This window comes from Roseovarius lutimaris (assembly GCF_900115165.1).
Lineage (GTDB): Bacteria > Pseudomonadota > Alphaproteobacteria > Rhodobacterales > Rhodobacteraceae > Roseovarius > Roseovarius lutimaris.
Genome location: NZ_FOVP01000005.1, coordinates 1 through 54,674, shown reverse-complemented (window position 1 = coordinate 54,674; position 54,674 = coordinate 1). Strand labels below are relative to the sequence as shown.

Sequence of the window (54,674 nt, the reverse complement as noted above, 5' to 3'; positions counted from 1 at the left end):
AAGGAGAGATCATGCGCAGCGCAGCGATGGTATTGGGGCTTATCGGCGGTATTCTGGCGATTCTCGTGGGGTTTTTCAGCTATGGCTATACCGAAGCCATCTACCGCTTTGGCGAGATCGAGGGGCTGGCCCATCAGGTCAGCAACCCCGAGTTGATTCGCACCGCAAGCTTTCTGGCTCCGATCCTCGCCATCGCAGGCGGTGCGATGGCCAAAATGCGCGCGCTGTGGGGGGGGATCCTGCTGCTGATCTCGGCGGGGTTGATGTATTACGCCTTCGGGTTTGGCGTGTTTACCATGTTCCCGCTCGGCTTTACCAGTCTCGCGGGTGTGCTTGCGATCGCGGCGGGCAAACCCGACGAACCCAAGTCGCATTTTTGACGCATCTCCCGCGCGCCCGGTTAAGGGCGCGCGGGGCAGGGATCATGCAAGATCGGGGGGTGTGGCCTCTTTCGCAAGCGCCACGGCGACCTCTTCCAGCGTTTGAACGCTGGATTGCTTTTCGCCCAAGCGCCTGACAGACAGGGTTTTCTCTTCGACTTCGCGCATGCCACAGGCAAGAATGACAGGCACCTTGCCAAGCGAATGTTCGCGGACCTTATAGTTGATCTTTTCGTTGCGCACATCGGCCTCGGCGCGCACGCCAAGCGCGACCAACTTGGCGGTCACCTCTTGCACATAGTCATCCGCATCCGACACGATCGAGGCGACAACCACCTGTCGCGGCGCTAGCCAGAACGGCAGTTTCCCGGCATGTTCCTCGATCAGGATGCCGATAAAGCGCTCGAAAGAGCCCAGAACCGCCCGGTGAAGCATGACCGGGCGATGCTTGGCCCCGTCAGTGCCGATATAGCTCGCATCCAACCGCTCGGGCAGGTTCGGGTCAACCTGAAGCGTGCCACATTGCCAGTCGCGGCCAATCGCATCTGTCAGCACAAACTCAAGCTTGGGCCCGTAAAACGCGCCTTCGCCGTCCTGAATTTCATACTCATAGCCGGCCGCCTTGCAGGCATCGCCAAGCGCGGCCTCGACCCGGTCCCAGCTTTCCTCTGATCCGATCCGCTTTTCCGGGCGGGTCGAAAGCTTGATCGTCCAGTCATGGAACCCGAGGTCGGCATAGATACCGGCGAGAAATTCGATGAATTTCTTGGTTTCCACCTCGATCTGATCATCGGTGCAGAAAATATGCGCGTCATCCTGGGTAAAGCCGCGCACCCGCATGATCCCGTGCAGCGCGCCCGAGGGTTCATAGCGGTTGCAACTACCGAATTCGGCCATCCGAAGCGGCAGGTCGCGATAGGATTTAAGCCCCTGATTGAACACCTGCACATGGCAGGGACAGTTCATCGGCTTGAGCGCGTTCACCGTCTTTTCTCGGGCATGCTCTTCATCGACTTCGACGATGAACATATGCTCCTGATAGTTGTCCCAATGGCCGGATTCTTCCCAGAGCTTGCGGTTGACCACCTGCGGAGTGTTGACCTCGACATAGCCATCGCGATTTTGCTTGCGGCGCATGTAATCCTGAAGCGTGGTGTAGATTTTCCAACCGTTGGGATGCCAGAAAATCTGACCGGGCGCCTCTTCCTGCATGTGGTAGAGATCCATCTCGCGGCCAAGCTTGCGGTGGTCACGTTTTTCGGCCTCTTCAAGGAAGGTCATGTATTCCTTGAGTTTTTCCTTGCCGGTGAAGGCCACGCCATAGATGCGCTGCAACATCTTGCGGTCGCTGTCGCCGCGCCAATAGGCCCCGGCCACCGACATCAGTTTGAACGCATCCGCCGGAAGTTGACCGGTGTTCTGCAAGTGCGGCCCGCGACACAGATCCTGCCAGTGCCCGTGCCAATACATGCGCAGCGGCTCGTCGCCGGGGATCGCTTCGATCAACTCGACCTTGAAGGGTTCGTCATTGTCCTGATAATGCTTGACGGCGCGCGCACGATCCCAGATTTCGGTTTTGACGGGGTCGCGCAGATTGATGATTTCCTTCATCTTTTTCTCGATCAGGCCCAGATCCTCGGGCGTGAACGGTTCGGCGCGATCAAAGTCGTAATACCAGCCATTGGCGATCACCGGCCCGATGGTCACCTTGACGTCGGGCCAAAGCTCCTGCACCGCGCGTGCCATGACATGCGCAAGATCGTGGCGGATCAGCTCAAGCGCCGGGGTCTCATCCTTGAGGGTGTTGATGCTGATGCGGGCATTCTGGTTGATCGGCCATTGCAAATCCCAGTGCTGATCGTCGACATGGGCCGAAATCGCCTTTTTGCCAAGCGAGGTCGATATGTCGGCGGCCACCTCGGCAGGGGTAATGCCGGGGGCATAGTCGCGCGCCGAGCCATCGGGAAAAGTAAGGGAAATCTGGGCCATATCGCGGCTCCTCGTCGGTTTGGCGCCCACGGAGCGCCCGGTTGCGGGTCAATCCCGCCCATATGCCCCCCGGTGGCGCGCGCGTCAAGGCCCGGTCCGTGCCTGTAGTGTGGCCGTTTCTCTGTGGTCTTTGGTATACAAGCGGAAAAGGTAACACATTGACGCAGTTTGGGAAAATCAGTGGACTTGTCGTAAATGATGCCTAATTTGCCGCATATGGGAATCATGGCGATTCCACCCATCCTCAAACAGAAGGGCCGCAGTGAATGCCAACCTATAACTCGAACTTCGAACTGACCGTAGAAGATATGGACCTTATCGAGAACGCGTTGCGCCAGACGAAAGCAGAGTTGGCCGCGCCGAATGACGAGGTTGGCGAGAGTTCGGCTGAATCAAATGACACCCTGCGCCGGATTCAGGATCTTCTGGGGCGACTGCATAACCAGAAAGTGTTTTACCGTCCCCGCCAGGGATCGTATGTCGGGGGCTAAAGGGCCTCGGATAAACATTGAAACGCGTTGTAAAAAGCCTGACGGCTCACCTTGTTTCGTCAGAGATGTCGGAGCCAGAGGCGCGCAATGCGCGCCGTCACCTAGTCGCGCTTACGCTGACGAAAATCGCCGATGGGCTGATTGACCCCAAGCTGGTGCTGAGCTGGCTTTTGGGGATCCTGGGCGCGCCGACCGTTTTCGTGGGCCTGCTGGTCCCGATCCGCGAGGCGGGCGCGCTCCTGCCCCAGCTTGTGTTCGGCGCCATCTTGCAACGCCTGCGACAGCGACGCTGGGTCTGGGTCATCGGCAGTGCGGTTCAGGGATTGGCGGCAGCAATGATCGCGGTGGCCGCGTTTTTCCTTACCGGCTGGGCCGCAGGGCTTGCGATATGCGCGTTTCTGGCGCTTCTGGCCTTGGCGCGCGCGGCCTGTTCGGTGTCTTACAAGGATATTCTCGGCAAGACCGTCGGCCAATCGCGGCGCGGCGCCGTGACCGGGCTTGCCGGGTCGGTTTCGGCGGCGGCGGTGCTGGTCTTTGCCGGGCTGCTGTTGACCGGTGTGTTGCAGACGCGCGGCGCGGTCATCGGCGTTATTGCGATTGCGGCGCTGGCCTGGGGGATCGCGGCGATGGTTCTGGCACAGCTTAATGAGGACGACAGCACACCCGAGACCACTGATGCGACGGGCGGATATCTTGCGATCCTGCGCGGTGACGCCAATTTGCGCCGCTTCATTCTGGTGCGCGGGTTGCTGGTTTCGACCGCTCTGGCACCGCCCTACATGGTGGTTTTGTCGGCACAGGGGGGCGCGGGGCTCAACACGCTCGGCGCGCTTGTTCTGGCCTCTTCGGGGGCGTCGTTTCTAAGCTCTTATATCTGGGGGCGGATGGCCGATGAGCATAGCCCGAAGGTGCTTTTGCTGACCGGTGTCGCCGGCGGCTGCGCCATGCTGGCGGCGATTTTTGCCGAGGGCCTTGGGCGTGCCAACAGCCCCGGCGTGATCCCGGCGATCCTGTTTCTGTTGATGCTTGCCTATCACGGGGTGCGTCAGGCGCGCTCGGTCTACCTTGTTGATATTTCGGATGAAAACAAGCGCTCGCAGAATGCCGCACTGGCAAATACGGCGATCGGGATCATCCTGTTGTTGGCCGGGGCCTTTGGTGGCGCGCTTTCGTTCATCGGCCCGACCGGTGCGCTTGCTGGCTTTGCGGTGATGGCGTTTCTTGGCGGCGCTCTGGCCCTGACGCTGCGGTCGGTCGAGGGCTAGCACGCAGGTGCGAAAACCGGTTTGCCCGTGACGGCGTCGCGGGGCATTATTGCGCGATGACACGACGGAGGATGCCATGCCCGATCCCGCTTACCTGACCACCGACACCGGCCGCAAACTGGCCTATCACCAGACGCCGGGCACGGCGCCGGGCGTGGTGTTTCTGGGCGGATTCAAATCCGACATGGAGGGCACCAAGGCGATCCATCTTGAAGACTGGGCGGCTAAGACCGGGCACGCTTTTCTGCGGTTTGACTATTCCGGCCATGGCCAATCATCGGGCGCTTTCAGCGACGGGTGTATTGGCGATTGGGCCGCAGATGCCGGGGCGGCGATTGCTGCGCTCACCGATGGGCCGCAGGTTCTGGTTGGCTCATCCATGGGCGGCTGGATCTCCTTGCTGATCGCGCGCGCCATGCCCGAGCGCGTGGCGGGGCTTGTCACCATCGCTGCCGCACCGGATTTCACCGAAGACTCGATGTGGGCGGGATTTGACGAGGCGCAGCGCGCCGAACTCGTCGAAACCGGACAGATCGCCCTGCCAAGCGAATATGGCGAGCCCTATATCATCACCCGCCGCCTGATTGAGGAAGGCCGCACTCAGCTGGTTTTGCGTGAGCCGCTGAATCTGCCCTTCAATGTTCGATTTTTGCAAGGTACAGCCGATAAAGATGTGGATATCTCGGTCGCCATGCGGCTTTTGGACCATGCAACAGGAAAAGATATACGTCTGACACTGGTGAAAGGGGCCGATCACCGCTTTTCCGATCCCGATTGCCTCGACCTGATCGTGCGTTCTGTCGAAGAGGTGATCGCGCGGGGCGGCGGCCAGAGGGCGCGCTGAATTTGCGCCGGGCAACACCCAAGGCGCGATCACACTTATGCTAAGCCGGATCACCGGCATATTATAGCCCGCGCGGGCGCATTGGCTTGACCGCAGGGCTACATCTGGTGTCAATCTGGGGGCGAGGCAGTTTCGGTCCAATATCGAGCAAAGGATATTTCATGACCCAGGATCCGGTGGTCTTTTTACCCGGCATGATGTGCGACGCGCGGCTTTTCACCCAGCAATTGACAGATCTAAGCAGGGATACGGCCGTCACCGTGGCCCCGATTACCGGCGGTGACAGGGTTGAGGAAATTGCATCGGGCCTGCTTGATGTGCTGCCACGGCGCTTTGCCCTTGCGGGGCTGTCGATGGGCGGCATCGTCGCGATGGAGATCCTGCGCCGCGCCCCTGACAGGGTGTCGCGGATCGCGCTGATGGACACCAATCCGCTTGCCGAGACACCGCAATCGGCCACCGCTTATGAGCCGTTCATCATCAAGCTGCGCTCGGGCGGTCTTGGCGATGCGGTACAGAGCTTCTTGTTGCCCGATTATCTTGCGCCGGGCACGGGCCGCGCGGCGATCATGGCGCAACTTGCGGAGATGGCGGAAAATATTGGCGCGGATGCGATCGTTCGCCAAGTTCGCGCTTTACAGCGCAGGCGCGATTATCAATCGGTTTTGCGACGTTGCAAGGTGCCGACCCTGGTGCTTTGCGGGCGTCATGACGGGCTGACGCCGGTCAAGCGGCACAGCTTTATGGCTGACCTTATTCCCTATGCAAGCCTGTCGGTGATCGAAGGGGCCGGGCATCTGCCCCCGATGGAGGCGCCCGAGGCGACGACGGTGGCGCTGCGCGCCTGGCTGGATCAGCCGTTCGTGTTGCAAAAGCGGGTAGATGCGTAAACGTTGCAGAGGCGAGAGACACCAAAAGGGCCGCCGAGATCTCCGGCGGCCCTTTTGGTTGTCAGGATTGATCTAACCGTTTGCGGCCAGGTTCTTGTTGGCCGCCTTGGGGGTCGGTTTTGCCGCTTTCGGGGCGGAAGGGGCCGAGTTGGCATCAATGAAATCAAGCACCAGCGGGCGAATGTTGTTGCGCCAGCTACGCCCGGCGAAGATGCCGTAATGACCCGCCTCCGGTTCAAGATAGCTGGCCTTTTTCTCATCCGGCAGGCCGGTGCAAAGCGCCAGGGCGGCGACGCATTGGCCGGGCGCCGAGATGTCATCTTTGCCGCCTTCGACGGTTTTCACTGCGACATTGGTGATCTTGCCAATATCGACCTTATGGCCCTTGATGGTAAACTCGTTCCGGGCAATCTCTAGACCTTTGAATATGCGCTCGACCGTGGATAGATAGAATTCGGCGGGCATGTCCATCACGGCCAGATATTCATCGTAGAATCGGTTGTGCGGGTCGTGATCGCTGGCTTCCCCGCGCGCGACGCGCATGATCTGATCTTTAAAGGCGGTCATGTGGCGCTCGCTGTTCATCGACACGAACGACGCAAGCTGCAACAGGCCCGGATAAACCGATCGACCAACGCCCTTGTGCTGAAAGCCGACACGCTGAATCATGGTTTCTTCGAGTTGACCCATGGTGACGCGGCGGCCAAAATCGGTGACGTCGGTCGGGCTGGCATCGGGGTCAATCGGCCCGCCGATCAGGGTCAATGTACGCGGCTGTGCCTCTGGATCCAGCTCGGCCAGATAGGCGGTGGCGGCCAGGGTCAGCGGCGCGGGCTGACACACGGCGATGACGTGGGTGTCAGGGCCCATTTCGCGCATGAAATCAACCAGATAAAGCGTGTAATCCTCGACGTCGAATTTGCCTGCGCTGACCGGGATGTCGCGGGCATTGTGCCAGTCGGTGACATAGACTTCGCAATGCACCAGCAGGCTTTTGACGGTGGAGCGCAGGAGGGTGGCATAGTGGCCCGACATCGGTGCGACCAGCATCACGCGCCGTTTCATCGGCTTGCGGCCCGGCACGGCGAAGTGGATCAGATCGCCAAACGGGCGTTCGACCACCTTTTCGATGCTGACCAGATGATCCTTGCCATCCTCGCAAGTGAAGGTGCGGATGCCCCAGTCAGGCTTGGTAACCATGCGCTGGAATGTGCGCTCGGTTACCTGTCCCCATGCGGCCATCCAGTTCAAAGCAGGGTTTGGCACCATGCTGAAAACAGGGTAAGATGCCATTGAAAGAGCTGACGCACCGAGCCATTGATTGGTATTACGGAGGGTTTCCATCAGGTCGTAAGTCGCCATGTAACGCATAGTTCGTCTCCTACGTAAGGCAGGTATGCCTATATAAGGCAGGTAAGCCCGGTTCCATCCGTCGCACTGCCCCTCCGGCGGACAACGGTATGCTGCATAGCAGAAAGAGTTAAAGGGAAATGGTATAAATGGCAATGCAAGACGATGTCGCAGGCGAAAATATAGAAAAGCTGAATGAAAATCTCGCGAAGGTCGAGCAATTGTCGCAGCGCCTGATTCAGGCTCTGGCGTCGCGCACTCCGGCCAATCCGACCTTGAACACGCCCTCGCAGGATTTGTTTGCCAAGGCGGCCAGTTCATATTGGACCGAGATGATTGAAAATCCCGGCAAGATTTATGAGCAACAGCTGGAATACTGGGGCAAGTCGGTGCGCCACTTCATGGATGCCCAACAGCTGATGTTGCGCGGCGATGGCGCAGAGCTTGACGAGATGCCGGATATTCTGGCGGGTGATAAACGGTTTGCCAACCCGCTCTGGCAGAGCCACCCTTATTTCAAGTACATCAAACAGCAATATGCCCTAAACGCGCAAGCAATCGAGGATGCGGTCGGAGATGTCGATGACCTTGATCCCAAGGAAAAGCGGCGGTTGGATTACTTCGCGCATCAGATCATCGACATGATGTCGCCGACCAACTTTCTTGGCACCAACCCCGATGCGCTTGAACGTGCGGTGGAAACCGAAGGCGCGTCGCTTGTGAAGGGGTTGGAAAACCTGATCGCGGATCTTGAGGCCAACAAGGGCGAGCTTGTGGTGCGTCTGGCCGATGAGACATCGTTTATCCTTGGCGAGAATATCGCCACAACCCCCGGCGAGGTGGTCTATCGCAATCGCATGATGGAACTGATCCAATATGCGCCGACAACCGAAGAGGTGCACGCGACCCCTCTGATCATCTTTCCGCCCTGGATCAACAAATTCTATATTCTCGATCTCAAGGCCCAGAACAGCATGATCAAATGGCTCACCGATCAGGGCTATACCCTGTTCGTGGTGTCCTGGATCAACCCCGATACGACCTATGCCGAGGTCGGTCTTGATGAATATGTCGAAGAAGGCTTCCTGACCGCCATTTCCGAGGTCAAGGCGATCACCGGCCAGAAAAAGGTCAACACCGTGGGCTATTGCATCGCGGGAACGACGCTTCACCTGACGCTGGCGTTGCTGGAAAAACGCGGTGACAAATCTGTCAAATCCGCCACCTTCTTTACCGCGCTCACCGATTTCTCGGAGCAGGGCGAGTTCACCCCCTTCCTACAGGACGATTTCATTGACGGGATCGAACAGGAAGTCGCCCAACAAGGCTTGCTGCGCTCGTTCATCATGTCGCGCACGATGTCGTTCCTGCGCTCCAAGGATCTGGTGTATCAGCCGGCAGTCAAAAGCTATATGATGGGGGAAACCCCGCCCGCGTTTGATCTGCTGTATTGGAATGGCGATGGCGCCAACCTTCCGGGCCGAATGACGACGCAATATCTGCGCGGGTTGTGCCAACGCAATGAATTCATCGACGGCGGTTTCAAGCTTCTGGGGGAGACGCTGCATATCAGTGACGTCAAAGTGCCGCTGATGGCGATCACCTGTCAGACCGATCACATCGCGGCCTGGAAAGATTGCTATCGCGGCTTTCAACAGACCGGCGCCAAGGATCGCAGCTTTATCGTATCTGAGTCGGGCCATATCGCGGGCATCGTCAATCCGCCCTCTAAAAAGAAATACGGCCATTATACCAATGACGACCTGAGTCTGGCGGCCGATGACTGGCTTGAGGGGGCAACCTTTACCGAGGGGTCATGGTGGCCACGGTGGGAAGAGTGGCTCAAGGCGCGGTCCGGCAAGATGATTCCGGCCCGCGAACCGGGTGATTCGAAGCATCCCGCATTGGCTCCGGCCCCCGGAACCTATGTGCGTGCCAAGGCAAGCGACGGATTTTAAACGGTTTTCCCTTCGGTTGAGAAAAAATTGCTGCGATGCAGAAAAAACTTGAATTGCTGCGGTGCAGCATGTATATCTGTTTCCAGAATACAGAACACGGCAAACACGCCGCTCAACCGAAAGGACTTACCAAATGGCTAAGACACAAGACTTCAACAGCGCAATGAAAGACATCATGGGCGCGTTCCCCGTTGACACCAAAGCAATGGAAGATGCCTTCAAAAACCAGGCAACCCTGAACGAAAAACTGTCGGGCGTTGCTCTGTCGGCTGCCGAGAAATCGGCCGAGATCTCCAGCAAATGGACCAAGGACACCCTTGCCAAGCTGAACGAAATCTCGAAAGCCAAAGCAGAGCCCGCAGATTACGCCAAAGCCGCAACCGATTTCGCATCGGCCAACGCTGAAGTTGCTGCTGAAAACATGGCCGCTTTCGCTGAAATCGCGAAAAAAGTGCAAATGGAAACTGTTGAGCTGATGATGTCGGCTGGCAAATCCATGCAGGACGACGCAACCAAAGCCGTCAAAAAAGCAGCGGAAGACGTGACCGCAGCGACCCAAAAAGCCACTGCGGCGGCCAAGTAATAGCAGGTTACATACCCAGACCCCTCCCTGACGGGTATGGACTGCGAAGAGCGAGCTGAAAGGCTCGCTCTTTCTTTTTGCCGCACTTGCGTCTAAGCTACGCTGCAGCGCTGCATTTTCCGGGAGGATACCCTTTGGCCGACACCAAAAAACCGCTGCTGATCAAACGCTATGCCAGCCGCCGGTTGTATAATACCGAGACGTCCGATTACGTCACGCTGGAAGATATTTCGGAGTTCATCCGCGATGGCCGCGAAGTTCAGATTATCGACCTGAAATCCGGCGATGATCTGACCCGTCAGTATCTTTTGCAAATCATCGCCGAGCACGAGAGCCGCGGGGAAAGCGTTCTGCCGCTCAATGTGCTCAACGATCTGGTGCGCAGCTATACCACCCAGGCCACAAGCGTTGTGCCCGAGTTTCTCGCGGCAAGTTTCGAGATGCTGCGCGATGGTCAATCCAAGGTTCTGGAGAATATGACCAAGGCCAATCCAATGGCCACAATGCCCGGCATGGAAGCGATGCGCGCCCAGCAAGAGGCCTTCATGAAGGCGATGACCGGAAATTTGCCGGGAATGGGAACCACGCCCGATAAATCCGACGCCAAGCCCGAGGCCGAAGACGACAACCTTGACGACATCAAGAAACAGCTGGCCGACCTACAGGAAAAGCTTTCAAAGCTTGGCAAATAGCCGCGGATGGTTGAAAGCCCCGGTCGGATAACCCTTTGGGGGATCGAGGTGTTTATGGCCGCGGCCGATGAACGCTCGATTTCCGCTGCGGCGCGCCGTCTCGGGGCGAGCCCGTCGGCGGTCAGCCAGCAGCTTACCAATCTTGAAGGCGCGGTCGGGGCCACATTGCTGCAACGCAATGCCCGCCCGATTCGCCTTACCCCTGCGGGCGAGATCATGCACCGCCGGGCGCAGGCGATCCTGAACGAGGCCGCACAGGCGCGCGCCGAATTGGCGATGTCGCAACTTTCGACACTCACCCGGTTTCGTCTTGGCATGATCGAAGACCTCGAGGCCGATGTAACACCCCAGCTTTTGACCCATATGGCCGCCGAGTTGACCCGCTGCCAGTTCCTGCTCGAAACCGGCGCCAGCCATCACCTCTATGATCAGCTTGACGCCCGTGCCCTCGATGTGATCGTCGCCGCCGAATTTGGCGCCGAGACCGATTGGGTCGAGGTCCACCCGATCCTGCGCGAAGGCTTTGCGGTGGCGGCCCCCAAGGGGGTAATCGACAAGGATGGCGATGTGCTGCGACAGCTCAAGCGCCTGCCGCTGATCCAGTATACCCAACGCCATTACATGGGGCGGCTGATCTCGTCGCATCTGGCGCGCCAGAACCTCACGCTGCCGCATCGGTTTGAACTCGATAGCTATCACGCCATTCTGGCGCTGGTCGGGCAGGGCACCGGCTGGAGCATCTTGACCCCGCTGGCCCTGATGCGCGCGCGCCGCTTTGCCGATCAGATCGACGTGCTGGAACTGCCGATGGCGCCGCTGACGCGCACCATAAGCGTGACCGCCCGCAAGGGGATTTTACAGGATATGCCCGCAACCCTGGCCGAGACGCTGAAGCCGATCCTGCGTCAGGCGGTGGTCGATCCCGCCATCGCGCGGCATCCCTTTCTGGTGGATGCGCTGACGATCCTCTAGGGTCTGTTGCTCAAAAGTGGGAACCGGTATTGAGCTTCTAGAACATGCGAAATGAGCAGGTTAAAGATCCGTGTCGCGCCGCCGGTCTTGAAAAAACGCTTTCAGCAGGGTCTCCCCCTCACGGGCGGCAATCCCGTCATAAACGTCGGGCACATGGTGACATTGCGGATGGGTGAACACCCGCGCGCCCTGCGCCACGCCGCCGGACTTTGGATCGCTTGCCGCGTAATAAAGCCGTGCGATCCTTGCGGCGGCGATTGCACTGGCGCACATTGCGCAGGGCTCCAGCGTGACGTAAAGATCATGGCCCACCAGCCGCTCGCTGCCCTTGGCGGCACAGGCGGCGCGCAGCGCAAGGATTTCCGCATGTGCGGTCGGGTCACTCAATTCCCGCGTGCGATTGCCCGCCCGCGCGACGATCTGGCCTTCGGCATCAACCACCACGGCGCCCACCGGCACCTCGCCGCGCCCGGCGGCGGCGCGCGCCTCGTCCAGCGCGGCCCTCATATGGCTTTTGAAGGTCATAGGGCGTCTTTGCCCCGCCATCGCCACTTTCGCAAGCCCCGCGAATAGGCTAAGCGAGGCCCCATGAGCACCAAACCCCCAGAAGGCGACCGGATCGCCAAGGTCATCGCACGCGCAGGTATCGCCAGCCGCCGCGAGGCCGAGCGTCTGATCGAGGCCGGCCGCGTGACCGTCAATGGCGTCAAGATCACCCGCGCCGCGCTAAACGTGACACCCGCCGACAAGGTGGTGGTGGATGGCCGCGCATTGGATGCGCCCGAACCGGCACGGCTCTGGCTTTATCACAAACCCACCGGCCTTGTGACCACCAACCGCGACGAACAGGGCCGCGCCACGATCTATGACGACTTGCCCGAAGACCTGCCACGGGTGATGAGCGTGGGCAGGCTCGATCTCAATTCCGAAGGGCTGCTGTTGCTGACCAATGACGGCACGCTCAAGCGCAAGCTTGAACTGCCCTCAACGGGCTGGCTGCGCCGCTACCGCGTGCGCGTCAATGGCCGCCCGACCGATGCCACGTTCGAGCCGCTGCGCAAGGGCCTTACGGTTGATGGCCTACGGCTTCAGGGGATGATGGTGACGCTGGATCGCCAGCAGGGCGCCAACGCCTGGATCACCGTGTCGATCCGCGAAGGCAAGAACCGCGAAATCCGCCGCGCGATGGAGTCGGTCGGCCTCTCGGTCAATCGGCTGATCCGCGTGTCCTATGGTCCGTTTCAGCTTGGCCAACTCAAACCCGGCGCCGTCGAGGAAATCCGCCCGCGCGTGATGCGCGACCAACTTGGCCTGCCGCAAGAACCCGAAGTCGAAACGCCGACCAAACCAGCGCGACCGCAACGCCCCAAACCACAGCGCCGCCGTCGCAATACCTGACCGCTTTCATCTTTCCGGAAATACTCCGGGGGGCCCAAGAAAATTCGGCGAATTTTCTTGGGCGGGGGCCGCGCCCCCATGCCCCGATTGCCGAATTGTCAGATCGTGATCGGCTCCATCACCTGCGGTTCAATCACGGTGACGCCGGGCAGGGCCTTGACCAATGCCTCTGCAGATTGCTCCAAAATCGGGAAGGTGCGGTAATGGCAGGGGATCACAGTCTTGAAATCAAAGAATCTTTTCGCCGCATAGCCCGCGCGCCGCATATCCATTGTGAAATGTCCGCCCGCGCATAAGATGCCGATATCGGGCTGGTGCAGGTCGTGAAACACACCCATATCGGCCATCACATCGGTATCGCCCGAGACATAGATCACATGATCCTCGCCCGCGATCATATAACCGCATTCGGTGCCGGGCACCTGTGGCCCGTCATCGGTGCCAAAGCTGGTCGAATGGGTGGCATGCACCATCGTCACCTTGACCCCGCCAAGATCGACCGTGCCGCCCTTGTTGAACCCGACAACCTCAATCTTTTCCGTGGCTTCCCAATGCGCCATCAGGTCGTATTGCCCGACCACCGTCAGGCCCTGCTTGCGCGCCAGCGGCAGAACATCAGCCACATGATCAAAATGCGCATGGGTCAACAGGATATGTGTCGCCCCATCGGTGGCCGCTGCGTGGCTGTCTTCGGGCAGCATCGGATTGCCGGTTAGCCAGGGATCTAGTAGCAAAACCAGTTCGCCGATCTCGATCCGAAACGATGAATGCCCAAGCCAGGTGATTTTCATTCTGCCTATCCTTCTTTTCAGTTTTCCAAAGACTAGCAAGACTTGCGCCACAGGAAAGGGCCAAGGCCGAAATTCTGCGCGATCCTTGCGCGGGCAGGGTTTTGGCGCGCTCAGATGCTTGCGCCCAATTGCACCGGGCGCTAAACGCAGGGGCAACACGATTACCGGAGAGACCCATGTCGATCGACCGAGAGACCGCCGCCAAAGTGGCCAAGCTGGCCCGCATCCGTGTGCCTGAGGACGCGCTGCCTGCGCTGGCCGAGGAATTCAACACCATTCTTGGGTTCATTGAACAGCTCAACGAGGTGGATGTGGAGGGCATCGAGCCGATGACCAGCGTCACGCCGATGCGCCTGAAACGGCGCGAGGATGTGGTCACCGATGGCAATCAACAGGCCAAGGTGCTGGCCAATGCGCCCGATGCGCGCGAGGGTTTCTTTGCGGTTCCGAAGGTGGTGGAATAATGGCTGATCTCAACAAATTCACGATTGCCGAGGCCCGCGATGCCCTGCGCAAGGGCGATGTTACCGCGGTTGAGCTGACCGAGGCCTGCCTGAGCCAGATCGAGGGCGCCGGGGCGCTCAATGCATTCGTGCATCACACCCCCGATCTTGCCCGCGACCAGGCGCGCGCCGCTGATACCCGGATCAAGGCGGGCGACGCCCCGGCGATGTGCGGTATCCCTCTGGGCATCAAGGATCTGTTTTGCACCAAAGGCGTGCCAAGCCAGGCTGCGAGCCGCATCCTTGAAGGCTTTAAGCCCGAGTACGAATCGACCGTCACCCAGAACCTGTTCGAGGCTGGCGCGGTGATGCTGGGCAAGCTCAACATGGATGAATTCGCCATGGGTTCGTCGAATGAAACCTCGGCCTATGGCAATGCCGTCAACCCCTGGCGGCGCGGCAATGACGACACGGCGCTCACGCCCGGCGGCTCGTCCGGCGGCTCGGCCTCGGCCGTGGCGGCGGATCTGTGTCTGGCCGCGACCGGCACCGATACCGGCGGCTCGATTCGCCAGCCTGCGGCCTTTACCGGCATCACCGGCATCAAGCCGACCTATGGGCGCTGTTCCCGCTGGGGCGTTGTGGCCTTCGCCTCTTCGCTCGATCAGGCCGGGCCGATGACCAAATCGGTGCGCGACGCGGCGATCATGCTGAGCGCCATGTGCAGCCACGACCCCAAGGATTCGACCAGCGTCGATTTCCCGGTGCCCGATTTCGAGGCGGCTCTGACCGGCGATATCAAGGGCAAGGTCATCGGCATCCCGAAAGAATACCGGATGGAGGGCATGCCCGCCGAGATCGAACAGCTTTGGGCCGATGGCACCGCGATGCTGAAAGACGCGGGCGCCGACATCCGCGACATAAGCCTGCCGCACACCAAATATGCGTTGCCGGCCTATTACGTGATTGCGCCTGCGGAGGCCTCAAGCAACCTCGCGCGCTATGACGGGGTGCGTTATGGCCATCGCGCCAGGCTTGCGCAGGGCGATGGCATCACCGAGATGTACGAAAAGACACGTGCCGAGGGCTTTGGTCACGAGGTTCAGCGCCGCGTGATGGTGGGCACCTATGTGCTCTCTGCCGGGTTCTATGACGCCTATTACAACCGCGCCCGCAAGGTACGCGCACTGATCAAACGCGATTTCGAGCAGGCCTTTGAGGCCGGCGTCGATGCGATCCTGACCCCGGCGACGCCAAGTGCGGCCTTTGGCCTGGGCGAGATGAAAGACGCCGATCCGGTGCAGATGTATCTCAACGATGTCTTTACCGTCACCGTCAACCTTGCCGGTCTGCCGGGCATTTCGGTGCCGGCGGGGGTCGACAAACAGGGGCTGCCGCTTGGGCTGCAACTGATCGGGCGCCCCTGGGAAGAGGGTGATCTGCTCAACACTGCCTATGCGTTGGAAGAGGCTGCGGGATTTGTGGCCAAACCCGGCAAATGGTGGTAAACCCGCCCGCAAAACAGCTTATGGCAGGAAATAGCAGATGCGTTTGATCCTTGGCACGCTTGCCCTTACGGCCCTTACGGCCTGTGCGCCCGCAGTGCCCGATAGCGGCGCGGGCGTCGGCTTTAACGATTACAGTCAATACCAACGCGAAAAGGCCGCGCGCGAGGCCGCCCTGGCGGGCAATGCCCTGCCGGCGCCAAATGCTGTCTCCTCGGAGCCTTTGGGCGCGGTGCCCCCCGCCGCCGGAAGCAGCGCGACGACGCAACCGGGCGCAGATGTTGCCGCCGATGCGCGCGCAGCCCTTGCGGCCACCGCCGCCAATTCCGGTCAGCCGGTGCTTCAGGCCAGCCCGTCAAACCCGGCACCAGAAGGCATCATGAATTCCGTCGGCATTTCGCGCGAGAACAGTTTCGAGGCGGTCGGCGCGCAGCGCTCGATCGAGGATGACGCGTCGCGGATCGCGCAGAACCGCGCCCAATATCAGGTGATCGCCCCCGAGGCCGTTGGCAATCGCCCCGGCGATGTTGGCCCCAACATCGTGGCCTATGCGCTTGCCACCAAGCATCCGGTCGGAACCCCGGTCCATCGTCGTGTCGGGATCAACAAGGCCAGCAAATTCGAGCGCAATTGCGCCGAATATGCCTCGCCGGATCTGGCACAGCTTGAGTTTCTCAAGCGCGGCGGCCCCGAACGCGACCGCCTTGGCCTCGATCCTGATGGCGACGGCTATGCCTGCGCCTGGACCCCGGTGCCCTTCCGCAAGGCGGTTGGCCGGTAAAGGGGCGGGGCGTGGGTTTCACCCACCCTACGTGCAGATGGCGGGCCTCGCCGAATTTTGGCGCGCGGCGGAGGGGCGCCTTGCCCGATATGATCGTGCTGCATTACACCGCGATGCAGAGCGCGCGCGCGGCGCTTGAGCGGCTCTGTGATCCCGGCGCTGAGGTGTCGGCGCATTACCTGATCTCAGAGCGCGGCGAGATTTGGCAGATGGTCGGGGAAGATCAGCGCGCCTGGCATGCGGGGGCGGGCCAATGGGGCGCGGTCAGCGATGTGAATTCGCGCTCGATCGGGATCGAGTTGGCCAATACCGGCGCGCATCCTTTCCCGGAGCCGCAGATGCAGGCGCTGGAAGGGCTCATGCACGCGATCATGGCGCGCTGGAGCATTCCGCCCGAGCGGGTGATTGCCCATTCCGACATGGCGCCTCTGCGCAAGTTTGATCCCGGAGCGCGGTTTGACTGGCGCAGGTTGGCGCGGGGTGGCCTGTCGGTCTGGCCCGGGCAAGCGCTGCCCGAGGCTGAAACCGGGGCAGGGGCGTTTCTTGCCGCTGCCGAACGCTTTGGCTATGCACCGGGTGGGGCGGATAATCTTGAGCCGATCCTGAGCGCCTTTCGCCTGCGCTTTCGCCCTAACGCCATTGGCCCGCTGGCGGCGGATGATTGCGGGGCGATTGAGGCGCTTGCCGCACGCTTCCCCGTTGACCGCGCGCGCCCGACCGCCTAAGTCAGCGAGGCGCGGAGGGCCGGATGGCCGCGGGGCCGAAAGGTGTCGAGGAAAGTCCGGACTCCACAAGACAACGGTGCCGGGTAACGCCCGGCTGGGGCAACCCAAGGGAAAGCGCCACAGAAATGATACCGCCCGTCGCACCTGCGGCTCGCCAAGGGAGACTGCGCATGGGTAAGGGTGAAACGGTGGGGTAAGAGCCCACCGCGGGACGGGCAACCGAACCGGCACGGCAAGCCCCACCGGGAGCAATGCCAAATAGGGACCGCGCGCGGGGCAGGTCGGGCAACCGATACCGTCCGCAGGCACGTCTTGGCCCAGTGGTCCGGGTTGGCAGCTAGAGGGGCGTTGGCAACAGCGTCTCAAGATGAATGGTCATCCAAGGGGGGCAACCCTCTGGACAAAATCCGGCTTACAGGCCCTCCGCGCAAATTGCGGCCTCGGTGATTTTCAAGAATTGAGCGCCTTCGGCGCGCGTTTAACGTTATGAATGAGGGGCTTTGCCCCTCAAACTCCCCAGGATATTTTCAGGCCAGAAGAAACCGGGCTATGGTGTGATGCTGGCCGGGCTATGCTCGTCGGGAATGTCTGGGGGTTTGGCCGATTGCGCGCGCCCCCTTTTCAAACCGTTCTCATGGGCTAAAAACAGGACATGCCGTATGAATGGACATCATCGCAGGACACGTCAGAGACCAAGCTGGTGCTTTGGCCGCACCGATCCCTGCCGCGGCGCGGGTTTGCGGCCTTTGTGCTGGCTACCTTTACGCTGATCACCATTCCGCTTTATCCGCTGCTGGGGACGGTTGTTCTCTGGGGGTTGCTGCCGTTCCTGATGCTGACGCTGGCGGGGGTCTGGTGGGGGCTTGAGCAGTCCTATCGCAGTGCCAGGATCACCGAGGTGCTAGAGATCGGGCCGGAGACGGTGCATCTGGAGCGCACCAATCCGCGCAGCGATGTGCAGGACTGGGATTGCAACCGCTATTGGGTCAAGGCGAGCATGCACCCCTCAGGCGGGCCGGTCGCGCATTATATCACCCTCAAGGGCAAGGGCCGCGAGGTCGAGATCGGGGCGTTCCTGTCCGAGGGCGAGCGCAAGGTGCTTTACGGCGAATTGAGCGATGCCCTGCGCCCGCCACGGCCAATGACGGGTTAGGCGAGGCGGTCTTTGACCTGCGGGCCGACCGTGCCGAAATCCATCTGTCCGGCGTGACGCTCTTTGAGCTTGCCCATGATCTTGCCCATATCGCGGATCGTGGTGGCGCCGACATCGCTTATGGCCTTGTCGATCGCAGCGGCGACTTCAGCGTCGTCAAGCTGGCGTGGCAGGAATTCTTCGATCACCTCTATCTCGCTGCGCTCGCGTTCAGCCAGATCAAGGCGACCGCCCTCTTCATAGGCGCGCGCACTTTCGTTGCGCTGCTTGGTCATCTTGGCCAGAATCGCCATGATTTCGGGGGTGCCAACGCAGGTGGCGCCATCGACGCCGCGCCCGGCGATCTCTTGATCCTTGATCGCCGCGCTGATCAACCGCAGCGTCGCAAGGCGCGCCGCGTCCTTGTCTTTCATCGCCTGTTTAAGGGCCTGAGTGATGCGATCCCGCAGTTCCATTCCGTTCCATCCCATGGTTTGTCACAAGTCCCTCAGACTATCCAAAGCGGGCGGCATAGGCAACTGTTGACCGACAGGCGCGGGGGGCTGGTATTCGCCGGTAAACTGGGCCATCTAGTGCCTTGACCCGGCCCGGACCCCCCCTTAGGTTCGCGCCAATTTGCACATATCCGGAGAATCCCTGTCATGGCCCACGCGCCCCAGACCCGCCCGACCGCCTGCCTGGCCCTTGCGGATGGGACGCTGTTTTATGGCCATGGGTTCGGCGCCACTGGCGACACCACGGCAGAGCTGTGTTTCAATACCGCCATGACTGGCTATCAGGAGATCATGACAGACCCGTCCTATGCCGGGCAGATCGTGACCTTTACCTTTCCTCATATCGGCAATACCGGCGTCAATTCCGAGGATGACGAAACCGCCGATCCGGTGGCCGAAGGCATGGTCGTGAAATGGGACCCGACGCAGCCCAGCAACTGGCGCGCGCAGGAACATCTGGCCGAATGGCTGGCGCGGCGTGGTCGTATTGCCATTGGCGGCATCGACACGCGCCGCCTCACACGCGCGATCCGCCAGCAGGGTGCGCCGCATGCCACGCTTGCGCATGACCCCGAGGGAAATTTCGACACTGCCGCTCTGGTCGCCAAGGCGCGGGCCTTTGCCGGGCTTGAGGGGATGGACCTGGCCAGGATGGTCACCTGTGCGCAATCCTATCGCTGGGATGAAATGCGGTGGGCCTGGCCCGACGGCTACACCCGTCAGACCGAGGCCCGCCACAAGGTGGTTGCGATCGATTACGGCGCCAAACGCAATATCCTGCGCTGTCTGGCAAGTGCCGGTTGCGAGGTGACGGTCCTGCCCGCCACCGCCACCGCCGAAGAGGTTCTGGCGCATGGTCCTGACGGTGTGTTCCTGTCCAACGGCCCCGGCGATCCGGCGGCCACGGGGGCCTATGCCGTGCCGATGATCCGCGGGGTTCTTGACTCTGGCCTGCCGATGTTCGGGATTTGCCTTGGGCATCAGATGCTTGCCCTGGCGCTTGGGGCGCAAACCGTCAAGATGAACCACGGCCACCACGGCGCCAACCACCCGGTCAAGGATATCGAGACGGGCAAGGTCGAGATCACCTCGATGAACCACGGCTTTGCGGTCGATAGTCAGAGCCTGCCGACGGGAGTTGCCGAAACCCATGTGTCACTGTTTGACGGGTCTAACTGTGGCATCCGCATGATGGACCGCCCGGTGTTTTCGGTTCAGCATCACCCCGAGGCAAGCCCTGGTCCGCAGGACAGCTTTTACCTGTTCGAGCGGTTTGCGGCCTCAATGGCTGGTTAATTACCGTTTAAAAACAGTTTATTTTTACCCGTTGTTAACCTGTTGTTAAAGCATCGTTAACCAACAGCGCGCTAGATTCATCCTCGCAAGATGGGGAAGGAAGGCGGCATGGGTATCTCGGAGCTGAGGCACGTCAATGCGCAGGATTGGGGACACCCTGTGCAGGTAAACCCCTTGTCACGAGAATTGGTGCGTACCGGCAAGATCACCAAGTCGGACGCGGCACTTGCGGAAATGGTCAGCCGACATTGCGATACCTCGATGGATCGCATTCTTCAGGCCGAGGGGCTGGCTGGTGAAGACGATCTGTTGCGCGCGCATGCCCGGCGCTTTGCCACGCGGCGCCTGTCGGACCGCGAGCTTGGCCATGCCAAGGCGATCGAGACCGGGCTTGATCCGCGCATCTTGCTGAAACACGGCGCAATGGTTCTTGAGGGGCAAAAGGGCAAGCCTGTCATTGCCTCGGGCTCTCCCGATAGTCTTGAGGCGCTGCGTCAGATCATGCCCAACGCCCTGCACGGGGCGCGCGCGGTCGTGGCACCACGCCGCGCGCTACAGGACCGGGTGGCGAACGATCATCGTGAGCACCTGCGCCTGATGGCGCAAGCCCGCGTGCCGGAAATCGAGAGCTGCCGCACATGGGGCGGCACATTCGCACGGCGCCTGCGGTTCACACTGGCGATGATCGCTATCGTTGCGGTCCTCACTCTCGCCTTTCCGGTGGCGGTGTTCGGGGTGTTTGCGCTCTGGGCCTGTTTTACGCTTCTGGTTTCGGCCGGGATGAAAACCGCGGCTTTTGTCGCCCATATGGCCCATGACACCGACAGGCTGGATGTGCCGCAGAGCCCCAAGGCGCCGCTGCCCAAGGTGTCGATCCTTGTGCCGCTCTTTCGCGAGACCGAGATTGCCCATGCCCTGATTGCGCGGCTGAGCCGTCTGACATACCCCAAATGCCTTCTCGATGTCATTCTGGTGCTCGAGGAAGAAGACGAGCTGACGCAACAGACGCTGGCCGAGATCGACCTTCCGCCCTGGGTGCGGCCGGTGATTGTGCCCGATGGCAAACCCCGCACCAAACCCCGCGCGATGAACTATGCGCTTGATTTCTGTCAGGGCGATATCATCGGCATTTTCGACGCCGAAGATGCCCCCGACCCGGATCAGATCACCGTGGTGGCCCGCAGATTTCAGCAGGTGCCAAACGATGTGGCCTGTCTTCAGGGCGTGCTGGATTACTATAACCCGCGGCAAAACTGGCTGGCGCGGTGTTTTACCATCGAATATGCCACCTGGTTCCGGGTCATGTTGCCGGGCATGGCGCGGCTTGGTCTGGCGATTCCGCTTGGCGGAACGACGCTCTATTTCCGCCGCAATGTGCTTGAGAGTATCGGCGGCTGGGATGCCCATAACGTGACCGAGGATGCCGATCTTGGCTTCCGGCTTGCGCGTCATGGCTATCGGACCGAAATGGTCAATACGGTGACCGAAGAAGAGGCCAACTGTCGCCCCTGGCCCTGGATCAAACAGCGGTCGCGGTGGCTAAAGGGCTATATGACCACCTATCTGGTGCATATGCGCAAGCCGAGGCTGCTTTACCAACAATTGGGGCCCTGGAAATTCTGGGGGTTTCAGGCGCATTTCGTTTCGGCCCTGTCGCAATTCCTGCTGGCGCCGTTTCTGTGGTCGTTCTGGCTTGTGCTTCTGGGGCTGCCGCATCCGCTTGATCCGGTCCTGGGCCGGGCCACGCTTATCGCAATCGGTAGCCTGTTCCTGATGGTCGAGGCGCTCAATATCACGGTGCATGTGATCGCGGTTTCGGGGCGCAAACACCGACATCTCATGGCCTGGGCGCCGAGCATGCACTTTTATGCCCCACTTGGGGCGATTGCCGCCTACAAGGCGCTCTATGAACTGGTGCTGAAACCGTTTTACTGGGACAAGACGGCCCATGGCCTGTCGATCGCCGCCGGGGGCACACGCACCTCAGGCGGTGGATTTGACCTCGCCGGAGTCAAGCTTGAGCCGAGTCACGAAGGCTTTTGAAATATGCTTGCGCAGGGCCTCGCTTGCGGCCTCGCTGTTGCGCGCCTCGATTGCGCTGACAATTGCATCGTGTTCTTGCAGCGCATCCTCGTCGCGCCCCTCCGCCGCCAGTGACGTGGTGGCCAGGAGCGCCATCGAGCGATGCACAAGGTCGAGCTGTTTCACCAGAAACCGGTTATGCGAGGCAAGATGGATCTGCTTGTGAAACCGCCGGTTGGCGCGCGCCAGGTCTGCGGGTTTGCCCAAAAGCGCGCGGTCATCCTCGACCATGTCGCGCAGAACGCGGACCTCTTCGGCAGTGGCATGACGCGCCGCGAGACTGGCCGCCAGCCCCTCAAGTTCGGCGCGCACGACGTAAAGCTCTGCAAGCTGGTTATAATCCAGCGACGCCACGATAAGGCTGCGCCCGTCGCGGGTCAGCATGGATTGCGTTTCCAGCCGTTGTAGCGCCTCGCGGATCGGCGTGCGCGACACACCAAAGCGATCCGCCAGATCGCTTTCCACAAGCCGGTCGCCGGGTTTGAAAATGCCTACGTCAATCGCCTCGAGGATAAGCGAATAGGCGTCGGTCGGCTGGGGTTTCATCGGCTTGTCCGTTTGGGTCAGGTCTTTCATTGCAAGACCTTACGCGCGCTTTGCCCGAAGGATCAAGCCTTGGCAGATTGCGCCCTTTGTCGCGCCGCCCTATGGTGCGCCTATGCCAAAGCCGTATTTCAGCCATGTCACCGCTTGGGTCTTTGATCTGGACAACACGCTCTATCCGCCCGCTGCGCGGCTGTTTGACCAGATCGAGACGCGGATGACCCAATATGTGATGGATACCCTGCGCGTGCCCCGCGCCGAGGCGGATCAATTGCGCCATCAGTATTGGCGCGATCATGGCACCACCCTGGCGGGGTTAATGCGGCTGCATGATATTGATCCGGGGCCTTACCTTGATCATGTCCACGACATATCGCTTGATCATCTGGAGGCCGACGCCGAACTTGCCGCGCGCATCCGGGCGCTGCCGGGGCGCAAGATCGTTTATACCAACGGCTGTGGCCCCTACGCCGAGCGGGTGATTGAGCGGCGCGGGCTAAGCGGCGCGTTCGATGCGGTCTACGGCGTCGAGCACGCCGGGTTTCTCCCCAAACCCGAGACCGGGGCCTTTGCCGCCATTTTCGCGCGTGACGGGACCTGCCCCGAAACCGCCGCGATGTTCGAGGATGATCCGCGCAATCTGGCGGCACCTCACGCCCTGGGGATGCGCACCGTTCATGTCGCGCCCGAGCGTCTTGAGGCGGCGCATATCCATCATCACACCGATGATCTGAGCGGGTTTCTGGCGCGACTGGTCTGACGGCCTGCTGCGGCAAAATGTGGCTTTGTCTGATGGGCGTGGCATCCTATTTAAAGTGCTGAACAAAAGCGCAAAAAAGGACAGCTATGACCCGGAACTCCAAGCCCCCCGCAAACCAGCCGCCACGCGACCCGGATGCCGCCGCCGTGGTGCCGATCCTGCTTGGCGTGGTGATTTTTCTGGCGCTCTGGGGCGGCAGTATTGCGCTTTGGGGCGTTCCGGGTCTTTATATCCCGGCGCTGGTGATGGTGCCGGTGATCTGGGTGGCGTTGCTGCTGATTTCACGCGGCTAGGGCCGGGGTCGCAATGACGAAAGGGCGCGCGGATGCAAGACTTTGATATTGTCGTTTCGGGCGGGGGCGTGGCCGGGCTTACGGCGGCGGCCGTCTTCGGCAAGGCGGGCTTCTCGGTGCTTTGCGTCGATCCCAGCCCGCCGATCACGACGCGTGCCGCGCCCGGCTCTGATCTGCGCACCACCGCCTTTTTGCAACCGGCGCAGGCGCTTCTGGATCGTGCCGGCCTCTGGGCGCGGCTTGCTCCGTTTGCGTCTGAGCTTGAGGTGATGCGGATTGTCGATGCCGGCGGCGAGACACCGGAGCCGCGCATCACCAAGGAATTCAACGCCTCCGATATCTCGGAGCGCCCGTTTGGCTGGAACCTGCCGAACTGGCTTTTGCGGCGAGAAATGGTGGACCATCTCGATAGTCTCGCGAATGTCACGTTCCGCCCCGGCACCGGCACCACGACGCTTTTCACCCGCGAGGGCGAGGCGCGTGTCGGGCTAAGCGATGGCACCCGCGTGCGTGCCCGCCTTGTGGTTGCCGCCGACGGGCGCAATTCGCCGATCCGTCAGGCCGCCGGGATCGAGGTGAAAACAACGCGTTACGGGCAAAAGGCGCTTGCCTTTGCGGTGACGCACCCGATCCCGCATGCCAACGTATCGACCGAAAACCACCGCTCGGGCGGGCCGTTCACCCTGGTGCCGCTGCCCGATCACGAGGGGCGGCCGTCCTCTGCGGTGGTCTGGATGGAAGAGGGCCCCGAGGTGGCGCGTCTGGCCGCCTTGCCCGAGGCGGATTTTGAGGCAGAGATGAACAGTCGGTCGTGCCACCTGTTTGGCCCGCTGACGCTGGCCTCGCGGCGCACGGTCTGGCCGATCATAAGCCAGATCGCAGAGCGTCTTTACGGTGAGCGGGTGGCGCTTGTGGCCGAGGCCGCCCATGTGGTGCCCCCCATCGGCGCGCAGGGGCTGAATATGTCCCTGGGCGATATGCGGGTGCTGCTTGAACTGGCCGAGGCCGCGCCGGGGCGGCTTGGCGACCGGCAGATGCTGGAAACCTATCACTGCCGCCGCCACATGGAGATCAGGGCACGGGTGACGGGAATCGACCTTTTGAACCGCGCCTCAATGATGCGCGCGCGCCCCTTGCGGGATGCGCGCGCCATGGGGTTGAACGCGATTTATTCGCTGGCCCCGGTACGCAAGACGCTGATGCAACTGGGCCTTGGCGCGCGCGGTTAAAGCACCCTGTCCATGACCGTTTGCAAGCGGCCAAGGGCGGCGGGCACATCATAAAGCTTGTCCAGACCGAACAGGCCAAGCCGGAAGGTTCTGAACCCCTCGGGCTCGTTGCACTGAAGCGGCACGCCGGCTGCGATCTGCATGCCTTCGGCGGCGAATTTCTTGCCGTTCTGGATGTCGGGGTCGTCGGTATAGGCCACCACCACACCCGGCGCGCCAAAGCCCTCTGCGGCGACCGATTTGACGCCCTTTTCGGCCAGCATCGCGCGCACGCCATTGCCAAGCTCCCATTGCGCGGCGCGCAGCTTTTCAAAGCCATAATCGCGGGTCTCGACCATGGTGTCGCGAAATGCCCGAAGCGCATCCGTCGGCATGGTGGCGTGATAGGCATGGCCGCCATTCTCATAGGCCTGCATGATGGCATGCCACTTCTTGAGATCGAGCGCAAAGCTGTCCGAGGTGGTGCCTTCCATCCGCTCGACCGCGCGGGCCGACATCATCACAAGGCCCGCAGAAGGCGAGGCCGACCAGCCCTTTTGCGGCGCCGAAATCAGCACATCGACGCCTGTGGCCTTCATATCGACCCAGGCACAACCCGAGGCAATGCAATCGAGCACCAAAAGCGCGCCGACCTCATGCGCGGCACTGGCGAGCGCCGTGACATAGTCATCCGGCAGGATCACCCCGGCCGAAGTTTCCACATGCGGCGCAAAGACCACATCGGGCCTGGCCTCGCGGATTTTGGTGGTGACCTCGTCAATCGGCGCCGGGGCAAACGGGGCGACGGTGCCATTGCCGGTCTGGCGCGCCATGCAAACGGTGGTCTCTGCGGCAAAACCGCCGGCCTCGAAAATCTGGGTCCAGCGATAGGAAAACCAGCCATTGCGCACGATCAGGGCATGTGCATCGTGGCCAAACTGACGGGCCACGGATTCCATCCCGTAAGAGCCGCCGCCGGGCACAAGCGCCACCGCATCGGCGTTGTAAACCTCTTTCAGCATGGATGAGATGTCGCGCATAACATCCTGAAAAGACGCGGACATATGGTTAAGGGAGCGATCCGTGAAGACAACTGAATATTCCAGCAAGCCATCGGGGTCGATCGTGTCGAGAAGGGCGGTCATCAAGCTATCTCCTGTTCGTTTGGCCTAGGGCTAACCTGCCCCCATGGTTTGGGCAAGTCTACTCTATCCTGTCGCAGGCCGGGCCTTGTTTGCGCCACATTTTCGACGTATTCCGAAAAGGTAGATTATAAGGTTTGAATAAATTCGGGCGTAAGACCTGAAAACTTGAGGCAGATAAGGGAAGATATGGCCGATACAACGCTGTTGTTGAACGGTTTCAGCATCATTGGCGATCCACACACCAACACGAACGCCAGTAAGGGCGGTAATTTGCTGATCCATGATGGCACTGCTATTTTTGAAGTTAGCGATATCATCGTGTTTCAGGTTGAAGGGGCCAATGCTGACGGTTCGCTGAACGGAGATTCAGTCATTACCGGCGTAATTGTCTACGACAATGCCTCGGACTATTTCAACGAAGTGGCGAAATACACCTATTCCGCCTCGCCGGGCGGTGGCGCGGAAATTGACCTTGGGCGTAACAATATGGGTGACCGGTATCTTGAATTTGATGCCACATTGCTCGTATCGACCGATGCTGGCGCACCTCAATTGGGCGACATGGCCGTGGTGGCCGGGGTTGATATTCTGGGCACGCTCGCATCCACAAGCGGGCCGCTGGTGATCCCCACCAACGAAAATATCGACCTCGACGGTGATGGAATTATTTCCGGAAACGAGGTTGCGGATGGGGTGTTCTCTAGTGATGTCAATATTCTGGCGGAAAACCTTATTGTCTGTTTTGCGGCGGGCACCTTGATTGAAACCGCCACCGGGCCTCAGCCGGTCGAGGCCCTGCGCCGTGGCGACATGGTCAATACGCTGGACGCGGGACCGCAACCGATCCGCTGGATCGGGGGCACGACGGTCTCGGGCCTTGGTGCGAATGCACCTGTTCGTATCCGACGCGGGACGATCGGTAATCTGCGCGACCTCTGGGTGTCGCAGAACCACCGCATTCTGGTGACCGGTGCCAAGGCCGAGTTGTTGTTTGGCGAGGCGCAGGTTCTGGTGGCGGCAAAACATCTGGTCAACGACAGCACAATTCGTATCGCGCCTTGCGAAACGGTGTCTTACTGGCATTTCCTCTGTGACAGCCATCAGATCGTCTTTGCCGAGGCGACCCCGGTCGAAAGCCTCTATCCTGGTCAGCAATCCCTCAAGGCGGTCACCCCGGTTGAGCGCGATGAAATCATTGCGCTTTTTCCCGATCTGGGTGCGCAGGACTGTGACTATGACATGTCACGCTATACGCTCAAGCGGTTCGAGGCAGACGCGATGCGGCTTATGGCCTAGCCAATCGGTCCGGGGCGGCGTTCCTCGCTTAAAAGCACGTTGGCCTCTACATCCCCGACGCCCGGCAACATCATGATCCTGCGGCGTAAAACCCGTTCGAAATCCGAAATGTCGCGGGCCACGACCCGCAGGCGATAATCGAAAAGCCCAAGGATATGCTCGACGCTCTGCACCTCGGGAATGGCCGATACCACGCGCTCGAAATCCTCAAGGCTGACGCGGCCTTTGGTCGCAAGTTTGACGCCAAGAAAGACGGTCACGCCAAAACCCAGCTTTTCGTGATCCAGATCGAGCCGCTGGCCCTTGATTGCGCCGCTGTCGTACAGGCGGCGAATGCGCCGCCAGGTGGCGGGCTGTGACAGGCCAAGCTTGCGCCCGAGGGCGCTTGCGCTGATCGTGGCGTCTTGCGTCAGGGCGCGCAGGATAAGACGGTCGGTTGTATCAAGCTCGATCATAGCGGTAGCCCCTCATCGGATTTGATCCGGGCGACATGCATCAGCGCCTCGATATCGGCGATATGGGGCAGGGTCAGGATGGCGCTTCGATAGATCTGTTGATAGTGCGCCATGTCACGCGCAATCACCGAAAGCCGCAGATCGACGCGACCAAGAAACGTTTGAATTTCAACCACATCCGGTACGTCCCTTGCGGCCTGCATGAACTCGTCAAAGGCGCGCGGTTGGGTCTTGTCCAGCGTGATGCGCAGGGATACCTCAACCTCATAGCCAAGCGCGCGCCAATCAATCACCGCGCGGTTGGCGCGGATCACGCCCGAGGCCTGCATCTTGTCCAGACGCCGCGCGCAGGTGGCGGGGGTGACCCCTGCCAGCTCTGCCAGATCGGCCGGGCCGAGCATCGGATCGTGCTGATAGTGGCGCAGAATGCGACGATCGGTGTCGTCAAGCATGAAATTATACCTAAATCTGTTTATGACGAATGATTAACACTTGGATGCGGGAATTAGAATGGTTTTTGTCCGAAATTTCGGCGTCCAACCCCTATCCTGCGCCCAGACCACTCAAAAAGGAGAACGCCATGCGCGTCTATTATGATCGTGACTGCGATATCAACCTCATCAAAGACAAGAAAGTCGCCATTCTCGGCTATGGCAGCCAGGGCCACGCCCATGCGCTGAACCTGCGGGATTCGGGCGCGAAGAACCTTGTCGTCGCCCTGCGCGAAGGTTCGAAAAGTGCCAAAAAGGCCGAGGGTGAAGGCCTGACCGTCATGGGTATCGCCGAAGCGGCGGCCTGGTGTGATGTGATCATGTTTACCATGCCCGACGAACTTCAGGCCGAGACCTATAAGAAATACGTGCATGACAACATCAAGCCCGGCGCGGCGATTGCCTTTGCCCACGGCCTTAACGTGCATTTCGGCCTGATCGAGCCGAAAGAAGGCGTCGACGTTATCATGATGGCGCCCAAGGGCCCCGGTCACACCGTGCGCGGCGAATATGTCAAAGGCGGCGGCGTGCCCTGCCTTGTTGCCGTCGACAAAGATGCCTCCGGCAAGGCGCTTGAAATCGGCCTGAGCTATTGCTCGGCGATTGGTGGCGGGCGCTCGGGGATCATCGAGACAAACTTCCGCGAAGAATGCGAAACCGACCTCTTTGGCGAACAGGCCGTTCTCTGCGGTGGTCTGGTAGAGCTGATCCGCATGGGGTTCGAGACGCTGGTCGAGGCGGGCTATGCCCCCGAGATGGCCTATTTCGAGTGCTTGCATGAAGTGAAACTGATCGTCGACCTGATCTATGAAGGCGGCATTGCCAACATGAACTATTCGATCTCCAACACTGCGGAATATGGCGAGTATGTCAGCGGCCCGCGCATCCTGCCTTATGACGAGACCAAGGCGAAGATGAAGGCAGTTCTGACCGACATTCAAAACGGTAAATTCGTGCGTGACTTCATGCTTGAAAACGCCGTTGGCCAGCCGTTCTTCAAAGGTACACGTCGGATGAACGACGCGCATCAGATCGAAGAAGTCGGCGCGAAACTGCGTGGCATGATGCCGTGGATTTCTGCCGGTAAACTGGTCGATCAGGAAAAGAACTAAGCGGGTGTGGGTTTCACCCACCCTACGTAAGTTCGACCTGTAGAGACATGAATTGACCCCGGCCATCGCCGGGGTCATTTCGTCTTAGCCCCTGAAGAAAGCCGCGCGAATGCCTGAGATAACCGGAAAAAGCTGGGTCATGGTCGGCGTGCTCGGGCTTGTCTGGGGCGCGACATTTCTGGTGATTTCGCTGGCGCTTGGCGGCATTACGCCGTTCTGGCTTGCGGCGGCGCGGATTGGTTTTGCGACCGTGCTGATGCTTGCGATCTGGGGTTTGCGTGGCTTTCGGTTATTCGACGCCCCGCTTGCAAGCCGTACCCTCTTCAACCTCATCGTGATCGGCGCGCTCAGTAGCGCGGTGCCCTTCATGTTGCTGAGCTGGGGCTTGCAATCGGTCACCTCGGGGTTTGCCGGCGTGTCGATGGCGGCGGTGGCGCTTATGGTCTTGCCGCTGGCGCATTTCATGGTGCCGGGCGAACGCCTTACGCTGCGCAAGGGCCTGGGCTTTGTGATCGGCTTTTTCGGGGTGGTCTTGCTGATCGGCGGGCAGGCGTTCGAGACGACCGGCAACCCGATGGAGCCGCTTGGCCGTCTCGCCTGTCTTGGGGCGGCGGGGTGTTATGCGTTAAGCTCGGTTCAGATGCGCGGCCTGCCCAGGGTTGATCCGATTGGTCTCAATGCGGTGACCTTGCTGATCGGGGCGGTGATCGTGATCGTGGCGGCCTTTTGGGTTGAGGGGGCGCCGCCCGTAACCGACCGTAACACGGTTCTTATCCTGATCTTTCTTGGCCTGGTGCCAACTGCCGGCGCAAGCCTGTTGCGGGTGCTGCTGATCCGCTCGGCGGGGCCGGTGTTCATGTCATTGGTGAATTATCAGGTGCCGGTCTGGTCGGTGATCCTCGGTGCGCTGATCTTGTCAGAACCGTTGCCGCCTAGTCTTTTGCTGGCGCTGTCGCTGATCCTCTGCGGGGTCGCGCTTAGCCAATATGGCGCGCTCAGGCGGCTATTCGGGGGCGGCTGAGGCGCCATAGGTGGCCGCCTTCCAGAGGCGCAGCGCGGCGCGGGTTTCGGCCACGTCATGCACGCGCAGCATCTGCACCCCCTGCGCCACCCCCGCAAGTGCCACCGCCAGCGAGCCGGGCACACGATCTGCGGCATTTGGCGTCTGGCTCAACTCGCCGATAAAACGCTTGCGCGACGCCCCCAGAAGGATCGGACAGCCAAGCCCATGAAACAGCGACAGGTTTTGCAAAAGCGCAAGGTTATGCGCCTGGGTCTTGCCAAAGCCGATGCCCGGATCGGTGATGATCGCCTCGCGCGCAATGCCGAGCCCCACAAGCGCGTCGATCCGCGCCGCGAGCCAGTCGTAGACGTCGAGGATCACATTGTCATAGCGCGGGTCACGCTGCATGGTTTCGGGCGTGCCCTGGGCGTGCATGATACAGACCGGCAGGCCATGGCTCGCGGCATAGGGTGCGAGGTCGGGATCAAAGGTAAGCCCGGCCACGTCATTGATAAGATCGGCGCCAACGGTGTGCGCGGCTTGGGCCACGGCGGCCTTGCGGGTGTCGATCGAGATCGGCGTTGCGATCTGCGCCCGGATCGCGGCAATCACCGGGGCGGTGCGGGCGATCTCATCCTCGATCTCGACCGTGGCCGCGCCGGGACGGGTTGATTCACCACCCACGTCGATCATCGCGGCGCCGTGCTCTGCCATGGCGCGGGCATGGGCGAATGCGATGGCGGGATCGAAATGCGCGCCACCGTCGGAAAAGCTATCGGGGGTGACATTGAGGATGCCCATGATCCGCGGTGCATCAAACCCGATCCCGGCCAGTGGCGGGCGAGGCACGGTCAGGCGGGCGCGCATATCTTCGGGCAGATTGGCGGCGGGCATCAGGTACGGGCGCGCGTCGCGATGCAGCACCTCGACAGTGTCGAACCAGCACCAGCCCCCGGCAAGGCGCAACGCGTCTGCGGGGCGGGCGTGATCGGTGCGCGCAACCGGGCGAAAATAGGGGCCTGGCATGGTCACAGCCCCGATTGCGCGATGTCCTGAAGGTACACCGCTACAGAGCAGGATGTCGGCGCAGCCTCGCCGATGATCAACAGGTCAGAGGCTTCGACATGGCCCGCAAACCACGCCGCAAGGGCGACCGGATCATCGGTGCTCATGCCTGGCCCGTCGACAGCGTCGAGCACGATTTTCGAGGGCGCCCAGACGCTGATCTGGCCGTTCTTCATCGCCCAGTCAAGCTCGGTCCGTGTGGCAACCACGACACAGCGGTCATCGCGCCCGCCCAGCACCCAGGCGTTTTGTTCCATCGCCAGAAGGTCAACCCGTCGCTGGGTCATGCGGTGGCCGGTCTGCGGTGCGCTGAGGTCGGCGCGCCCGACGCAGAGGATCACCGGCTCGGCACGCGCCGCCAGCTGATCCAGCCAGGCCGCCAGATTGGGCGAGCGGATCGCCGGATTGCTCAGAAACACCACATGAGGATGCAGGGTCGTATCGGCATGCGGGCTGGCGGGTTTGGTGGCAAGGTCATCAACCGAGCGTACGATTTCAACGCCAAGCGCGCCGGGGCCCCGGTCAAGCTTTTCGATGCGTACAAAGGTGCGGACGGCTTGCGGCTCGAACAGGATGCGTTCGGCGATCCGCTCGGCCAGGGTTTCCAGAAGGTTAAGCCGCTCTGCGGCGAGTTCTGCGGCGATGGCCTCGGTCACCTTGTCATAGCTCAGTATGCGGTCGACATCGTCCTCCAGCGGATCGGTGACGGGGCGGACCTCGACCACAACGCTGAACGAGATGCGTTGGGTGGTGCCGCGCTCGGCCTGAAAGGCGCCAATCTCGACCTCGACCACGTGATCGCGCACCGATATCCGGTCAAGCGGGCCATCGGGCGCGGTGGCATGCGCACGTTCGGACGGGTGCTCAAAGGCGAGGCGGATTTCATGGCTCATGGCGCGCTCCGGGGTCTTGGGGCGGTCTGTGCCCATGGTGGCGGCATAGCATGCGCACGCCTTGGGGTGAATGGGGGAATGCGACGAATAGGCGGGCGACTACGTCAGGCATGCACGTAGGGTGGGTGAAACCCACGCGGCTCACCTCAGCCGACAGACGTGGATGCCCCCCGAACGAAAACAGGCCCCGGATTTCTCCGGGGCCTGCGTTTTTCATGTTAGCCGAGGCTTAATGCGCATGCACCTTGTCCCAGTCTTCGCGCTTGGGAAGCTGCTCGAACGTATGTTCGGGCGGCGGCGAGGGCAGGGTCCATTCCAGCGTATCGGCGTATTCGTTCCAATAGTTGTTCTCGGTGATCCGGGCGCCACGCATCAGCGTGTAGATCACGATCCCGAAGAAGAACACGAAGCTGGCGAAGGAAATGAACGCGCCGACCGACGACCAGTAGTTCCAGAAGGCAAACGCCTCGGGATAGTCGATATAGCGGCGCGGCATGCCCTGACGGCCAAGGAAGTGCTGCGGGAAGAACGTGAGGTTCGCCCCGATGAACATCGCCCAGAAGTGAAGCTTGCCAGCCCAGTCGGGGATCATCCGACCAGTCATCTTGCCGAAGTAGAAATAGATCCCGGCGAAGATCGCGAACACGGCCCCAAGGCTCATCACATAGTGGAAGTGCGCGATCACGTAATAGGTATCGTGATAGGCCCGGTCCACAGCCGCCTGGCTAAGAACGATACCGGTCACGCCGCCCACGGTGAACAGGAACAGGAAGCCGAACGCCCAGAGCATCGGCGGCTTGAACTCGATCGAGCCGCCCCACATGGTGGCAATCCAGCTGAACACTTTCACGCCGGTTGGCACCGCGATCACCATCGTGGCCAGCATGAAATAGCTCTGCTGGGTCAGTGACATGCCGACAGTGTACATGTGGTGCGCCCAGACGACAAAGCCAAGAACGCCGATCGCGATCAGCGCCCAGACCATCGGCAGATAGCCAAAGATCGGCTTGCGCGAGAAGGTGGCGATCACGTGGCTGATGATACCAAAGCCCGGAAGGATGATGATATACACCTCGGGATGGCCAAAGAACCACAGGATATGTTGATAGAGGATCGGGTCGCCGCCACCGGCAGGATCAAAGAACGTCGTGCCAAAGTTGCGGTCGGTCAGCAGCATGGTGATCGCACCCGCCAGAACCGGCAGCGACAGCAGGATCAGCCACGCGGTGACAAAGATCGACCAGGCAAACAGCGGAACCTTGAACAGGGTCATGCCCGGTGCGCGCATGTTCAGGAAGGTGGTGATCATGTTGATCGCGCCCAGAATCGAGCTTGCGCCCGAGACGTGCACGGCAAAGATCGCCAGATCCATCGACATGCCGGCCTCATTGCTCGACAGCGGCGGGTAAAGCACCCAGCCAACGCCCGACCCAAGCTGGCCATTGCCGCCCGGCGCCAGAAGCGAGGCCACACCCAAAGAGGTGCCTGCAACATAAAGCCAGAATGACAGGTTGTTCATCCGCGGGAACGCCATGTCCGGCGCACCGATTTGCAGCGGCATGAAATAGTTGCCAAAGCCGCCGAAAAGCGCAGGAATCACGACGAAGAACATCATCAAGACACCATGATAGGTGATCATGACGTTCCACAGGTGACCGTTTGGCGTACAATCCGCCGTGGCCTGAGCGATAAAACGCGCACCTTCAAGGCACATGTATTGAACGCCCGGCTCCATGAGTTCCATCCGCATGTAAACGGTGAAAAGAACCGAAATCAGGCCGACGATTGCCGAAACGACCAGGTAAAGGATGCCGATATCCTTGTGGTTCGTGGACATGAACCACCGGGTGAAAAACCCGCGCTGATCTTCGTGCTCGTGGCCGTGAATGGCTGCATCTGCCATTGTTTGCCTCCTGCTGGTGTGTTGCCAAGCGTGACGTGAGAGCCGGTCTCACACGCCTGTGATCCCTTTAGGTTTTAGAGCGGATGCCCGGGCGCGGCAATGCGCGAAATTGATCCAGATCAAAGAATTTTGTCGCACCCCTTGCGGATTGGCACCACAGACCCTTGCAACGGGGGCAGGGGCGGCCTGGCACCTGCGATTATGCACGCCACCGGGTAAATCGCCGGTTAAAATCAGGAAATCTGCCCTTGGTGTGGAACGTCGCACATCTTTGACTCGGCGTAGCGAAGCTCCAGACTCAAACCGCGTTGGTCTGTCAGGCACTATTGGCCCGAATTTCGGGCATTTCTGACCCAGACCGGACCTTCATCACGGCTTGCGCCAAGCTCGGCAATGCGGACAAAGTGGACATTTGACTTATGTAGATTAGGGACTAGGGTGCCCACGCAAGACGAGCAATCCACCAACCGACGCCAATAACAACGCCAATCAACAGCCATTTGAGAAATGCACGCCTCTTGAGCGCTTTATGGAGCCAATCAATAAGCGAGTCTAAGAGTATTTCCATGCTTGTCCGCAGTTTCTCAATCACAATACTATGTATGGAATGATTGTTGGAAATTCAACTTAGCTGTTGAAAGGGTTCATATCAGTAATGTGATGGTTTCAGCCGGACAAAAAACAGATACTTGGGTACGAGTGGAAGCTCGGCGGACGAACAAGGATATGGGTTACCAACTCGCATTCAACAATAGTATCTCCCGATAAATCATAATTTGCAAGGTAGGCAACCATATGGGCAAATCGTTAGATCGTGCCATGATCCCTGTGTTGTGCTTTTTAGCGAGCACTTTTCCAGTCTTGTCTCAGCCCACGCACAGCTCTGACGGGCAACCTTTGTTTGGCATAATGGATGTCGCAGAGTTTGGCCCCTTTGACATACCCGCAGAACTTCCGCGCCGTCCGAATAATTGGCGAAAGTTCAACTTGAAGTATTATGAATATCAGACCTACTATGTCCACCAGCAGGATAACTTCTACAAAGTGTATCCTATTTTCAGAATTGGTGTTCGTCAGAAGTATTCAAAAAGCGGCAAAGGCTTTGCCGTGCCAATCATAATGCGCATCGATTCGCGCAGGATCAAGCCCAAGCAGTGGGGAACCAACGACATAGGATTGATGCGGAGTAGAAGAATTACCTTAGGCAATGATTATCCGGTATCGGGCAGAGTTCACGCAAAGCGGAATCGTTCGTCGATCGTTAAGATGGCGAAGGAGGTGTTGGAAAAAACCGTTTGCTCTGGCGGCACAGTAACAGAGGATCACAGTGATGGTTCGTTCGCCACTTCCTACAATGGTAAAACCCGAAACTATCAAGGCATCAAAATTTCGGCAGGTTGGCTCATCAAGTACCGCTGCTCTAGATGGCGCGCTAGATGACAAGGCCACTGTCACCGCAGACGGGCACCTGTCACCCAGACAGGACAAGCATGCTCGATCACCACGCCAAATTCAATCAAGAGTCTGGCTATTTATATAGACTTTATTTGAGGCTGCGGTGAACATTACAACGTTGTATCCACAAACGGCTCTAACTAACTGGAGAAAGAAATGCGTGTGTCGTCGAAAAAATTTGGTGTAATTTCGTTGGTTTTATGCTTGACCCTGTCGGCCTGTGGCGGATCATCGTCCGGAACAGGTTTGGCATCCGATGGTTTCAGCGAAACACGTAGCAATGGTGCTAAAATCATCGTGGACGGCACCCCAATTAACTGGCTTGTCACTCGTGGATTGAAACATAGCTCCGGCGCAGATGCAGCGCTATTTCTCTTTTTTGAAAAGAACACAAACAGTCCAGCAATGAATACATCTCTTTCCATTCCACAACGCGTTGCTTTGGCCGAGAAAGCCGTTTCAGCCCATCCAAAATGTGAATGGGTTGGATATGATTCCGCATTTCATAAAAGCTTGGCTGGCAACACCGGTCGGCCTAAGAGCGAATTATGGGTGCCGGTCAAATGTTAGGTAGCGCTGGATCTTCTACAATAACTTGAGGGAGCGGAGGCTCTTTGATGTTTCTAGTGGTAAGGTCTAATTCCATTCTAGCGTGAATTCACTTTCACCCGTGGTCCGCTTCGGGCTCTTTCCACACCTTCGCTGCGATCCGCGCAAACGGCAGCTTTGCCGTTTATCGCAGTTTTGGACCAGTATCGTGACATGAAAGTCAAAGCTCTCTGACGCTCAAGCCTTGGACATCCAATTCGGCAGGCAGGGTCCAGCCGACCCAAGCGCTGTTTTACGGCCTCTTGTGGCGATCACCCGAACGCGAAAGCGCCGCGCAAATCGGGTTTGCGCGGCGCTTTGCAGTGTTGGTCGAGAGGCGGCTTATTCCGAGAAGGTCGCCAGATAGGCGGCAACATCGTCGGCGCCCTTGCGCAGCTTGAAGGTCATTTTTGAACGGCTGCCCAGGTATTCCTTGGGATCTGTAATAAAGGCGGCCAGTTCTTCCTCGTCCCAGACAAGCCCTTCCTCGCCCTTGGCGGCCAGACCGTCAGAATACTTGAAGCCGTCGAAAGACCCCGCAGTGCGGCCAATCACGCCATAAAGATTGGGGCCGGTCTTGCCGCCCTTCACGATCGTTTCGCTGTCGGAGGCGATCATGTGGCAGGCCTTGCATTTTCTGAATTCCTTTTCGCCTTTTTCGGCGTCGCCCTCGGCGAAGGCGGGAACGCTTAGTGCGATAAGCGTGGCGGAAGCTGCAAGAATGGTCTTCATAAGATACCTCATTAGCGGTTTGGTCTATCCGTGGCTCTAAGCATAGCCCGGCAACAGGGGCTTGCAACCTCGAAGTTTGAAATCGGCGGCAGGTCGCGCCGTCAAAAAATCCGACCAAAGCAGCGCTGCAAGGCGACATCCAGATCATCCATCGCCACCGGCAGGCCAAGATCCACAAGGCTCGTGACGCCATGTTCAGTGATGCCGCAGGGCACGATGCCGGTGAAATGGTCCAGATTCGGCTCGACATTGATCGAGATGCCGTGAAAACTCACCCATTTGCGCAGCCGGATGCCGATGGCGGCGATCTTGTCTTCGGGTTTTTTCCCGGTGACGGTTAGCGGCTTGTCATCGCGCACGACCCAGACACCGACGCGCCCCGCGCGGATTTCGCCGGTCACGTTGAATTCGGCAAGCGTCGCGATCACCCAGTTTTCAAGCTGCTCGACAAAACGGCGCACATCGCGCCCGCGCTTGCCCACGTCAAGCATCACGTAAATCACACGCTGGCCGGGGCCATGATAGGTATATTGCCCGCCGCGCTTGGATGGGTAGACCGGAAACCGATCAGGATCGGTCAGGTCGGCAGGCTTGGCCGAGGTGCCGGCGGTATAGAGCGGCGGATGTTCCAAAAGCCAGATCGACTCGGATGCGTCGCCCATAGCGATTCGCGCGGCGCGCTCTTCCATGGCGGCAACAGCGGCCAGATAGGGCACAAGCCCCTCTGAGCGGTGCCATTCAACGCCGTTTTCATCAGTTGCGAAGGGTATTGTGAGGGGCAAGGCTCGACTCTGTGCGGATATGGGGGGAAGAATGTGCTATAATTGAGAAAACGTGTGCTGCACCTGATTAGGGGAGATGAAAGATGTTTACAAAGCGATTTGTCATGAGCGCGGTTGCGGCCAGCATGGTTGCGATGCCCGGAACGCGCGCGGCGGCGGATTTTGCCGATGGTCTGGTCGGCGGTCTTGTCGGCGGGGCGGTGAGCGGGATCATTGTAAACGAGAGCGCCAAGGCGCGCGAGAACAAGCGGGCAACCACAAGGGCAAGGACGCCGCGCAAAACCTATCGCGCTCCGGTCAATTCCGTGGCGCGCCAGCAAGTGCGTGAAGAACAGACATCGCTCAATTATTTCGGCTTTCCGGCGGGCACCCCGGATGGCGTGCGCGGGCGCAACACGCGCAACGCGGTCTCGCAATTTCAGGCGCATATGGGCTATCCGGCCACCGGCTATCTCGCCGATTACGAGCGACAGTTCCTGATCAGCTCTTATTACCGCGCTCAAAGCAGTGGCGCCGCCACCTCACAGTTGATCGCGCAACGCGGTCTGGGCACGCGTGGGCTGTTGCATGCCTATCGTGACGAGGCGGTCGGCGTACCACAGACCTATGCGGCGGCCCCGGCGCCTGTCCCGGCGGCGCAGGCGCCTGTGATGGCTGCGATTCCGCAAGAGGCGCAGGTGCCAGAACCCGAGGTCGGGCTGGCGGCGCTGCCCAATCTGATGGCTTCGGGCGGGGATGGCCCGTCGCTGGCCTCGCATTGCAATCAAGTCAGTTTGCTGACCAATTCGAATGGCGGGTTCGTAACGGCGGCCTCACTGAGCGATGCGCGCTTTGCGTTGAACGAACAGTTTTGCCTGGCCCGGACCTATGCGATTGCCGAGGGCGAGACCATGGCGGCGAGCCTCAAAGGCGTGTCGCCCGCGCAACTTGAGGATCAATGCCGTGCCTTTGGGCCGGCGATGCGCGATCATGTGGCGGCCTTGTCGCTCAGCCCCAAGGATGAGGTCGTGCGCGAGGTGCGCGGATTCGTTCTGCAATCCGGGCAGTCGCCCGCGCAGCTTTCGGGAACAGCCAAGATTTGCCTGTCGGTGGGATACCGGATCGACAACATGAATGTGGCGCTCGGCTCGGCTCTGTTGCTGACGGCGCTTGGCGAAGAGGCTTACGCCGAATTGATGGGCCACCATCTGAGCGAAGGCTTTGGCACGACGCGCCGTCCTGATCTGGCCCTGGCGTGGTATCAGGGGGCGGTCGAGGCCGTGGAACGTGGTGCAGAGCCAGTATTCGCCCCCGGAGACGCAGGCCGGACGGCCCTTATTCGCAAGGCGGCCTTCCCGGCCGATGGGGCAAATGCCACAGGCGGTGCGTCGGAGGTTCAACCGGCATCGACACTGCCGACCTTTACCTTGGAATGAGGCAAATACCCCTGGCGTGAAAAACCGGAGGGGCAATGCATTTTGCCCCTTCACAAGCCCCAACCGTTTGACTATACGGCGCGAAACTACCTGATCACGTGCGGTCGTGGCGGAATGGTAGACGCGCAGCGTTGAGGTCGCTGTGGGGTAACACCCGTGAGAGTTCGAGTCTCTCCGACCGCACCATTTCAGTTGGCCTATCGCCTCTGGCCGAGTCGATCTGAGAGTGATCCACTCAATATTTTCCATAGTTTCAAGGCCTTGCGGCACCATGACTCTGACGGTGTTTCCAGATAGTGAGCCAAATGCTTTTGCACCAGTGGATTGATCCACCGCAAGGCGTTGATGCGGCCGTGATGCAAAGGTCAGACGCGACGTAAGAGCGCGCGTTCAAACACTGGTGACCTGGCATGGCCTACCCGCACACCGACCTTTTGCAAAACCTGTTCAAAGAGGCCGAGAGTTTTGCGCGCCAGACCGTCCTGCTCAAGTCGAACCCGGAAAATCCGTCGTATCAAAAGTTCTATGGCGAGGGGATCGACAAATTCGACAAGGCGATGACGGCCTATTTCGGGACATTTGCCACCACCGCGCCGGTCGAGAAAACAACGCTTGTTTTGAATACCGAGCAAGAGTGCCGCCGGGCGATGACCAAGGGGCGGTTCATTCCCAAGGATGTCGCGATTCTACTGCCGATCATGGAAAAGCTGGTCGAAACCTGCATTTTCAGCGTCGGGCACAAAGAAGAGCCGCATGACGTCTGGGGCCAGCTTTCGCGCAGCTGTCGGGCCACGACGGCCGAAATCAAACGCCAGATTACCGGCTGATGCGCGCCCGGTGGGGCAGGGCGATGATCAGGCGCTCACCGCGCTGTGCCGGTGGTCCTCCAGCACCATCTGAGAAAGCTTTTCGCCAATCATGATCGCGGGGGCGTTGGTGTTGCCCGACACGATTTCCGGCATGATCGAGCAATCGGCCACCCGCAATCCGCTGACTCCATGCACGCGCAACTGCTCGTCGACCACCGCATCAGGCCCCTGACCCATCTTGCAGGTGCCGGTCGGGTGATAGATCGTCGTCGAGAAGTTGCGCGCCCAGTCAAGCGTGCCTGCGTCGTCGTCGATATCAAGGCTGGCATCGGGGCGGAATTCGGACGAGATCATCCCCGTCAGCGGCGCATGCTTGGCGATCCGGCGGGCGATCTTGATGCCCTCGACCACGGTGTGGCAATCGGTTTCGGTCGCAAGGTAATTGGGGTGGATCTTGGGGTAGGTCTTTGGGTCAGACGAGGCAAGGCGGATCTGGCCACGGCTTTCGGGGCGCAACTGACAGACCGACGTGGTGAAGGCCGAAAACGGATGCACGCCCTCGCCGGGGCTGTCGGCGGACCAGGGTTGAACGTGGAACTGAATGTCGGGCGTGTCCACATGATCGCCGGTGCGCAAAAAGCCGGTGGCAAGGCTGGCAGCCATCGCCATTGGCCCCGTGCGCGACACCGCATATTTCAGCGCCATTCGCGCCTTGTTGAGCAGGCTGCGCACCTCGTCATTCAGGGTCGTCTCGTTGCATTTGAACACAAGGCGCGCCTGCAAATGGTCCTGAAGGTTCTGACCCACACCGGGAAGATCGCGGCGCACAGTGATTCCATGCTCGGCAAGGTGATCGGCAGGCCCAAGCCCCGACACCATCAGGATTTGCGGCGAATTGATCGCGCCGGCCGACAGGATCACCTCGCGGCTTGCGGTGATCTTGTGCTCGGCCCCGGCGCGATCGTTGTAGACAAGGCCGGTCACGCGGCTGCCTTCAAAGCTCAGCGTCTTGACCTGCGCATGGGTCAGGATGGTCAGGTTCTTGCGCGTGCGCGCCGGGTTCAGAAACGCCACCGCCGAGGAACAACGAAACCCCTTGCGGGTGGTGAGTTGAAAATATCCCACGCCCTCTTGGCTGGCGCCGTTGTAATCGGGGTTGAACGGATAGCCGGCCGCCTCTGCCGCCTTGACCCAGGCATCACAGATCGGGCGGCTGAGGCGCATGTTTGACACCGACAGGTTGCCGCCGGTGCCGTGAAACTCATCCGCGCCGCGTTCCTGATCCTCGGAGCGCTTGAACAGCGGCAATACCTCATCCCAGCCCCAGCCGCGATTGCCCATCTGTCGCCAGCGGTCATAATCTTGCGGCTGGCCACGCACATAAAGCAGCCCGTTCAGCGAGGACGATCCGCCAAGCACCTTGCCGCGCGGCCACTCAAGGCGGCGCCCGTTCAGGCCGGGGTCGGGCTCGGTCTCATAGCACCAGTCAAGTTTCGGGTCATGCATGGTCTTGAAATAACCGACCGGGATGTGAATCCACGGGTTGAGATCGCGCCCGCCCGCCTCGATCAGAATGACCCGTGTTTTCGGGTCGGCACTTAGTCTGTTGGCGATGACACAGCCCGACGATCCGGCCCCGACGACGATATAATCCGCTTGCAAAATACGCCCCTCCTGAAGGTTGTTGAAAAAAAGTCTATGCAGGTTGCAGGAAATATACTAGCCTTTTTTGATACTGAGAGTCTCAAAAATGGAATTCAGGGAGGAATGACAATGGGAATCAATCACAAAATGGGCCAGATTTCGCGACGGGATCTGTTCCGTCTTGCGGGGCGTTATGGCATGAGTTCGACCTTGCTTGCCGCCGGCGGCTTTGGTGGCGCGATGAGCCTTGCCAATCTGGCGAGCGCAGCCGAGTCGACCTACGAGCGGCGCTTTTCCAAGCCGGCCAAGCATACGCTGAAATTTGGCGCATCCGGCTTTAACGCCCGCAACCTGCTGATCGAGCGGGCCGGGGCATTGGAATTCGCCCGCGATCTGGAAGCGCGCACCGATGGAGAGATCCGCATCGAATTCATCGGCGACAACCAGATTTGTGGTCAGCTGTCCTGCGTTGAGAAAACCCAGCAGGGGATTGTCGACATCTATGCGGCCTCGACCCAGAACTCGGCCGGTGGTGCGCCTTATCTCAACGTGCTCGACTATGCCTTCATGTTCCCCGGTCGCGCCTCGCAATATCATTTCCTCTATCACCCCAAGAGCCAGGAAATCCTGCGTGATCCGCTTGAAAAGCGCCACGGTCTGAAATTCCTCTTCAGCCACTGCGAGTTGCGCGGCATTCAGCTTGGTCTGAGCTGGGAAGACAAGCCGACCGTGACCAAGCTTGAACAGCTGTTTGGCACCAAGAACCGCGTGACGGGCACACAGCTTGGCCGCATCGCGATGCAGGCGCTCAACCTCAACCCGGTGCCGGTCGCCTGGGAAGAAACCCTTGACGGTCTCAAGCAGGGCCTGATTGATGGCGCCGAAACATGGGCCTCGGCCGTGGCCTATGCCAATATGTCGCCAGTGGTAAGCCAATGCGTCGATCTCAAGTTCTTCTGCGGCACCGAGCATACCTCGATGAATGCCTCGGTGTTTGACGGGCTTGAAGGCTATCTTCAGGATGCGGTGATGGAATCGTCCTATTGGGCGCAAACCCATGTGCAGGCGGCGAACGAGGCGGCACTGGTGAAAACCGTCGGCTTTAGCGATCCGCAACTGCCCGGCACGATCTTTGCGCAGAACAACGTGCGCAACGCCTTCCTCGCCGATGATCAGATCAAGATGGCCGAGGAAATGTGCAGCCCCGAGTTTCAGCCGCAACTCTGGACCGAATGGCGCGACCGCCTCAACAAATGGTCGGGCGGTCTTGATACCTATCAGGAAATCTATGACGTGGCGCGCGAAGTGCCCGCCGACATGCTGCCCGAGAATGTCGAGCCGCGCCGCTGGTGGAAAGGCTAGGATTTCGCCGAAAGCTTTTGCAATCAGGGTCGGTGCGGCACGCTGCACCGGCCCACACCCGCGGCCATCAGACCCATAGCGAAAAGGAACCTAGCGGATGTCCATTCTGTCCGAAGCCTGGGCCATCATTCCGGCCTTTGCCAGCAACGATTCTTGGGAAATCAATCAGGCCCTGCGCACACCCGGGGCCTGGGTTTTCGGCGGTATCCTGTTGTTGCTGGGATCAATGCTTGTGCTCTGGATTTACAAGCTTGTGCCGCTTCTGGACAAGCATCTGGAACGCACGATCATGGTCTACAGCTATCTGCTGATCGCCGCGATCATCTTTGTCGAAGTGTTCCGGCGCTTCGCCATGAACCAGCAGGTGCCCTGGTCAACCACGGTGCCGCCGCTCTTGTTCATGATTATGGCCTGGTATGGCTGTGCCTATAACGTGCGTCTGCGCACCCATCTCAGCTTTGCCGAGTTTCGCACGATGATGCCGCGCCTGGGGCAGATGACCTGTCTCGTGCTTGATTCGATGCTTTGGTACGGGTTCTGCGTGATTGTGTTTACCGCCACGATGCGGGTCACGGCGCTTTCTGCCACCAATTTCCAGATCGTGAGCGGCACCGACAATGTCATGCTGTGGTGGTTCCTGGTGACCATCCCGGTGGCTTTCGTGCTGATGAGCGCGCGGGTGCTGGAAAACCTGCTGGAAGATATCGCCAAATACAAATCAGGTGAGCCGCTGATCAAGCAGGCCATCATCGGGGAGGAACCGGCATGACCGACGGTACTTGGGTCACCTTGATCTCGGTCGGGGTCACGTTCTTTTTCATGATGGGCGTGCCGGTGTTTCTGGTGATTGCCTATTGGGTGATCGGCTGTTCCTTTGTTCTGGGGCTGACGCTTGATAATATGGGGGCCGAACTGCTGAACGTGTTCAGCAAGGGGTTCGCCCTTCTGGCGATGCCGCTGTTCATTCTGACCGGCGATCTGATCAATAAATCGGGCATTGCGCGCCGGTTGTCGGATTTTGCCTATGCCTGTCTTGGCTGGCTGCGCGGCGGTCTGGCGATGGCGGCACTTGGGGCTTGCGGGCTTTTCGCGGCGATTTCGGGCTCAAACAGCGCCACGACGGCGACGATCGGCTCGATGCTGCACCCTGAAATGGTCAAGGGCGGTTATGACGAACGCTTTTCCGCGGCCACGGCGGCGGCGGGGGGCACGGTGGGCATCATCATCCCGCCGTCGATCATTTTCATCGTCTATGGCTTTCTGATGAACCTGCCGATTTCCGAGCTTTTCGTAGCCGGCATCCTGCCCGGCGCGATGATGGTGATCGGCATGCAGTTCGCCTGTTGGGTGATCTGCCGGATCAACGGCTGGGGTCATCTTATCCCGCTGCAACTCAACCGCGTTCTCAAGACCGCCTTTGGCGCGTGGCTTGGCTTTTTCGCCATCGGTCTGGTGCTCTGGGGGATTTACACGGGCAAGTTTTCACCCACCGAGGCGGCCGGTGTGACCGTGGGCTTTTGCGTCATTGCGGGGCTGGTCAGCTATCCGCTCAACAAGTTGATGCGCGGTCAGCGCGATTTGCCCGCGACCGAGCGGTCCTATGCCGGGATGCTGGTGGTTGACGGGTTCCGCCTGCGCGAAATCCCGTCGATTGTCGTGCGCTCGGCGCAGATCTCGGGTATCCTTGCGCCGCTGATCGCGATCTCCGTGGTGATGCAGCAGATCCTGTCGCTGCTTGGCGCACAGGCGGTGATCGGCGATTTCGTGACCTCGATGGGCGGCTATCACGCGGTGCTGTTCACCTCGATGGTGATCGTGTTCTTTTCCGGCATGGTGCTTGAAAGCCTTCCCGTCACCATCATCCTTGCGCCCATTCTGGCGCCGATTGCGGCCTCTGTCGGGATTGATCCGATCCACTTTTCGGTGATCTTCCTTGTGGGCGCCTCGATCGGGTTCATCACCCCGCCGTATGGGCTGAATCTTTATGTAGCATCCGGGGTGACCGGCGTTCCCTATTTCAGGTTGCTGCGTTATACGGTGCCCTATCTTATGGTATTGATAGCCGTGTGGATTCTGGTAGCCTTGGTGCCGTTCTTCTCGACCGTGCTATTGCCACAACATTGATGAAAGGCCGGGTATGGACGAGGACAAGCACGACACCATCCCGACGAACCTGAGACTGTTGATGGTGATCGAAGAGATGGCGCGCGTCGGCGTTCCGGTGACCCCAACCGAGGTAAATGCAAAGCTTGGCCTGCCCAAGCCGACCATTCACCGGCTGTTCCTGACGCTTGAGGACGAAGGCTTTGTGCAGCGCGATCTTGACGGGCGAAGCTATTCGCCGGGGCCGCGCCTGCGCACCATGGCGGGGGGTATCCTGTCCTCTCTCAGGATCAGGACCGCCCGTCAGGCGATCCTGCAAAAGCTGAGCCGCGAGGTGGGCGAGACCTGCAATATCGCCCTGCCGGATCGCGATGCGATGATCTATGTCGAGCGGGTCGAAACCGAATGGCCCCTGCGCATCCAGCTTCCGGTTGGCACGCGGGTGCCGTTCTATTGCACCGCCAGCGGCAAAATGTACCTTAGCTCTTTGGCGCCCTCGCACCTTAAACGCTATCTTGCGGCGACCGATCTTGTCGCCAGAACGCCCAATACCATCACCGATATCGACCGGCTTCTGGCCGAGATACACACGATCAGGGAGCAGGGCTATTCGCTTGATCGCGAGGAATTCATGACCGATATGATCGCGCTTGCGGTGCCGCTTTTGGAGACCAACGACCGGTTGATTGCGACGCTGGCGTTTCACGCCCCGACCCAACGGTTCGATGTCGCGCGCGCGCTTGAATATCGCGGCGCGATGCATGCCACGGCGAAAGAGCTTTCGGCGCTGATCATCTAGGCGATCTCGGGAAAACTTTCCCAGATCATGCGCCCGGTTTCATCAAGCTTTTCGGGCGAGCAAAACAGCGAAATCGTCATCCGTGCCTGCCAGTCGCGCCCGCCGACACGCACCAGTTGACCGCTGGCCAGGTCCTGCGTGACCGAGCTTTCGGGAAGCCACGCAACGCCGCTTCCACCCAGAGTGCGCCGCTTGAGCGCCTCGGCCAACGCATCCATGTAACGCAGCGAGAGCGAGGTCGCGCGATTGCCGATGATCTGATCGACGACCGTGCCAAGAAACGTGTTGGGATCATACGACAGATATGGAATATCCTGCCCGGCCTTGCCCGGCAGATACCAGCCCCTGCGCGCGGCGACCCCGGCCTCGGCCACCGGCAATAGTATCTCGCGCCCGATATCCTTGCGCACAAATTGCGTCTCATCCAGAATTGGCGCCACATCCTGATGGCGGTAATACATCAGAAATTCGCAAGACCCCTCGGCCAGCAATTGGCAACAGGTTGTAAGGCTGTCGGAAATCACCCGCGTGCGCAACTCGGGATGCGCCGCCTCAAGCGCCCCCAGACGCGGCGAGAGAAAATTGACCGAAATCGCATGCAGCACGGCAAAACGCTGAAACCGGGCATCGGAGCTGGCGGCCTGACGGATCGCCTGACGCGCCTCGGTGAGCTGTGCGATGGTATCCTGGGCAATCGGCAAAAACGCCGCCCCGCCCGATGACAGGCGCACCGGATAGGTCGCGCGGTCAATAAGCGGCTCACCAAGCCAGTTTTCAAGCGACTTGATGCGACGGCTAAAGGCCGATTGGGTGATGTTTCTCTCTTCCGCCGCGCGGGTAAAGTTGAGCGTGCGCCCAAGGCAGACAAAGTCTCGCAACCAGTTGATATCCATCGCCCTAATCCCCGCGTTTATCGCGATCAGAATGCGGCGGTTTCGGGCGTCATGCAAGATCGGAATAGTTTTAGACCATGTTTGAATTGGCATTTTGACGCCGTTCTTGCCTAGGCTTGAGACATCAAAATATGGCCGATCAACGGTCAAAGCCCATTCTTCAATCCAACAGGAGAGACACATGACCCTTCAAAGCAAAGCGCTGGCCCCGATGATTGCCGCCGCTCTCGCAACCACCGCCATGCCCGCCACCGCCGAAACCGTGATCCGCCTGTCGACCTATGTGAACGAGGCCGATATCCGCTATGACGGCTTTGTGCATTTCGCCGATCTGGTCAGCGAAAAGACCGGCGGCAGCGTCAAGGTTGAAATCTTTCCCTCGGCCACGCTGCATGGCTGGTCCGAAGGGGTTGACGCGGTACAGGGCGGCGTCTCTGACATGAGCTGGATTCCTGCGGATGAGCGTTTGCCCTGCTACCGGGTGACCTCGCTTTACCCCGCCGCGATTGATCTGGAAAACCAGGTCGAGCTTGACGCGGGCTATGCCGCGCTGGTCAAGGACGAGGCCGCCAAGGTCAATCTGGTGCCGGTCTTCAACTCGAACTATTCCTACGATCAGGAATGGTGGTTCGAGGACGGCATCGACGATCTGGGCAAGCTTGATGGCAAGCTCGTGCGCTCGATCGGGCCGCTGGTCAGCCTGATGATCGAAACCTGGGGCGGTCAGCCAGTTTTCGTGGCCCCCAAAGAGGTGTTCCAATCCGCCGAGCGCGGCGTGGTGGACGGCATCAACATGGGTGTTGCCACCTATTCAAGCTGGAAGCTCTGGGATGTGATGCCCTATATGGTCAACGCCAACCTGTTTTACGGCAATATCCAGTACATGATGAATCTGGACAAGTTCAACAGCATGAGTGCCGATGAACAGGCTGCCGTCATGGCCGCTGCAAGCGAGACCGAAACCTGGCTCAAGCCGCGCTATGAGGACTGGGTTGATCAGCGGGTCGGCAATGCGGTGATGAAGGGGGGCGGTGCTGCCGTCTCCATTCCGCAGGAGCAGCGCATGGCCCTGATCGACAGTGTGCAGGGCACCTGGGACAAAGAAGTCGATACGGCCTGTGGTGGCGATCTTGCGGGTGATATCCGCGCGCTGTTTGCCGCGCACGCGCCTTAAGGCGCGCCAAATCGACCCGCCCCGCGCAAGGCCGGGGCGGGTCTGTTCCGCATAATCGGAGGCAGTCACATGTCCCTCTCTCGTATGATCGCGCTGTTTGAGCGCGTGGTGATCTTCATGGCCGCACTGGGGGGCGCGATTGTCCTGATCCAGATGGTCTGGATCAGTTACGGCGTCTTTACCCGCTATGCCCTGAACGCCCCCGACCGGATGGTCACCGAGGCGACCGCGCTCCTGCTGTTTCCGGTGGCCTTTGCCGGGCTCGCCTATGCCCTGCGCGAGGATGCCTATCCGCGTGTCACCATGCTGACCGACCGGTTCGGGCTGCGAGCGCGCAAGGGGTTTGCCTTGCTGAACATGGGGCTGATGCTGGCGGTGGGGCTGTTTTTCTCGCTGGCGGCGATCAAGGCCACCACCGGGGCGTTCAAATCCGGGGCCTCATCCGAGATCCTGCTCTGGCCGCGCTATGCGTTCTGGGCGCCGGGGGCGGCGGCGCTTGTCCTGTTTTCAATCTACGCGGCATTGCGGTTTGCGCGTCTGGTGGTGACACCGGCCAGCGACCTGAAATCGGAGGTCTGAGATGGAATGGTATGAGGTTGGTCTTGGCCTTTTGGGTCTGTTGATGGTGCTGATCGCCATCGGATTGCCGATCCCCTTTGCTCTGGCGGCGGCGTCCCTGCCGTTTCTCTGGCAAATCCAGAGCTTTCAGACATCGCTGGTTTCGTCGCAACTCAAACTCTGGGGGGTTTGGATCGACTATATCCTTCTGGCGGTGCCGCTGTTCGTCTTTCTTGGCGAGTTGATCGGCAAATCGCGGATCGGCCCCAATCTTTACCAGTTCCTGCATCAGGGCGTGCGCATTCGCGGCTCTGCGGCCTATGGATCAATCGGGGCCTGCGCCGGGTTTGGCGCGGTTTGCGGCTCGTCGATGGTCGGCGCGCTGACGATCGGCGGCGTGGCCCTGCCGGAAATGCTTCGGCTTGGCTATGGCAAGCGCCTTTCGGCCGGGGTTCTGGCGGCGGGGGGCACGCTTTCGGTGTTGATCCCACCTAGCCTGATCCTTTTGTTTTACGGCATTGTCACCGATCAGAGCATCGGCGATCTGTTCATCGCCGGCGTCATTCCGGGGCTGGTTCTGGTCTCCGCCTTTGTGGGTGTGGTGCTGGTCTGGGGCATCCTGCGCCCGCAGGACATCCCCGATAGCGAAGACGCGATGCGCATGCCGCTGATGCAGATTCTGGCGACCGTTGGGCCGATCCTGTTGATCGGTCTGGTGATCACCGTCGCGATCTATGCCGGCATCGCCACCCCGACCGAGGCCGCCGCCGTGGCCGCGCTTTTGACCGTCGCCCTTGCCTTCGGGGTCGGGGGCCTCACCTGGCAGGGCTTCAAGGAGGCGCTTTTCGCGACCATGCGCACCATGGGCTATCTTGGCCTCTTGTTGTCGGCGGGAGTGCTGTTCGGCTTTGTTTTGACCTATTACCGGGTGCCGCAGCAATTCACCGACTTGTTCCTGAGCTTTGATCTCTCGCCCTATGTGGTGCTGATGATCGTGCTGGCGTTTTACATCGTGCTTGGCATGTTCCTAGAGCCGGTCTCGATGACCTTCATTACCCTGCCGACGATATATCCGCTGATGTCGGCGGCGGGGTTCGATCTGATCTGGTTCGGGGTGGTCTATACCATCACCATGGAGATCGCGGTGCTGACGCCGCCTGTGGGGCTGAACCTTTATGTCATTCAGGGCATCGGGCGCGGGCAGGTCACTATCGGCGATGTCATCATGGGCTGTCTGCCCTTCATCGGCGCGCTTGTGGCGTTGATCGCCCTTCTTATCCTCTGGCCGGAGACCGCCCTATGGCTGCCCGATCAGATGCGCTAGGCGCCGTACCGGTCGCCGTGCCGCAGAGCTATCGGCGCGCCGGGTCAGGGCCGCCGCTGGTGCTGGTGCATGGCTATCTTGGCGGCGCCGATCAATGGCAGGACATGATCGCGCATTTCGCGCCGGGCTTTGACGTGATCGCGCCCGATCTGCCCGGCTGTGGCGGCAATGCGGGCCTTCAGGGCCCGGATCGGATTGGCGATTTCGCCCGCGCTGTTCTGGCGCTTCTGGATGATCTCGACGTGACCGAGTTTACCCTGCTCGGGCATTCGATGGGCGGTATGATTGCCCAGGAAATGGCGCGGCTTGCGCCGACCCGAGTCACCCGGCTCGTGCTATATGGCACCGGGCCGCTTGGCATGATGCCGGACCGGTTCGAGCCGCTTGAAACCTCGCGTGAGCGTCTGCGCGCGGATGGTGTGGCCGACACCATTGCCCGGATCGGCGCCACATGGTTTCGGCGTGGTGCGGCAGGGCAGGGTTATGGTCTTGTCGCCGCGCTTGGCCGTCAGGCGAGTGTCGCCACGGCGCTCGCGGCGCTGGACGCGATGGCGCATTGGGACGGGCGCGCGGCATTGGCCGGGCTTGCCATGCCCGCCCTCGTGATCTGGGGCGATGGCGACCGCTCCTATCGCTGGCCACAGGTGCAGGCCCTCTGGGAGGGCCTGCCGGATGCGCGCCTGGCGGTGGTGCCGGGCACGGCCCATGCGGCGCATCTGGAAAAGCCTGCGCTGTTCAACATGATCCTCGCGGATTTTCTCGGCCCTGATTAGGCCCTGCTTAACCCGGCGGCGCACCGCCAAGCTTTTGCGTAAGCTCGCGCGCGGCCTCGGCTACCTGTTTTCCGATGGCGTCAAGGCGCGCATCCGGCAGCCGCGCCGCCAACCCCGAGACCGAAATCGCGCAGACCGCTTCGCCCTGCGCCGACCAGACCACCGCCGCCAGACAGCGCAACCCGGTCACATGTTCCTCGTCGTCAAGCGCATAGCCCCGGCTGCGGATACGTTTGATATCGACCATCGCCGTGGTCATGTCGCGATGCGAGCGTTTGGTCATCGGATGAAACCCGGTGCGCGCCACGAACGCCGCAATATCTGCATCCTCCCACGTGGCCAGAATCGCCTTGCCCATGCCCGAGCAAAACGTCGGCACCCGCCCGCCGGGGGGCGAAATGGCGCGCATGATCTCGCGGCTTTCCACCTGGCTTATGGTCACCAGTTCGTCCTGGTCGAGAATGCCGAGATTGGCCGTCTCGCGCGTCAGATCGCGCAACCGGCGCAGATAGGGCAGGGCAGGCGCCACGAAATTATGCCGCCGCCCAAAGGCCGCCCCCACCGCAAAGGCCTCGCGACCGACATGCCAGAGCGCGCGATCGGGTTCAAACTGGGCAAAATTCTGACGTTCGAGCGTGGTCAGCAAACGATGCGTGGTCGAAACCGCAAGCCCGGCCTGACGCGCGATGTCGCTCACGCGCAGGCCCTCGTCATTCAGGCTCAGGAGCTTGAGAAGCCTGAGCGCGCGCACGACGGATTGAACGCCTTCTGTCTTTGGGGTAGTCACTTCGGTATACCTTTCCATACAATGGAAAACATTTTTCCTTTTCTTACAAGTTCCGCGATCCCGCGTTACCCCCCGAGCCAAATAAAAGGAGACCGGATATGACCACATATGTTGAGCGCCACGGCCTGTCAGTTGCCGAACCACTTGCCGCGCTGATCGAGAACGACATCCTGCTCGATGTCACCGCCGATCAATTCTGGTCAGGTTATGCCGCAATGCTGCGCGAGCTGGGGCCTGTCAATGCCGCACTGCTTCAAAAGCGCCAGGATTTGCAGGCAAAGATCGACGCCTGGCACATCGAGCGGCGCGGTCAGCAGCTTGACGGCGCGGCCTATCGCGCCTTCCTGAGCGAGATCGGCTATCTCGTGCCGGAACCGGAACCGTTTTCGGTCGATACACAGAATGTCGATGCCGAGATCGCCACCGTCGCTGGGCCACAGCTTGTTGTGCCGGTGATGAACGCGCGCTTTGCGCTCAATGCCGCCAATGCCCGCTGGGGCAGCCTTTATGACTCGCTTTATGGCACCGATGCGATTGAGGGCAAGCCCGAGGGCAAGGGCTTTGACGCCGCGCGCGGCGCAAAGGTCATTGCCTGGGCACGCGCGCATCTTGATCGCGTCGCCCCGCTCGCGGCGGGATCATGGGCCGATGTCACCGCACTTGAGGTCGCGGATGGCGCGCTTGTCGTCACCACCAAGGGGGCTGTCACCGGTCTTGCCGATGCGAGCCAATTCGCGGGCTACAAAGAGAACGGTAATATCTTTTTGCGGGTGCATGACCTCTTGATCGAGATCATCATAGACCGCACATCGCCGATTGGCAAAGACGATGCCGCCGGCATTTCGGATCTTCGCCTCGAAAGTGCGATGACCGCGATTCAGGATTGCGAAGATTCGGTTGCCGCCGTGGATGCCGAGGACAAGTGCCTGGTCTATGCCAACTGGCTTGGCCTGATGCGCGGCGACCTGAGTGAAGAGGTCGAGAAGGGCGGCAAGGTGATCACCCGCCGTCTCAACCCTGATGTCGAATATCTTGACCCTACGGGCAGGCCGGTGACGCATCCGGGCCGCGCGCTTCTTCTGGTGCGCAATGTGGGGGATCTGATGACCACCGATGCGGTGCTTCTGGACGGTCAGGAAACCCCCGAAGTGATGCTGGATGCCGCCGTCACCGTGGCCGCCGCGATGCATGATCTGGCCCGGACCGGCGCGCGCAACTCGCGTGCGGGATCGGTCTATGTGGTCAAGCCCAAGATGCACGGCCCCGAAGAGGTTGCCTTTGCCAACACGCTTTATGGTAGCGTCGAAGATATTCTTGGCCTTGCGCGCAACACCGTCAAAATCGGGGTGATGGACGAAGAGCGTCGCACCTCGGCCAATCTTCTGGCCTGTATCAAGGCCGTGAAAAACCGCTGCGTGTTTATCAATACCGGCTTTCTGGATCGTACCGGTGACGAAATCCACACCTCGATGCAAGCCGGGCCGGTCATTCCCAAGGGCGAGATGCAAGGCGCCATCTGGCTGGCCGCCTATGAGGCGGGCAACGTCGATGCAGGCCTTGCCGCCGGCATGTCCGGCAAGGGTCAGGTTGGCAAGGGCATGTGGGCCAAGCCTGATGCCATGGCCGAGATGCTCAAGGTCAAGATTGCCCATCCGCTTGCCGGCGCCAATACCGCATGGGTGCCCTCGCCGACGGCGGCGACGCTGCATGCCACGCATTACCATCAGGTTGATGTAGCGGCGTTGCAGAGCGAATTGAAAGGGCGCGAAAGGGCATCGCGCGAGGATCTTCTGACCCCGCCATTGATGATCGGGCGCAACCTCTCTGGCGAGGAGATACAGCGTGAACTCGACAATTCCTGCCAGTCGATCCTTGGCTATGTGGTGCGTTGGGTCGATCAGGGGATCGGCTGTTCCAAGGTGCCCGACATCAACGATGTGGCCCTGATGGAAGACCGCGCAACCCTGCGGATTTCGGCGCAACATCTGGCCAACTGGCTTGTGCATGGCATTTGCACACCCGAAGAGGTGGACGCCTCGCTGCGCCGCATGGCCCCCAAGGTCGACAGCCAGAATGCGGGCGATGCGGCCTATGTGGCGATGGCGCCGGGCTTTGACGGGGTCGCGTTCAATGCCGCGCGCGATCTGATTTTCAAGGGCGTGGAACAGCCTTCGGGCTATACCGAACCGCTGTTGCATGCCGCGCGCCGTGCGGCCAAGGCCGCCTGAAGGAGAGACGGACATGATGACGATCAAAAGACTGGACCTTGAGGATGCGGGCGTTCTGCTTGCGGGCGCGCGCGCCCGTGCCGCAGAGATCGGCGTGCCGATGTGCATCGCGATCACCGACGAGGGCGGCAACCTTGTTGCCTTCGAGCGGATGGATGGTGGCAAGGTGACTTCGATCACCATCGCTATCGACAAGAGCTTTACCGCCTCGGGCGCCAAGAAAGCGACCCATGAATATGGCGAGGTCAGCCAGCCCGGCGCGCCGGTCTATGGTATCGCCTCGGCGATTGGCGGGCGCCTTATGGTGGTCGGCGGTGGCCTTCCGGTGATGGTTGACGGCGATGTCGTCGGCGGCATCGGCGTGAGTTCGGGCACACCTGCCCAGGATCGCGATGTTGCCCAGGCCGGGATTGATGCGTTTCTGGCGGCGCAAGCCTAGGCAAGACCGGGTTTGACCCAAGGATGAGATACGGCCCTGCCCGATATCCTGGCGGGGCCGTTTTGCGTCTAGCGGTTGGAGTTAGTGACCGTAAAGCGCCGACCAGATGCCGAACAGCCCGACGCAGACAAGGCTGAGCGCCGCTCTTCTCGACCGGCTCACGCATAATGGAACGGATCCCGCAAGGGCGACAAGGAAGCGATGGACCGCGAGATGTATAGCCGCGCTGACGGTGGTGTCAGACGAATTCGAACTCGTCTCAGCTAGGTCTGGGTGGCCGCCTTTTATGCCATGCAAAGACCGCGCCACTCGATAAGAGCAGCGGCTCGGTTTTGTTTGAAAATCTGTCGGCTGGAGAGGCTTCGTTCCGAATTGAAGTGGTTGAAAACTGAAGAATGAACGACGGCGAATTTTTGCAGACTTCGCAGACGCCGGAAGCGGGTCATGGCGCGTTCTCGTCGTCGGAACGGCTGATGCGAATTCTCGGCGCGATTGTTCAGCCAGCGTCCGGTCATCTGGCGGTCAGCATTGCCGATTTCCTTCATGGCGGCGCCATAGGA

General features: G+C 60.3%; 55 protein-coding genes, 1 tRNA gene and 1 other RNA gene. 39 read left to right on the top strand and 18 right to left on the bottom strand.

Annotation, left to right across the window (positions count from 1 at the left end; translation table 11 throughout):
• Window positions 1–11 precede the first annotated feature (11 nt).
• Window positions 12–380: a hypothetical protein gene (locus BMZ91_RS05610; protein WP_092835634.1), complete on the top strand. Its 369-nt coding sequence runs from the start codon at window positions 12–14 to the stop codon at window positions 378–380.
• A gap of 42 nt (window positions 381–422) precedes the next feature.
• On the opposite strand, the gene thrS is transcribed toward BMZ91_RS05610, so the two are convergent.
• On the bottom strand, window positions 423–2,369 hold the full coding sequence (gene thrS / locus BMZ91_RS05605) for a threonine--tRNA ligase (protein WP_092835897.1): 1,947 nt from the start codon (window positions 2,367–2,369) through the stop codon (window positions 423–425).
• Window positions 2,370–2,635: 266 nt separating this feature from the next.
• Between thrS and BMZ91_RS05600 the strand changes: the two genes are divergently transcribed.
• From BMZ91_RS05600 to BMZ91_RS05585, 4 genes are all read left to right on the top strand, one after another.
• Complete coding sequence (locus BMZ91_RS05600) at window positions 2,636–2,860, top strand: hypothetical protein (RefSeq protein WP_092835632.1); 225 nt, start codon at window positions 2,636–2,638, stop codon at window positions 2,858–2,860.
• Window positions 2,861–2,877: 17 nt separating this feature from the next.
• Window positions 2,878–4,125 (top strand): MFS transporter, encoded by a 1,248-nt coding sequence (locus tag BMZ91_RS05595; protein ID WP_245736215.1) that lies wholly within the window; start codon window positions 2,878–2,880, stop codon window positions 4,123–4,125.
• Between the two features lie 76 nt (window positions 4,126–4,201).
• A complete protein-coding gene (locus tag BMZ91_RS05590; RefSeq protein WP_092835628.1) occupies window positions 4,202–4,969 on the top strand; it encodes an alpha/beta hydrolase in 768 nt (255 codons plus the stop codon).
• 161 nt (window positions 4,970–5,130) lie between these two features.
• Window positions 5,131–5,859: an alpha/beta fold hydrolase gene (locus tag BMZ91_RS05585; protein WP_092835626.1), complete on the top strand. Its 729-nt coding sequence runs from the start codon at window positions 5,131–5,133 to the stop codon at window positions 5,857–5,859.
• 72 nt (window positions 5,860–5,931) lie between these two features.
• Here BMZ91_RS05585 and phaZ read toward each other — a convergent pair whose 3' ends face one another.
• The gene (gene phaZ, locus BMZ91_RS05580) at window positions 5,932–7,230 is read right to left on the bottom strand and encodes a polyhydroxyalkanoate depolymerase (protein WP_092835624.1); all 1,299 of its coding nucleotides are present in this window, start codon (window positions 7,228–7,230) and stop codon (window positions 5,932–5,934) included.
• Between the two features lie 128 nt (window positions 7,231–7,358).
• On the opposite strand from phaZ, the gene BMZ91_RS05575 reads away from it, so the two are divergent.
• From BMZ91_RS05575 to BMZ91_RS05560, 4 genes are all read left to right on the top strand, one after another.
• Window positions 7,359–9,167 (top strand): PHA/PHB synthase family protein, encoded by a 1,809-nt coding sequence (locus BMZ91_RS05575; RefSeq protein ID WP_092835622.1) that lies wholly within the window; start codon window positions 7,359–7,361, stop codon window positions 9,165–9,167.
• Between the two features lie 133 nt (window positions 9,168–9,300).
• Window positions 9,301–9,750 carry a phasin family protein gene (locus BMZ91_RS05570; RefSeq protein WP_092835620.1) on the top strand — a complete coding sequence of 150 codons (450 nt, stop codon included), beginning with the start codon at window positions 9,301–9,303 and terminating at the stop codon, window positions 9,748–9,750.
• 134 nt (window positions 9,751–9,884) lie between these two features.
• Window positions 9,885–10,442 (top strand): polyhydroxyalkanoate synthesis repressor PhaR, encoded by a 558-nt coding sequence (phaR, locus tag BMZ91_RS05565; protein ID WP_092835618.1) that lies wholly within the window; start codon window positions 9,885–9,887, stop codon window positions 10,440–10,442.
• Window positions 10,443–10,448: 6 nt separating this feature from the next.
• Window positions 10,449–11,414, top strand: coding sequence for a LysR family transcriptional regulator (locus BMZ91_RS05560; protein ID WP_092835616.1), 966 nt, complete (start codon window positions 10,449–10,451; stop codon window positions 11,412–11,414).
• Window positions 11,415–11,474: 60 nt separating this feature from the next.
• Here the strand turns inward: BMZ91_RS05560 and BMZ91_RS05555 are convergent, their stop codons facing one another.
• A complete protein-coding gene (locus BMZ91_RS05555; RefSeq protein WP_092835614.1) occupies window positions 11,475–11,939 on the bottom strand; it encodes a nucleoside deaminase in 465 nt (154 codons plus the stop codon).
• Window positions 11,940–12,002: 63 nt separating this feature from the next.
• Here BMZ91_RS05555 and BMZ91_RS05550 point away from each other — a divergent pair, with 63 nt between their 5' ends.
• Complete coding sequence (locus BMZ91_RS05550; RefSeq protein ID WP_092835612.1) at window positions 12,003–12,812, top strand: pseudouridine synthase; 810 nt, start codon at window positions 12,003–12,005, stop codon at window positions 12,810–12,812.
• 98 nt (window positions 12,813–12,910) lie between these two features.
• Here BMZ91_RS05550 and BMZ91_RS05545 read toward each other — a convergent pair whose 3' ends face one another.
• Window positions 12,911–13,603: a metal-dependent hydrolase gene (locus BMZ91_RS05545; protein WP_092835610.1), complete on the bottom strand. Its 693-nt coding sequence runs from the start codon at window positions 13,601–13,603 to the stop codon at window positions 12,911–12,913.
• A 176-nt stretch (window positions 13,604–13,779) separates the two neighbouring features.
• Here BMZ91_RS05545 and gatC point away from each other — a divergent pair, with 176 nt between their 5' ends.
• The 6 genes from gatC to BMZ91_RS05515 all read left to right on the top strand — a co-directional run bounded on the left by gatC (window position 13,780) and on the right by BMZ91_RS05515 (window position 18,210).
• Window positions 13,780–14,067: an Asp-tRNA(Asn)/Glu-tRNA(Gln) amidotransferase subunit GatC gene (gatC, locus tag BMZ91_RS05540; RefSeq protein WP_092835608.1), complete on the top strand. Its 288-nt coding sequence runs from the start codon at window positions 13,780–13,782 to the stop codon at window positions 14,065–14,067.
• Window positions 14,067–15,554, top strand: coding sequence for an Asp-tRNA(Asn)/Glu-tRNA(Gln) amidotransferase subunit GatA (gene gatA / locus BMZ91_RS05535; RefSeq protein ID WP_092835606.1), 1,488 nt, complete (start codon window positions 14,067–14,069; stop codon window positions 15,552–15,554). The genes gatC and gatA overlap by 1 nt, the downstream gene beginning before the upstream one ends.
• A 37-nt stretch (window positions 15,555–15,591) precedes the next feature.
• Window positions 15,592–16,332 carry a hypothetical protein gene (locus BMZ91_RS05530; protein ID WP_092835604.1) on the top strand — a complete coding sequence of 247 codons (741 nt, stop codon included), beginning with the start codon at window positions 15,592–15,594 and terminating at the stop codon, window positions 16,330–16,332.
• Window positions 16,333–16,421: 89 nt separating this feature from the next.
• Window positions 16,422–17,057: an N-acetylmuramoyl-L-alanine amidase gene (locus tag BMZ91_RS05525; protein WP_092835602.1), complete on the top strand. Its 636-nt coding sequence runs from the start codon at window positions 16,422–16,424 to the stop codon at window positions 17,055–17,057.
• Window positions 17,058–17,068: 11 nt separating this feature from the next.
• Window positions 17,069–17,488, top strand: an RNA gene (rnpB, locus tag BMZ91_RS05520) — RNase P RNA component class A.
• 221 nt (window positions 17,489–17,709) lie between these two features.
• Complete coding sequence (locus BMZ91_RS05515; RefSeq protein ID WP_092835600.1) at window positions 17,710–18,210, top strand: DUF2244 domain-containing protein; 501 nt, start codon at window positions 17,710–17,712, stop codon at window positions 18,208–18,210.
• Here the strand turns inward: BMZ91_RS05515 and BMZ91_RS05510 are convergent.
• Window positions 18,207–18,665 carry a GatB/YqeY domain-containing protein gene (locus BMZ91_RS05510; RefSeq protein ID WP_092835598.1) on the bottom strand — a complete coding sequence of 153 codons (459 nt, stop codon included), beginning with the start codon at window positions 18,663–18,665 and terminating at the stop codon, window positions 18,207–18,209. The two genes, BMZ91_RS05515 and BMZ91_RS05510, sit on opposite strands and share 4 nt — an antisense overlap.
• Window positions 18,666–18,851: 186 nt before the next feature.
• Between BMZ91_RS05510 and carA the strand changes: the two genes are divergently transcribed.
• Window positions 18,852–20,000, top strand: coding sequence for a glutamine-hydrolyzing carbamoyl-phosphate synthase small subunit (gene carA / locus BMZ91_RS05505; RefSeq protein ID WP_092835596.1), 1,149 nt, complete (start codon window positions 18,852–18,854; stop codon window positions 19,998–20,000).
• Between the two features lie 108 nt (window positions 20,001–20,108).
• Complete coding sequence (locus tag BMZ91_RS05500) at window positions 20,109–22,043, top strand: glycosyltransferase (protein ID WP_092835893.1); 1,935 nt, start codon at window positions 20,109–20,111, stop codon at window positions 22,041–22,043.
• On the opposite strand, the gene BMZ91_RS05495 is transcribed toward BMZ91_RS05500, so the two are convergent.
• Complete coding sequence (locus BMZ91_RS05495) at window positions 21,984–22,628, bottom strand: GntR family transcriptional regulator (RefSeq protein WP_092835895.1); 645 nt, start codon at window positions 22,626–22,628, stop codon at window positions 21,984–21,986. The two genes, BMZ91_RS05500 and BMZ91_RS05495, sit on opposite strands and share 60 nt — an antisense overlap.
• A 112-nt stretch (window positions 22,629–22,740) precedes the next feature.
• Here BMZ91_RS05495 and BMZ91_RS05490 point away from each other — a divergent pair, with 112 nt between their 5' ends.
• The 3 genes from BMZ91_RS05490 to BMZ91_RS05480 all read left to right on the top strand — a co-directional run bounded on the left by BMZ91_RS05490 (window position 22,741) and on the right by BMZ91_RS05480 (window position 24,907).
• Window positions 22,741–23,385, top strand: a complete 645-nt coding sequence (locus BMZ91_RS05490) for a pyrimidine 5'-nucleotidase (protein ID WP_092835594.1) — start codon at window positions 22,741–22,743, stop codon at window positions 23,383–23,385.
• Between the two features lie 86 nt (window positions 23,386–23,471).
• Entirely contained in the window at window positions 23,472–23,678 is a 207-nt protein-coding gene (locus BMZ91_RS05485; protein WP_092835592.1) for a hypothetical protein, read from the top strand.
• Window positions 23,679–23,710: 32 nt separating this feature from the next.
• Window positions 23,711–24,907 carry a UbiH/UbiF family hydroxylase gene (locus BMZ91_RS05480; protein WP_092835590.1) on the top strand — a complete coding sequence of 399 codons (1,197 nt, stop codon included), beginning with the start codon at window positions 23,711–23,713 and terminating at the stop codon, window positions 24,905–24,907.
• Here BMZ91_RS05480 and BMZ91_RS05475 read toward each other — a convergent pair.
• A complete protein-coding gene (locus BMZ91_RS05475; RefSeq protein ID WP_092835588.1) occupies window positions 24,904–26,031 on the bottom strand; it encodes an aminotransferase class V-fold PLP-dependent enzyme in 1,128 nt (375 codons plus the stop codon). The genes BMZ91_RS05480 and BMZ91_RS05475 overlap by 4 nt on opposite strands.
• 186 nt (window positions 26,032–26,217) lie before the next feature.
• Between BMZ91_RS05475 and BMZ91_RS05470 the strand changes: the two genes are divergently transcribed.
• Entirely contained in the window at window positions 26,218–27,327 is a 1,110-nt protein-coding gene (locus tag BMZ91_RS05470) for a Hint domain-containing protein (RefSeq protein ID WP_092835586.1), read from the top strand.
• On the opposite strand, the gene BMZ91_RS05465 is transcribed toward BMZ91_RS05470, so the two are convergent.
• Complete coding sequence (locus BMZ91_RS05465; protein ID WP_092835584.1) at window positions 27,324–27,782, bottom strand: Lrp/AsnC family transcriptional regulator; 459 nt, start codon at window positions 27,780–27,782, stop codon at window positions 27,324–27,326. The two genes, BMZ91_RS05470 and BMZ91_RS05465, sit on opposite strands and share 4 nt — an antisense overlap.
• Entirely contained in the window at window positions 27,779–28,234 is a 456-nt protein-coding gene (locus BMZ91_RS05460) for an Lrp/AsnC family transcriptional regulator (protein ID WP_092835582.1), read from the bottom strand. Before BMZ91_RS05460 ends, BMZ91_RS05465 begins: the two co-directional genes overlap by 4 nt.
• A 128-nt stretch (window positions 28,235–28,362) precedes the next feature.
• Here BMZ91_RS05460 and ilvC point away from each other — a divergent pair, with 128 nt between their 5' ends.
• Together ilvC and BMZ91_RS05450 are read left to right on the top strand one after the other, a co-directional pair.
• Window positions 28,363–29,385: a ketol-acid reductoisomerase gene (gene ilvC, locus BMZ91_RS05455; protein WP_092835892.1), complete on the top strand. Its 1,023-nt coding sequence runs from the start codon at window positions 28,363–28,365 to the stop codon at window positions 29,383–29,385.
• A 109-nt stretch (window positions 29,386–29,494) separates the two neighbouring features.
• Entirely contained in the window at window positions 29,495–30,406 is a 912-nt protein-coding gene (locus tag BMZ91_RS05450) for a DMT family transporter (protein WP_245736214.1), read from the top strand.
• On the opposite strand, the gene folP is transcribed toward BMZ91_RS05450, so the two are convergent.
• The 3 genes from folP to ctaD all read right to left on the bottom strand — a co-directional run bounded on the left by folP (window position 30,389) and on the right by ctaD (window position 34,249).
• A complete protein-coding gene (folP, locus tag BMZ91_RS05445; protein WP_092835580.1) occupies window positions 30,389–31,414 on the bottom strand; it encodes a dihydropteroate synthase in 1,026 nt (341 codons plus the stop codon). The genes BMZ91_RS05450 and folP overlap by 18 nt on opposite strands.
• A 2-nt stretch (window positions 31,415–31,416) precedes the next feature.
• Window positions 31,417–32,346, bottom strand: coding sequence for a dihydroneopterin aldolase (locus tag BMZ91_RS05440; RefSeq protein WP_092835888.1), 930 nt, complete (start codon window positions 32,344–32,346; stop codon window positions 31,417–31,419).
• A 229-nt stretch (window positions 32,347–32,575) separates the two neighbouring features.
• Entirely contained in the window at window positions 32,576–34,249 is a 1,674-nt protein-coding gene (ctaD, locus tag BMZ91_RS05435; protein ID WP_092835578.1) for a cytochrome c oxidase subunit I, read from the bottom strand.
• Between the two features lie 795 nt (window positions 34,250–35,044).
• Between ctaD and BMZ91_RS05430 the strand changes: the two genes are divergently transcribed.
• Complete coding sequence (locus tag BMZ91_RS05430; RefSeq protein ID WP_092835576.1) at window positions 35,045–35,689, top strand: hypothetical protein; 645 nt, start codon at window positions 35,045–35,047, stop codon at window positions 35,687–35,689.
• Window positions 35,690–35,860: 171 nt separating this feature from the next.
• Window positions 35,861–36,274, top strand: coding sequence for a hypothetical protein (locus BMZ91_RS21050; protein ID WP_143076304.1), 414 nt, complete (start codon window positions 35,861–35,863; stop codon window positions 36,272–36,274).
• 360 nt (window positions 36,275–36,634) lie between these two features.
• On the opposite strand, the gene BMZ91_RS05425 is transcribed toward BMZ91_RS21050, so the two are convergent.
• Together BMZ91_RS05425 and lipB are read right to left on the bottom strand one after the other, a co-directional pair.
• Entirely contained in the window at window positions 36,635–37,024 is a 390-nt protein-coding gene (locus tag BMZ91_RS05425; protein WP_092835574.1) for a c-type cytochrome, read from the bottom strand.
• 101 nt (window positions 37,025–37,125) lie between these two features.
• Window positions 37,126–37,806 (bottom strand): lipoyl(octanoyl) transferase LipB, encoded by a 681-nt coding sequence (lipB, locus tag BMZ91_RS05420; protein WP_092835572.1) that lies wholly within the window; start codon window positions 37,804–37,806, stop codon window positions 37,126–37,128.
• 104 nt (window positions 37,807–37,910) lie between these two features.
• Here lipB and BMZ91_RS05415 point away from each other — a divergent pair, with 104 nt between their 5' ends.
• The 3 genes from BMZ91_RS05415 to BMZ91_RS05405 all read left to right on the top strand — a co-directional run bounded on the left by BMZ91_RS05415 (window position 37,911) and on the right by BMZ91_RS05405 (window position 40,048).
• Window positions 37,911–39,221, top strand: coding sequence for a peptidoglycan-binding domain-containing protein (locus BMZ91_RS05415; protein ID WP_245736213.1), 1,311 nt, complete (start codon window positions 37,911–37,913; stop codon window positions 39,219–39,221).
• A gap of 100 nt (window positions 39,222–39,321) precedes the next feature.
• Window positions 39,322–39,407, top strand: a tRNA-Leu gene (locus BMZ91_RS05410).
• A gap of 224 nt (window positions 39,408–39,631) precedes the next feature.
• Window positions 39,632–40,048, top strand: coding sequence for a hypothetical protein (locus tag BMZ91_RS05405; RefSeq protein WP_092835568.1), 417 nt, complete (start codon window positions 39,632–39,634; stop codon window positions 40,046–40,048).
• A 27-nt stretch (window positions 40,049–40,075) separates the two neighbouring features.
• On the opposite strand, the gene BMZ91_RS05400 is transcribed toward BMZ91_RS05405, so the two are convergent.
• Entirely contained in the window at window positions 40,076–41,692 is a 1,617-nt protein-coding gene (locus tag BMZ91_RS05400; protein WP_092835566.1) for a GMC family oxidoreductase, read from the bottom strand.
• Window positions 41,693–41,803: 111 nt separating this feature from the next.
• Here BMZ91_RS05400 and BMZ91_RS05395 point away from each other — a divergent pair, with 111 nt between their 5' ends.
• The 4 genes from BMZ91_RS05395 (at window position 41,804) to BMZ91_RS05380 (ending at window position 45,938) form a co-directional block, all read left to right on the top strand.
• Window positions 41,804–43,036 carry a TRAP transporter substrate-binding protein gene (locus tag BMZ91_RS05395; protein ID WP_092835564.1) on the top strand — a complete coding sequence of 411 codons (1,233 nt, stop codon included), beginning with the start codon at window positions 41,804–41,806 and terminating at the stop codon, window positions 43,034–43,036.
• 97 nt (window positions 43,037–43,133) lie between these two features.
• Window positions 43,134–43,805, top strand: coding sequence for a TRAP transporter small permease (locus BMZ91_RS05390; RefSeq protein ID WP_092835562.1), 672 nt, complete (start codon window positions 43,134–43,136; stop codon window positions 43,803–43,805).
• Entirely contained in the window at window positions 43,802–45,160 is a 1,359-nt protein-coding gene (locus tag BMZ91_RS05385) for a TRAP transporter large permease (protein WP_092835560.1), read from the top strand. Before BMZ91_RS05390 ends, BMZ91_RS05385 begins: the two co-directional genes overlap by 4 nt.
• Window positions 45,161–45,173: 13 nt before the next feature.
• Complete coding sequence (locus BMZ91_RS05380; protein WP_092835558.1) at window positions 45,174–45,938, top strand: IclR family transcriptional regulator; 765 nt, start codon at window positions 45,174–45,176, stop codon at window positions 45,936–45,938.
• On the opposite strand, the gene BMZ91_RS05375 is transcribed toward BMZ91_RS05380, so the two are convergent.
• Window positions 45,935–46,831 carry a LysR family transcriptional regulator gene (locus BMZ91_RS05375; protein ID WP_092835886.1) on the bottom strand — a complete coding sequence of 299 codons (897 nt, stop codon included), beginning with the start codon at window positions 46,829–46,831 and terminating at the stop codon, window positions 45,935–45,937. The genes BMZ91_RS05380 and BMZ91_RS05375 overlap by 4 nt on opposite strands.
• Before the next feature lie 181 nt (window positions 46,832–47,012).
• Between BMZ91_RS05375 and BMZ91_RS05370 the strand changes: the two genes are divergently transcribed.
• The 4 genes from BMZ91_RS05370 (at window position 47,013) to BMZ91_RS05355 (ending at window position 50,660) form a co-directional block, all read left to right on the top strand.
• Window positions 47,013–48,005 (top strand): type 2 periplasmic-binding domain-containing protein, encoded by a 993-nt coding sequence (locus BMZ91_RS05370; RefSeq protein ID WP_092835556.1) that lies wholly within the window; start codon window positions 47,013–47,015, stop codon window positions 48,003–48,005.
• Between the two features lie 69 nt (window positions 48,006–48,074).
• Entirely contained in the window at window positions 48,075–48,584 is a 510-nt protein-coding gene (locus BMZ91_RS05365; RefSeq protein WP_092835554.1) for a TRAP transporter small permease, read from the top strand.
• 1 nt (window position 48,585) lies between these two features.
• Window positions 48,586–49,887 (top strand): TRAP transporter large permease, encoded by a 1,302-nt coding sequence (locus tag BMZ91_RS05360; RefSeq protein ID WP_092835552.1) that lies wholly within the window; start codon window positions 48,586–48,588, stop codon window positions 49,885–49,887.
• A complete protein-coding gene (locus BMZ91_RS05355) occupies window positions 49,863–50,660 on the top strand; it encodes an alpha/beta fold hydrolase (protein ID WP_092835550.1) in 798 nt (265 codons plus the stop codon). Before BMZ91_RS05360 ends, BMZ91_RS05355 begins: the two co-directional genes overlap by 25 nt.
• A 7-nt stretch (window positions 50,661–50,667) precedes the next feature.
• On the opposite strand, the gene BMZ91_RS05350 is transcribed toward BMZ91_RS05355, so the two are convergent.
• Window positions 50,668–51,447 (bottom strand): IclR family transcriptional regulator, encoded by a 780-nt coding sequence (locus BMZ91_RS05350; protein WP_092835884.1) that lies wholly within the window; start codon window positions 51,445–51,447, stop codon window positions 50,668–50,670.
• A gap of 98 nt (window positions 51,448–51,545) precedes the next feature.
• Between BMZ91_RS05350 and BMZ91_RS05345 the strand changes: the two genes are divergently transcribed.
• Entirely contained in the window at window positions 51,546–53,675 is a 2,130-nt protein-coding gene (locus tag BMZ91_RS05345; RefSeq protein ID WP_092835548.1) for a malate synthase G, read from the top strand.
• Window positions 53,676–53,688: 13 nt separating this feature from the next.
• Complete coding sequence (locus BMZ91_RS05340) at window positions 53,689–54,114, top strand: GlcG/HbpS family heme-binding protein (protein ID WP_092835882.1); 426 nt, start codon at window positions 53,689–53,691, stop codon at window positions 54,112–54,114.
• Between the two features lie 284 nt (window positions 54,115–54,398).
• Here the strand turns inward: BMZ91_RS05340 and BMZ91_RS05335 are convergent.
• A partial coding sequence (locus BMZ91_RS05335; protein WP_143076303.1) for a DDE-type integrase/transposase/recombinase occupies window positions 54,399–54,674 on the bottom strand: 276 nt, incomplete at its 5' end.

What these genes read in the sequence shown, in the direction of transcription:
- BMZ91_RS05610 (WP_092835634.1), top strand. Translation starts at nt 12, where the DNA reads ATGCGCAGCGCAGCGATGGTATTGGGGCTTATCGGCGGTATTCTGGCG.
- thrS (WP_092835897.1), bottom strand. Translation starts at nt 2,369, where the DNA reads ATGGCCCAGATTTCCCTTACTTTTCCCGATGGCTCGGCGCGCGACTAT.
- BMZ91_RS05600 (WP_092835632.1), top strand. Translation starts at nt 2,636, where the DNA reads ATGCCAACCTATAACTCGAACTTCGAACTGACCGTAGAAGATATGGAC.
- BMZ91_RS05590 (WP_092835628.1), top strand. Translation starts at nt 4,202, where the DNA reads ATGCCCGATCCCGCTTACCTGACCACCGACACCGGCCGCAAACTGGCC.
- BMZ91_RS05585 (WP_092835626.1), top strand. Translation starts at nt 5,131, where the DNA reads ATGACCCAGGATCCGGTGGTCTTTTTACCCGGCATGATGTGCGACGCG.
- phaZ (WP_092835624.1), bottom strand. Translation starts at nt 7,230, where the DNA reads ATGCGTTACATGGCGACTTACGACCTGATGGAAACCCTCCGTAATACC.
- BMZ91_RS05575 (WP_092835622.1), top strand. Translation starts at nt 7,359, where the DNA reads ATGGCAATGCAAGACGATGTCGCAGGCGAAAATATAGAAAAGCTGAAT.
- BMZ91_RS05570 (WP_092835620.1), top strand. Translation starts at nt 9,301, where the DNA reads ATGGCTAAGACACAAGACTTCAACAGCGCAATGAAAGACATCATGGGC.
- BMZ91_RS05560 (WP_092835616.1), top strand. Translation starts at nt 10,449, where the DNA reads ATGGTTGAAAGCCCCGGTCGGATAACCCTTTGGGGGATCGAGGTGTTT.
- BMZ91_RS05555 (WP_092835614.1), bottom strand. Translation starts at nt 11,939, where the DNA reads ATGACCTTCAAAAGCCATATGAGGGCCGCGCTGGACGAGGCGCGCGCC.
- BMZ91_RS05550 (WP_092835612.1), top strand. Translation starts at nt 12,003, where the DNA reads ATGAGCACCAAACCCCCAGAAGGCGACCGGATCGCCAAGGTCATCGCA.
- BMZ91_RS05545 (WP_092835610.1), bottom strand. Translation starts at nt 13,603, where the DNA reads ATGAAAATCACCTGGCTTGGGCATTCATCGTTTCGGATCGAGATCGGC.
- gatC (WP_092835608.1), top strand. Translation starts at nt 13,780, where the DNA reads ATGTCGATCGACCGAGAGACCGCCGCCAAAGTGGCCAAGCTGGCCCGC.
- gatA (WP_092835606.1), top strand. Translation starts at nt 14,067, where the DNA reads ATGGCTGATCTCAACAAATTCACGATTGCCGAGGCCCGCGATGCCCTG.
- BMZ91_RS05530 (WP_092835604.1), top strand. Translation starts at nt 15,592, where the DNA reads ATGCGTTTGATCCTTGGCACGCTTGCCCTTACGGCCCTTACGGCCTGT.
- BMZ91_RS05525 (WP_092835602.1), top strand. Translation starts at nt 16,422, where the DNA reads ATGATCGTGCTGCATTACACCGCGATGCAGAGCGCGCGCGCGGCGCTT.
- BMZ91_RS05515 (WP_092835600.1), top strand. Translation starts at nt 17,710, where the DNA reads ATGCCGTATGAATGGACATCATCGCAGGACACGTCAGAGACCAAGCTG.
- BMZ91_RS05510 (WP_092835598.1), bottom strand. Translation starts at nt 18,665, where the DNA reads ATGGAACTGCGGGATCGCATCACTCAGGCCCTTAAACAGGCGATGAAA.
- carA (WP_092835596.1), top strand. Translation starts at nt 18,852, where the DNA reads ATGGCCCACGCGCCCCAGACCCGCCCGACCGCCTGCCTGGCCCTTGCG.
- BMZ91_RS05500 (WP_092835893.1), top strand. Translation starts at nt 20,109, where the DNA reads ATGGGTATCTCGGAGCTGAGGCACGTCAATGCGCAGGATTGGGGACAC.
- BMZ91_RS05495 (WP_092835895.1), bottom strand. Translation starts at nt 22,628, where the DNA reads ATGAAACCCCAGCCGACCGACGCCTATTCGCTTATCCTCGAGGCGATT.
- BMZ91_RS05490 (WP_092835594.1), top strand. Translation starts at nt 22,741, where the DNA reads ATGCCAAAGCCGTATTTCAGCCATGTCACCGCTTGGGTCTTTGATCTG.
- BMZ91_RS05485 (WP_092835592.1), top strand. Translation starts at nt 23,472, where the DNA reads ATGACCCGGAACTCCAAGCCCCCCGCAAACCAGCCGCCACGCGACCCG.
- BMZ91_RS05480 (WP_092835590.1), top strand. Translation starts at nt 23,711, where the DNA reads ATGCAAGACTTTGATATTGTCGTTTCGGGCGGGGGCGTGGCCGGGCTT.
- BMZ91_RS05475 (WP_092835588.1), bottom strand. Translation starts at nt 26,031, where the DNA reads ATGACCGCCCTTCTCGACACGATCGACCCCGATGGCTTGCTGGAATAT.
- BMZ91_RS05470 (WP_092835586.1), top strand. Translation starts at nt 26,218, where the DNA reads ATGGCCGATACAACGCTGTTGTTGAACGGTTTCAGCATCATTGGCGAT.
- BMZ91_RS05465 (WP_092835584.1), bottom strand. Translation starts at nt 27,782, where the DNA reads ATGATCGAGCTTGATACAACCGACCGTCTTATCCTGCGCGCCCTGACG.
- BMZ91_RS05460 (WP_092835582.1), bottom strand. Translation starts at nt 28,234, where the DNA reads ATGCTTGACGACACCGATCGTCGCATTCTGCGCCACTATCAGCACGAT.
- ilvC (WP_092835892.1), top strand. Translation starts at nt 28,363, where the DNA reads ATGCGCGTCTATTATGATCGTGACTGCGATATCAACCTCATCAAAGAC.
- BMZ91_RS05450 (WP_245736214.1), top strand. Translation starts at nt 29,495, where the DNA reads ATGCCTGAGATAACCGGAAAAAGCTGGGTCATGGTCGGCGTGCTCGGG.
- folP (WP_092835580.1), bottom strand. Translation starts at nt 31,414, where the DNA reads ATGCCAGGCCCCTATTTTCGCCCGGTTGCGCGCACCGATCACGCCCGC.
- BMZ91_RS05440 (WP_092835888.1), bottom strand. Translation starts at nt 32,346, where the DNA reads ATGAGCCATGAAATCCGCCTCGCCTTTGAGCACCCGTCCGAACGTGCG.
- ctaD (WP_092835578.1), bottom strand. Translation starts at nt 34,249, where the DNA reads ATGGCAGATGCAGCCATTCACGGCCACGAGCACGAAGATCAGCGCGGG.
- BMZ91_RS05430 (WP_092835576.1), top strand. Translation starts at nt 35,045, where the DNA reads ATGGGCAAATCGTTAGATCGTGCCATGATCCCTGTGTTGTGCTTTTTA.
- BMZ91_RS21050 (WP_143076304.1), top strand. Translation starts at nt 35,861, where the DNA reads ATGCGTGTGTCGTCGAAAAAATTTGGTGTAATTTCGTTGGTTTTATGC.
- BMZ91_RS05425 (WP_092835574.1), bottom strand. Translation starts at nt 37,024, where the DNA reads ATGAAGACCATTCTTGCAGCTTCCGCCACGCTTATCGCACTAAGCGTT.
- BMZ91_RS05415 (WP_245736213.1), top strand. Translation starts at nt 37,911, where the DNA reads ATGAGCGCGGTTGCGGCCAGCATGGTTGCGATGCCCGGAACGCGCGCG.
- BMZ91_RS05405 (WP_092835568.1), top strand. Translation starts at nt 39,632, where the DNA reads ATGGCCTACCCGCACACCGACCTTTTGCAAAACCTGTTCAAAGAGGCC.
- BMZ91_RS05395 (WP_092835564.1), top strand. Translation starts at nt 41,804, where the DNA reads ATGGGAATCAATCACAAAATGGGCCAGATTTCGCGACGGGATCTGTTC.
- BMZ91_RS05390 (WP_092835562.1), top strand. Translation starts at nt 43,134, where the DNA reads ATGTCCATTCTGTCCGAAGCCTGGGCCATCATTCCGGCCTTTGCCAGC.
- BMZ91_RS05385 (WP_092835560.1), top strand. Translation starts at nt 43,802, where the DNA reads ATGACCGACGGTACTTGGGTCACCTTGATCTCGGTCGGGGTCACGTTC.
- BMZ91_RS05380 (WP_092835558.1), top strand. Translation starts at nt 45,174, where the DNA reads ATGGACGAGGACAAGCACGACACCATCCCGACGAACCTGAGACTGTTG.
- BMZ91_RS05375 (WP_092835886.1), bottom strand. Translation starts at nt 46,831, where the DNA reads ATGGATATCAACTGGTTGCGAGACTTTGTCTGCCTTGGGCGCACGCTC.
- BMZ91_RS05370 (WP_092835556.1), top strand. Translation starts at nt 47,013, where the DNA reads ATGACCCTTCAAAGCAAAGCGCTGGCCCCGATGATTGCCGCCGCTCTC.
- BMZ91_RS05365 (WP_092835554.1), top strand. Translation starts at nt 48,075, where the DNA reads ATGTCCCTCTCTCGTATGATCGCGCTGTTTGAGCGCGTGGTGATCTTC.
- BMZ91_RS05360 (WP_092835552.1), top strand. Translation starts at nt 48,586, where the DNA reads ATGGAATGGTATGAGGTTGGTCTTGGCCTTTTGGGTCTGTTGATGGTG.
- BMZ91_RS05355 (WP_092835550.1), top strand. Translation starts at nt 49,863, where the DNA reads ATGGCTGCCCGATCAGATGCGCTAGGCGCCGTACCGGTCGCCGTGCCG.
- BMZ91_RS05345 (WP_092835548.1), top strand. Translation starts at nt 51,546, where the DNA reads ATGACCACATATGTTGAGCGCCACGGCCTGTCAGTTGCCGAACCACTT.
- BMZ91_RS05340 (WP_092835882.1), top strand. Translation starts at nt 53,689, where the DNA reads ATGATGACGATCAAAAGACTGGACCTTGAGGATGCGGGCGTTCTGCTT.